Raw genomic sequence first — 57671 nt, forward strand, 5'->3', positions numbered from 1 at the left:
GAAGACGCCGCCACCGCAGTACCCGCTTGAACTGGCCTGCATGGGCGTAGGCGGCACCAGCACCTTCAAGGTGACCATCGGCACCGACGGCAAGCCAAGCGAGGTCGCCCTGTTGACCGGCGCCGGCAACCCGCAGCTGGACGAACTGGCCAAAACGGCCGTTCAGGGCTGGCAGTTCAAGGCTGCCACCCGCAACGGCGCTGCCGTGCCGGCCACCATCCAGGTGCCGGTCAGCTTCAACCCGCCGCAGCCGAAGCCCGATCAGTGCTTCGCCATCGAAGAACGCCTGCGCCGCGGCGGCTGATCGCGCGCGCCCCGACGAGGCCAGCCGACGCCCGCCTCGCCCTCCCCCGCCCCGGGCTCATCCGGGGCGGCTGTCTGTTGACCAGGACCGCGTCGGTACATGCTGCAGATTCCCCCCGAAAATGTCTGGATCGCACTGGCGGTCACCCTCGCGGCCGGTCTGGCCACTGCCATCGGCAGCCTGCTGGTGCTGTTCTCGCGCCGCCCCAATCCGCGCCTGCTGGCGTTCGGCCTGGCCTTCGCCGGCGGCGCGATGGTCTACGTGTCGCTATCGGAAATCCTCAACAAGTCCATCGCATCGTTCGCCCTGGCCTATGGCGAGCGCACCGGCTTCACCTACGGCACCTTGGCCTTCCTGGCCGGCGTGATCGTGATCGTGCTGATCGACCACTTCATTCCCAACCCGCATGACAGCCTGGACAAGCAGGACCCTGCGTTCCGCGAAAACAGTCGCGAGTACCTGAAGCGGGTCGCGCTGCTGACCTCGGTGGCGATCACCGCGCACAATTTCCCGGAAGGCCTGGCGACCTTCTTCGCTACGCTGGAAAGTCCGTCGGTGGGCATGCCGCTGGCCTTCGCCATCGCCATCCACAATATTCCCGAGGGCATCGCGATCGCGGTGCCGGTGTACTTCGCCACCCAGAACAAGTTCTATGCGTTCAGCGCCAGCCTGCTGTCGGGTCTGGCCGAACCGGTCGGCGCGGCGCTGGGCTACTGGCTGCTGTCCGGATCACTGTCGCACGCCACCTTCGGCTGGGTGTTCGGACTGATCGCCGGCGTGATGGTGTTCCTGGCGCTGGACGAACTGCTGCCGGCAGCCAAGCGCTATGCCAAGGGCCACGAGACGGTATATGGCCTGGTGGCCGGCATGGGCACCCTGGCGATCAGCCTGGTGCTGTTCAAGTGGTGAACGGCCCAGAAGGGTGCATCCACGCATGGCGTGGATCTACCCGAACAAGGTAGCGGCCGGGCATGGCCCGGCGCTACCCGGCCATTGTCAGCGGAGGCGATCCAGCGCCTCGACCAGCTCATCGGCCAGCGGCGCGTTCAGCACATACGGGCTCTTGCCATCGTCCAGCGCGAACTCCAGCGAGGCCGCGTGCAGGAACAGACGCTTCAGCCCGATCTGCTCACGAAGCCGCTTGTTGACCGCCGGATCGCCGTATTTATCGTCGCCGGCCACCGGATGACCCAGGTGCTGGGCATGCACGCGGATCTGGTGGGTACGGCCGGTCTCGATGCGCACCTCGCAATAGGAATGGCCGCCGCGGCGCTCCAGCACCCGGAAGTGGCTGATCGATTCCTTGCCGATCGCGTTGACCTGCACATGGCGCTCGCCGCCCTGGCGCAGGCCGACATGCAGCGGCGCATCGACCGTCATCACCCCGTCGGGCATGCGCCCGGCCAGCAGGGTCAGGTAGCGCTTGCGGATGCCGGCGCCGTGGTCTTCACGCAGCAGCGCCTGCAGTTCGCTCAGCGCCGAGCGCTTCTTGGCCACGATCAGCAGGCCCGAGGTGTCGCGATCCAGCCGGTGGACCAGCTCCAGGGTCTGCCCCGGGCGCAGCGCGCGCAGGGTCTCGATGGCGCCGAAGCTGATGCCGCTGCCGCCGTGGCTGGCCACGCCGGTGGGCTTGTTCAGGGCCAGCAGGCGCGCGTCCTCGAAGACGATGGCCTGCTCCAGCCGGCGCATGAATGCCTCCGGGGGACCCACCTTGTCTCCCTCTTCAGTGAGACGAACCGGCGGCACGCGCACTTCGTCGCCCGCCTCCAGCTTGCGCTCGGCCTTGGCGCGGCCACCGTTGACCCGCACCTGGCCACTGCGCACCAGCTTGTAGACCAGGCTGCGCGGGGCCCCCTTCAGCTGGCCGAGCAGGAAGTTGTCCAGGCGCTGGCCGGCGCGGTCGGCGGGAACGGTGATCATGCGCACGGAAGGCTTGTCGCCAGCGGGCTTGGTGGGGTCTTGGGCGGTCATCAGGCTGTTTATTCTGTTACACTCGGGGGGCGAGATAAGGGATTGATTTCGTTGGAAGTTACTCAGGGCCAGAAGCCCAGCTTCCGACGAATCCGGCACAGTGCGCGACCACCGCCCGCGGGGCGGCCATGTTAGCGGCTCACCGGCCTTCCCGGCCATCGCCGGATGCCTGACACGCAACCGTGCTGAACATGTCCCGCGTGGCGCTCCAGCCTGGCTGACAGCTGCCTGCGGCCCTGCAACACCCAAAAACCATAAGAGTGAAGCGCTCCCGCGGCCTGCCGTGGTGTCGTAGCGCTGGAAACCCAAGCCGCCCTCCCCGCGCTTGCGCGAATGGGCGGCGAGCCGTGTCCAGAGGCGAAACCCCATGGCGTTCCGCGCGGTAGCCGCTTGCGAGGAACGCAACAATGAAGCGAATGCTGATCAACGCCACGCAGGCTGAAGAGCTGCGTGTTGCCATCGTGGATGGCCAGTCGTTGTATGACATCGACATCGAACAGCCGTCGAAGGAACAGAAGAAGTCCAACATCTACAAGGGCCGGATCTTCCGCATCGAGCCCTCGCTGGAAGCGGCCTTCGTCGAGTACGGCGGTGGCCGCCATGGCTTCCTGCCGCTGAAGGAAATCTCCCGCGACTACTTCCAGGCCGGTGTCGACCACAACAAGGCCGGCATCCGCGAGCTGCTGAAGGAAGGCCAGGAGATCGTCGTCCAGGTCGACAAGGAAGAGCGTGGCAACAAGGGCGCCGCCCTGACCACGTTCATTTCGCTGGCCGGCCGCTACATGGTGCTGATGCCGAACTCGCCCAGCGCCGGCGGCGTGTCGCGCCGCATCGAAGGCGAAGACCGGGCCGCGCTGAAGGACGCCCTGGACAAGCTGAACATCCCCGACGACATGGGCGTGATCATCCGTACCGCCGGCGTCGGCCGCGATGCGGAAGAGCTGCAGTGGGACCTGGACTACCTGCTCAATGTCTGGCGCGCCATTGCCGAAGCGGCACTGAGCAAGCCCGCCCCGTTCCTGATCTACCAGGAATCGCGCCTGATCGTGCGCGCCCTGCGTGACTACCTGCGCGCCGACATCGGCGAGATCCTGGTGGACACCGAGGAGATGTACGAGCACGCCCGCGAATTCATGCAGCAGGTGATGCCGCAGACCCTGCGCAAGCTCAAGCACTACAAGGACGACATTCCGCTGTTCAACCGCTTCCAGATCGAATCGCAGATCGAAGGCGCCTACGAGCGCAACGTGCGCCTGCCGTCGGGCGGCTCGATCGTGGTCGACCAGACTGAAGCGCTGACCGCGGTCGACGTGAACTCCTCGCGTGCCACCAAGGGCAGCGATATCGAGGACACCGCGTTCCAGACCAACCTGGAAGCGGCCGAGGAAGTGGCCCGCCAGCTGCGCCTGCGTGACCTGGGCGGCCTGGTGGTGATCGACTTCATCGACATGGCCTCCAACAAGCACCAGCGCGAAGTCGAGAACCGCCTCGCCAACGCGCTGAAGTACGACCGCGCGCGCGTGCAGGTCGGCCGCATCTCGCGCTTCGGCCTGCTGGAAATGAGCCGCCAGCGCCTGCGCCCGAGCCTGGGCGAGTCCAGCCAGATCGTCTGCCCGCGTTGTGACGGCCACGGCCGCATGCGCAGCGTCGAGTCGCTGTCGCTGTCGATCATCCGCGTGGCTGAAGAGCATGCGATGAAGGAGAACACCGGGCAGGTGCTGGTGCAGGCCCCGGTGGAGATCGCCAATTACCTGCTGAACGAGAAGCGCAGCGCCCTGCGCGAGATCGAACAGCGCCACGAGGCGCCGATCGTGATCGTCGCCGACGAGCAGCTGCACACCCCGCACTACACCGTGACCCGCCTGCGCGAGAACGAGCTGGGTGAAGAAAGCAGCAAGCCCAGCTACCAGCGCGGCACCCCGCGCAAGCTGCCGGTGCACGCGCTGACCAAGGGCCAGCTGAACATCCCGCCGCCGGCGGTGACCCAGGTCAAGCACACTTCCCCGGCCCCGGTGCGCGAGGAAGTGGAGCCGGCCGCGGCCGCTCCGGCCCCGGTCGCTGCAGCGCCTGTTGCGCCGGCCCCGGCGGGCGGCGTGATCGGTTGGCTCAAGCGCGTGTTCGGTGGCGAACCGGCGCCCGCGCCGGCACCGGCCGCCCCGGCTGCACGCCAGCAGCAGGACGGCGGTCGCAAGGACCGCAACAAGGATCGCAACAAGGACCGCAAGGACCGTCGCGACGACAATCGTGGCAATGGCAACGCGCAGCAGCAGAAGGATGGCGGCAACCGCAAGGACCGCGGCGAGCAGCGCAAGGACGGCCGCAACGGCAACAATGGCAATGCGCAGCAGCAGCCGCAGCAGGGCAAGCAGAAGGAGCCGCAGCACAAGGATGGCCAGCAGCCGCCGCAGCAGCAGAACAAGCCGCGCAACGAGCAGCAGGGCCAGAACCAGCAGCAGCCGAAGCTGAAGCAGCCCAAGCAGCCGCGCCCGCAGCAGCAGGACGGTGACAAGCCGGCCGAGAAGCCGCAGCGCAATGCCGCCGAAGCACCTGCCGAAGCCGTGACCGCAGCTGCAGCCGTAGCCGCTACGGCCGTCGCCGCCAATGGGGTGAACGCGCAGGAAGCCACCGCCCCGGTCGCCCCGGTCGCCCCGGTGGAAGCGGCCGCACCGGTCGACACCGCTGCCAATGCGGCCAGTGCGACCGACGTGGTTGCAGTTGCCGGTGAAGAGGCTGCAACCGACGCCAATGGCGAGCAGGCTGGCGAAGGCGCAACCCGCCGTCGCCGTGGCCGTCGTGGTGGCCGTCGTCGTCGCCGCGGTGGCGCCGAGAACGCCGCCGGCAGCGACGCCCTGGGTGATGACCAGGACGAGGGTGATGACGGTGATGACGCCGACAGCGCCGAGCCGAACATCGACAGCACTGCCGGCATTGCGCCGGTCGCGGCTGTGCAGCCCACGCGTTCGCAGCCGGAGTTCGACTTCGATGACGAAGTCGAACCCGCCGCTGTCGACGCCGAGAAGCCGGCCCGTGCTTCCGCCGCCGTTGTCGCCGCGCCGGTCGCGGTGGTGAGCAGCGCCGTGGTCGAAGCCGCCGCCCCGGTCGTGGCTGAAGTGCAGGCCCCGGTCGCAGCTGCGGCGAAGACCGAAGCCGTGTCCTCGCCGGTGCAGACCAGCATGCTCGATGCCATCGACGCAGCTACCCCGGCACAGCCGGTGGCCGTTGCCGCACCGGTCGCCGACGTCGCACCGGCGCTGGACGCTGCTGCGCCGGCCATCGAAGCAAAGCCGGTTGTGGCTGAAACGGCCGCGGTGGTTGAAGCCGCTCCGGTGATCGAAGCGAAGCCGGTCGCAGTCGAGGCCGCGCCGGTCGTGGAATCGAAGCCGCAGGTGGTTGAAGCAACCCCGGTGGTTGAAACCAAGCCGGTGGCCAGTGAGAGTGCCCCGGTGGTGGAGGCCGCCCCGGCCGTTGAAGCCACGCCGATCGTCGAGACTGCGCCGATCGTGGAACAGCCGGTCGCTCCGGTGGCGGTCGAAGCCGCACCGATCGAAGCCGCCGCCCCGAGCGCTGATGCGGTGGTGACGCCGTCGATCGATCCGGTCGCCGATGGCCATGCTGACGCTGCAGCCCAGGCTGCAGAAGCCAAGGCTGATGAAGAAGACGAAGAGGCCGCCAAGCGCACGCCGCCGGCGAACTGATCGCTCCTTGATAGCGTGAAAGCGAAACGGCGGGGATCAATGATCCCCGCCGTTTTTGTTTGCGCTTCGGGCCGAACCGTGCCAACCAAGGTTGGCACCCACCTGATGCACGCACAGCGCACTGGTAGAGGCCGACCTTGGTCGGCGCCGTGGGTCGGTCGCCAGCGGACACCTCCGTGCCAACCAAGGTTGGCACCCACCAGGGCACAACCCGCGCACGGCCACCGCTTTGGTAGAGGTCAACCTTGGTTGGCGCCGTTGATCGAGAGCACGCGGACACGCCCGTGCCAACCAAGGTTGGCACCTACCCAAGCGTGTCCCGTCAGGGTTTCGGCGCGAACTGCAGGCGGGTCCACACGCCGTAGTGGTCCGAGGCCCAGCGACCGCTGTCGTCGGGCTGGTCGAACAGGATCTTCGCCTCGCGCGCGACCATCTCGTCCTGCTGGAAGAAGATGTGGTCGATCCGCGACGGCGCCTGGTAATAGTGGCGGTTGAGCGTACTGACCCCGGACAGATCGGTGTTGACGTGCACGCTGCCGTAACTGTCGCCGTAGTGGCTGCGGAGCTCGCTCAGATCGCCGGCATCCACCAGTGCATTGAAGTCACCTGCGATCACCACCGGCGCGCCCGCCGACGTCGCGCTGATGAAGCGCAGCAGGTCCTCGACCTGGCTGCGACGGATGCGTTGTCCGCTCTCATCACTGCGCTCGTTCAGATGCGTGGCGTAGACGTTTACCGGCGTGCCATCGACGTCGATGCGCAGGTGGGCCACGGTGCGGTAGTCGTCCAGGGGCTGCAGCAGATGATCCCCCTGGGCAAGGATCGGCCGCCGGGTCAGAAGCGCATTGCCGTAGCGCTTGGGCGCGCCGACCGCATCGGTGGACACGAACACGTACCTGTAACCAAGTTGGCTGGCCAGCCATTGCGCCTGGTTTCGCACGTTGCGGCGTTGGATCACCTCCTGCAGGGCAACCGCATCCGGCTGCAGGCGCTTGAGTTCGGCCAGGATGGTGCGGCGCCGGCGTGGCCAGTCCTCGCGGTCATGATGCAGGTTGAAGGTGACCATGCTCATGCCTGGCGCGTTGGCGACATCAGCCGCTGCCCCGGCGGCTGGATCGGCCGCCATCGCGGCGCCCGGCAGTGCCAATGCAATGGCCAGCCCCAGGGCGCGCACGATCGTGCGCACTCTTGCCCCCTGCTGCTTCATCGTTACTGCCCCTTGCGCTCGGCGCGGCGCACCGCGCTCGGTACATCGATCTCGACCCGCGCCGGCAGCTGGTGCACGTGCAGTTCCTTGTTGACCCATTCGGCCGCTTCGCCATTGATGGTCGCCTCGCCCGGATCACCGGCGTACGGCCACGGCAACACCACGCCACCGAGCGGTGGCACCAGGCCCGGCTGCACCTCCAGCACCAGCTGCTTGTCGCTGCGCTGCAGGCGGTAGTTGAGCTGGCCCTGCGGCGTGCGCAGGCCCTGCACGGCGATGCCCTCGCCCTGCAGCCAGGCGCTCGGAATGCCGGCGGCCAGCACCAGCGCATCGTCCATGTCACGGCTGTACGCGAACATGTCCAAGGCCGAGCGCACGAAGTCCGAGGCTACCCAGGCGTGCGGCAGGTCACCGACGAAGAACGGCTTGCGCGGCGTGCGCGAGACCACCTCGGCCCACTGGTTCCAGGCCTGCGGCGCACGGTCCCTGAAGAAGAACTCGGTGGCCTGCCAGGCGCGGTCACGCCAGCCCAGGCGTACGAACGCCGCCACGTTGCGCCACTCGTACGGGGTGTAGTCCTTCCACTCACGCTTGCCGTCGCGGCGGGCCACGAACTCCTTCCAGTAGCGCTCGAAGGTCGCCTCCAGCGCCTGTTGGGGCAGTCGGCCCTGCTCGCCGCCCGGCGCCAGCGCGATGGTGGTCGAGGTCGCATCGAAATCGCCCAGCTCGGCCGAGCCCGGCAGGTAGTCGATGTCGTGCTGCTGGATCGCCGACAGCAGCGAGGCCTGCAGGTCATCACGGAACTGGTCACGCGATCCGGCGATCTGCATCGCCTCGACCTTGCCCAGTTGGGCCGCCAGCGATGCCGCGTCCTTGTAGCCGCGCAACGCCCAGAAATTATCCCAGTACGAATGCATCGGCTTGGCCGAATAGCCTTCGTGGCTGATCGAGGCGGGCATCATGCCGTAGAAGGCAGGATTGCGTGCGCGGTTCTCCTCGGTGCGCTCGCTGGCGCGCAGCTGCTCCATGTAGTTGTAGGCGCCCTGCACGTGCGGCCACATCAGCTCGGTGAACGTGCTGTCGCCGGTGTAGCGTCCATACTCGGCAATGCTGTAGATCAGTTCGCCATGGCTGTCGTTCTCCGGTACCGGGTCGCTGCCGCGCGCGTCGACGCAGCACGGCACCTTGCCGTTCTCGAACTGGTACGGCGCATACCAGTTGATGTAGTCACGCACGGCATCGCTGCGCCCCATGCGCAGCAGGCCCTCGGAAATCATCGCGCCATCGCGGATCCAGCTGCGCGCGTACGAGCGCGTGCCCGGCTGCAGGCGTGGGCCAACCCGCGAGATCAGCATGTGCGCGACGGCCGTGCGCAGGGTATCGACCAGTGCCTGGCCCGCAGCCGGCACCTGCAGCGAGACCACGCCCAGCTTCTGCCGCCATTGATCGGCCACCTGCGCCTGCGCCCTGGCCACGTCCAGCGCCTGCGGCGCCCAGCCACCGGTCTGCGGCAGCACCACCGCCACTTCGCGGCTCTGGCCGGGCTCGAGCTTGATCGTGTACATCAGCGCACCCGACGCCATGCCGGTGCTGTCCTTCACTGCGGTCGTGGCCGGGTACTTGCCGCTTTCCAGATGCATCGCATCGAGCTTGCCATCGAACGTACTGGCAAAGCGCGCATCCGGCACCTGCAGCGGATAGATGCGCGGCTCACCGTTGACCCGAACCAGCTGTTCGCCCACCTCCAGTGCATCGATGCGGCTGAAACCACCGACGGTGTTGAGGAACTGGGTGGGCGGGTTGACCTGCCACGGACGGATTGCCAGCGCCAGGGTGTACTCGTGGGCGACCTTGTCCGGATTGCTCAGCCGGTAGCGGCCGATCAGCTGCGCGCGCTCGGGCGTGCCCTGCACGAAACTGGTCACCGAAAGCCCGGCCTTCTCATGCACCCAGTCGACGGTGGCGATCGGCAGGTAGTGATCCTGCAGCGACTGGGTGATGGCGACCTTCGACCAGTCCAGCAGCTTGCCGTCCAGGCGGATGAACGGCTCGATGCTGAAGCTGCCCTTGGCCGGCTCCAGCGCGCCATCTTCGCTGATCAGCGCCTGCTCCTGGCCACCATCGAGGCCGAGCAGGGTCCAGTACGGCTGTTCGCCCACATAGGCTCGCGGCAACGAGCCACGCGGCAGATCGGCGGCCACCGAGGACAGGAAGGCATTGGGCGTGGCGGCGAACGCCAGCGGCTTGAGTGCGATGTCACGGATGCCATAGCGCCAGTTCGGGCCATCGCGCAGATCGAAACGCACGTAGCGCGCGTCGGTATCCGGCAGCGCCAGCCAATCGCGCCCCCCCGCACCGCCGGTCACCTCGCGCACAGTGCGCCAGTCCCGGCCATCCTCGGACGTCCGCACGGTGTAGCGATTGGCTTCCAGGTTCGGCAGCCAATCGATCACTACACCGCCGATCTCGCGGCTCTTGTGCAGGTCCAGGCTGATGGTCTGCTGCTTGACGCCACCGCTGATCCAGAACGTGTCGCTCTTGCCGTCGATCATACGGTCCTGCAGCGCGGTGGCCGTATCGGCAATCACCGATGGCACCAACGCCGAATCATCCTGCGGCGGCAGGCCCTGCAGGGTCAGCTTGTCGAAGCACACCGTGCCGCGGCCACCGACCTTGCTGTAGATCGTGAACTCGACGGCGGCGCTTCGTGCCATCTCCTTCTCGGGCGAGGGACCCCACGCCTTGTCGATCTGGCGGCGGCGGTACTCGACCGGCGTCCACGCCTTGGGGAAGCTGTAGCCGGGCCGGTTGACCCACCAGACGTTGTCGCCGCTGGCATCGATCAGCTTGAACTGCAGGTCGTTGCCCGGCGATTCGCCACGCAGCTGGAATCCGAAGCGGTAATTGACCGGGTATTCGATGTTCAGCGCGCGGCGGATGCCGACGTAGCCGGAGACATCGTGGAAGTCATAGTCCAGGCACAGCGCGCGGCCACCACCGGCGCCACTGACCGGGCGCAGCGAACCGCTGACCTGATCGGACAGCACCAGCGTCCAGGCTGCGATGTCGTCGAAGTCGTCCAGCACCTTCGGTGCCGGCAGCGCCGGAGGTGCGGCGATCGCCCGGGAAGTCCACAACAGGCCCAGTCCAACGGCGATCGCTCGCTTCATCCCTTGACGCTCCCCAGCAACAGACCTTGGATGTAGTACCGCTGCAGCACCAGAAACAGCGCCAGCACCGGGACCACGGTGACCACCGCGCCAGCCATCATCATTTCCACGTCCATGATGTGCTCGCGCGAGAGGGTGGCCAGTGCCACCGGCAAAGTGTAGTGCTCCTGGTCGGTCAGCACGATCAATGGCCACATGAAATCGTTCCATGCGCCCATGAAGGTGAAGATCGCCAGGGTCACCAGCACCGGCTTGAGCATCGGCAGCACAATCTGGAAGAAGATGCGCAGCTCCCCTGCCCCGTCGATGCGCGCCGCTTCCAGCAGTTCGTCCGGGATGGAACGCGCGTACTGGCGTACCAGGAAGATGCCGAACACGCTGGCCAGCGCTGGCACGATCACGCCACCGAAGCTGTTGACCAGGCCCAGCTGCTTCATCAGCAGGAACAGCGGCAGCATCGCCACCTGCGCCGGAATCACCAGCGCCGCCATCAGCACCTGGAACAGGCGCTCGCGGCCGACGAAGTTGAGCTTGGCGAACGCGTAGCCGGCCATGGTGTTGAGCAGCAGCGAACCGACCGTGATGCCGAGCGACACCAGCAGGCTGTTGGCGAAGTTGCCGCCCATGCCAGTGCGCGCGAACAGCTCATGGTAGTTGTGCGTGGTGATGCTGGAAGGCAGCAGCGGCGGCGGGAAATGGCTGGCCTCGCCCTGCGGCATGAACGAGACCGAGAGCATCCACAACAGCGGTGCCAGGCTGACCAGGGCCAGCACCAGCAACGCACCATTGATCAACCACGGGTACCAGCGCGACTGGCCGATTTCGCGACTCATACCAACTGCCTCTTGCGGCCGAAACGCAGCATCACGGTGGTCACCGCCAGGATGATCAGGAACAGCAGGAACGCCACGGCGGAGGCGCGTCCCAGGTTCCACCACTTGAAGCCTTCCTCGAACATGAAATACAGCACGCTGACGGTGCTCTGCAGTGGGTCGCCGCGGGTCATCACGTAGGGTTCGGCGAACAGCTGGAAGTAGCCGGACACGGTAATCACGCCGACCACCAGCAGCACCGGGCCGAGCATCGGCAGGGTGATGTGCAGGAACTGCTTCCAGCGCGAGGCACCGTCGATGCGCGCGGCCTCGTACAGGTCATGCGGGATCGCCTGCAGGCCGGCCAGGAAGATCACCATGTTGTAGCCGAAGTTCTTCCACACCGCGAACAGCATGATGGTCGGCATCGCCCAGTTGGGATCGCCCAGCCAGTCGATCGGGCTGATGCCCAGATGGCCCAGGCCGTAGTTCACCAGGCCGTAGCTGGTATGGAACAGGTAGCGCCAGATCACCGCCACCGCCACCAGCGTGGTCACCACCGGCGCGAACAGCGCGGTGCGGAACAACGCCTTGAAGCGTGCGGCCGGCGCATTCAGCAGCATTGCCGCGCCCAGCGACACGCCGATCGACAAGGGCACACCGATCAACACGAAGTAAGTGGTATTCCACAGCGACTTCCAGAACATCGGTGTCTGCAGCAGATCGATGTAGTTGCCGAGGCCGACAAAGCGCAGGTTGCTGCTGTCAGCCAGAGCATACAGGTCGAAGTCGGTCACGCTCAGCGCCAGCGCCGAAGCCACCGGCAGGCCGAAGAACACGCCCAGCACGATCAGCGAGGGACCGGCGAAAATCCAGCCGGCGAGTGAAGTACGTTTCATTGCGCGCTCCCGGCGGCCACGGCACTGCTCGATTGCGGCGACGGAACGCGCTGCTGCAGGCGTTGTTGTTCATGCATCCAGCGGCGCTTTGCCAGCACCTTGTCCACGCGCTGGTCGAGCTCTTCGACGGCCTTGTCCTGCGGCAGGCCACCGCGCACCACCTTCTCGGTGACGATGCGCATTTCCTGCACGATGCGCTCCCATTCGAGCACCTTCGGCGTCGGCTTGACCCGCTCCAGCTGGTCACGGAACGCTGCGGCCAGCGGATCGTTGGCCAGCGACGGCGCACTCCACGTGCTGCGGCGTGGCGGCAGGTCGCCGATGATCGAATGGAAACGTGCCTGGATCTGCGGGCGCGACAGGAACTCGATCAGCTTCCACGACGCCTCCTTCTGCTGCGACTTGCGGAAGATCACCAGGCTGGTGCCACCGGCGATGCCCGCGCCCGGACCTTCCGGCCCCGGCAGCGCTGCGGTGCCCCACTGCCCTTCCAGTTCCTTCGGCTGCAGCTTCTTGAACTCGCGGATGTTCCATGGGCCGGAAATGTAGAAGACGTTGAAGCCGCGGAAGAACTCATCCCAGACGTTTGAGATCTGCGTCTCGGACATCTTCGGCGCCCAGCCCTGCTCGAACATGTTGGCGTAGAACGCCAGCGTGCGGCGGAAGCCGGGGCTGCTGAAGTTGCCGCGGGTGTCATCATCGCGCAGCAGCGGGTCGGGCTGCTGCAGTGCCAGCGACAGCTGCTGCTCGAACTCGTTGATCGGCATCAGCACCGCATAGCGGTTCGGGCCCTGCATGCGCTTGATCGCCGCCATCTGCTCATCCCACTCCTGCCACGTGCGCGGCGGGTGGTCGTAGCCGGCCTTGGCCAGCAGGTCCTTGCGGTAGTAGATCAGGCGCGTATCGACATACCACGGCACGCCGACCAGCTCGCCGTGGATCACGTTGGTGTCCCAGATGCCCTGGAAATAGTCCTTCTCATCGACCACGGCAGAGCGATCGACGAACGGCTGCAACGGGGTCAGCGCATCGAGCTCGGCGAACTCCGGCACCCAGGTGTTGCCGAGCTGGCACACGTCCGGCAGGCCGTCGGCGGCGAACGCGGTCAGCAGCTTTTCGTGCGCAGCGGTCCACGGGATGTTCTGCACGTCCACCTTGATGCCCGGGTTCTCGGCTTCGAACTCATGGATCAGTTCGCTGACCACCTCGGCTTCCCGGCCCATTGCCCAGAAGCGCACAGTGGTGGTGCCCGGTTCGGTGCGGGCGCAGCCGGCCACGGCCAGTGCGGCCAGGGCTGGCAGTGTCCAGCGGCGCAGACGGTCGATCCAGTTCGGCATCGGGTTACTTGCCCTGGCCTGTGTTGCGGTTGGCATTGTTCTTCTGTTCCTGCGCGGCAGCCGCGCGTGATTCGGCGATACCCACCGCGCGTGCCGCCGCGGCCTTTTCGTCTTTCTGCAGTTCCAGCGGCTGGAACGAACCTTCCGGCGCCAGCCAGCCACCACTGAACCCCGCCCGCTCCAGGCCCTTGCGGATGTACGGGTTCTTCTTCATCACTTCCCAGACGAAATCATTGCGATAGTTGGCGATCATGGTCAGGATCGGCCCCTGGTCGATGGCGATGTAGTCGCTGGCGACCCAGCCACGATCCGGCACCACGCGGCCGGTCTTGATCGGGATGTCGTAGTTGAAGCTGGGATTGAACGAATCCAGGAAGCCGTAGCTGGAATAGATGTAATCGCCGTAGCGCTTGTGCATCTCCAGCGTGGCCGGGATCACCTGTTCCGGCGCGAACACCACCGACGCGATCGCGGCGGTCGGAGCGATGGTGCCGTCATCGAAGTTCTCGCGCAGGCCGGCGCCGCGCGAAGAGTAATGGCGGAACTGGCGCTGCTCGCCACGGTATTCCTGCGTGGTGTTCTGCGGGCCATCGCTGGCGGTCAGGCCCCAGACGTTCTCGCCGTAATCCTTCCACTGCATCGGGTTGGCGATGGCGTACTCACGCTGGGCAAGTGCGGCCGAGCGGCTGTTGAGGAAGTAGGTGCTGCCGCGCTCGCGCATGTAGGCGTCCTGGATGTCGCGGAAGTCGATCCAGACGTGGCTGTACTGGTGGCCGAACAGCGGGCCGAAGGACAGGTATTCCTGGCCCTGGTAGACCCCCCAGTCGTTGTCATAGGTGCGCGTCCACACCGTCCACGCATCCGGGCTGACCGGGTGCGTCGGCGAACCCAGGGCAAGGATGTAGACCATCATCGCCTCGTTGTAGCCCATCCAGTCGTGGTCGATGAAACCGCTCTCGGGGAACCAGCCCATCGAGATCAGCGGCGCACGCTGCTGCAGCCAGGGCCAGTCGACCTTCTTGTACAACGTGTCGGCGATCTGGCGGATTTCCTTCTCGCGCGGATCGTCACCGTCGTAGTACGACTGCGCGAACAGCACCCCCATCATCAGCAGCGCGGTATCCACCGAGGACAGTTCGACCCAGCTGTCGTAGCGACGACCTTCCTGCATGTCCAGGAAGTGGTAATAGAAGCCCTTGTAACCCGCCTTGCCGGTACGCTGCGGGCCCATCGGCACGTCGCGGAAGAATTTCAGGGTAGTCAGGGTGCGGTCGATCGCCTGGTTGCGGCTGACCCAGCCGTTCTCTATGCCGATCGGATACGCGGTCAGTGCGAAGCCGACCGAGGCGATGCTGGCGAACGGCCGCGACGGATAGCGGTCCGGGGTCAGGCCATTGATCTCGTTGGTGGTATCCCAGAAGAACTGGAAGGTGCGGCGCTCGATGTCATCGAACAGCGGCGGCAGCTCAGGTTTCATCGGCCGCGGCGGTGCATCGGCCTCGATCAGGATCACCGGCGGCCGCGGCTTGGCAGGCTCCTGCTGGGCCGGCTGGCAGGCGGCCACGGCCAGGCTCAACGCTGCGGCGGACAACAGATGACGTGCCTGCATGGCGCGATTTCTCCGGTGGTCTGATCGATGGGAAAGCATACCGTCCAATGATCTGAAATCGTTTACAAGGTGCGTTCTTAAAAAACCACGAAAAACGTGGTTTGACACCGCGATCATTGCCCATGCCGATGCCCCCTGACCGGCAGCGGCATGGGCAATGGACCGGCACAGGGCCGGCCATTGCTGTTTTCACGCGCCCGATGCCGCCGGCGGAGCGGCGGCATCGGGGTCATGCATCCATCCGGGCTTAGAAGCGGAAGCCCACTTCGGCCTTGACCTGGCGCGGCGTACCGACGATGTCGCCGGTCTCGTTGTAGCTCGCGGTCAACTTGCCATTCTTGTAGTAGTTGTAGTTCGAGAAATTGTCGAAGTTGAACACGTTGATGATGTCGATACGCGCATACAGCTCGGTATCGCCCGGCATCTTGAACGTCTTCGTCGCCTGCAGGTCGACCGAGCGATAACCGAAGATCTTGCCACCCAGCAGGAACTTGCCGTTGCCACCCGGAACCGCCGCCATCGGGGTCGGCAGGTCGAAGCCATTGGCCTGCGGCACGCCGTACCAGTCGTTGATCGCGGTCGGGGTGGCCAGGGTGATCTTGCCACCGAAGGTGATGCCCCAGAAGCCCGCATACGAACCGGTCACCACCAGACGGTGACGCGGCGCGCCGTTGGAGCGGATGGTCGGGTAGTCACCGATCACGCCACGGTCGAACGCGTAGTGCTCGTTGATGTCACGGTTGTGGCGGGCGGTGGTCCAGGTATAGGCGATGGAGGTGCCCCAACCGCTTTCCTGGGTGAACGGCTTCTGCGCCGACAACAGGATCTGGGTAGCACGGGTCTTGATGCCCTGCTGGCCGATGATCAGGCTGCCGAAGCCCGGCACGTTGCAGCTCCACGCCTGGCCCAGACCGGCTTCGGTGCCACCGCACAGACGCGGATCGTCGAAGAAGTTGCCGGTCGGGTAGCGATTGCCCAGGGTGAAGGCGAAGCCGTCATAGGTGAGCGTGCGCGAGATGGTGGCGTCGGTCAGCCAGTCGCCGATCTGGTTGCTCATGCCCAGGCTGAACTGGTCAGCGTAGGGCACCTTCAGATTGTTGTTCAGCAGGTCGACTTCCAGGCCGGCATTGCTGGTCGAACCGACCAGGCTCTGGAGGTTGCCGATACCGTTGAGCAGGTTCGGGTTCCAGTCATAGCACGCGGCGTTGCCCTGGAAGCACTGACCGGTTGCCGGATTGCGGAAGTAGATCGTCGGCTGCGGCAGGGCCAGCTTGGTGGTTTCCAGCTGCAGGTAGTCGAACAGGTCGCGGTCGTAGGAACGACCGGCACCACCGTGGATCACGTGCTGCTCGTCGGCATTGATGTCATACGAGAAACCCAGACGCGGCTGCCAGGCATTCTTGAATGCCTTGCGGTTGTGGCCGTTGCTGATGTAATCGTTGATGTTCAGGCCGCTCAGCGCCAGCGTGTCGGCGTAGCTCTGGCCAGCGGCGGCACGCGGATCCTGCGCGAACAGCGCATTGACCACTTCCGGCGGGGTCACGAAGTCCAGATAGGACGGGTTCTTCTCGTAGTCCCAGCGCAGGCCGAGGTTCAGCTGCAGGTGGTCGTTGACCTGCCAGTCATCCTGGATGAACAGACCGATCTGCTTCACCTTCGAGCGCACTTCGCCGGACACGCCTGACACGCCGGTGACCGGCTTCACGAACTGTGCCTTGTACGGGATGCTGTCCGGGAAGGTCGGGTTGTCGATGGTGTAGTAGAACTGCGGATTGATCTGCGCCGCATCGGAGGCGTACAGGTCGATCTGCTTGTACTTGGCACCCATCTTGATGGTGTGGTCGCCCGCCCACTGGATGCCATCCAGGGTCAGGTTGTCTTCGATCGACCAGCCCTTCTGACCCTTCACCTGCGACGACATTGCCGAGGAACCACCGATCGAGACGATGGCGCGCTCCTCGTTCTTGCCGTCCGGCGCGGTGTAGTTGAAACCGTTGCCCATGCTCAGCGGCTTGGGATTGTTGAACGAATCCTCGTGGGTAACCATCAGCTCGTTGTAGTAACGCTCACCGCTGTGGTTCCAGCGCAGCGCGTAACGGCGGTCAGTGTTCTTGGTTTCCTTGCCGTGCATCGGCGCGGTCTGGTCCGAGAACTGCTGCTGGGTTTCATCACGGTCCTGGAAGGTCAGTTCCAGGCGATCGTTGTCGGTCGGCTCGAAGTCGACCTTGGCGAAGATCAGGTCCTGCTGGAACGGCTGGCTGGCCGGGCCCAGGCCGGCCTGGGCATCAGCCGGGACGCGGTTGGCCTTGTTGGTCACCGAACCATGCGGTGCGATGGTCACCGGCAGATCGAAGCGCTTGGCTTCATAGGTCACGAAGAAGTGGGCCTTGTCCTTGACGATCGGGCCGCCCAGGGCGAAGCCGTATTCCTTCTCGGCCGAATCCTCCTTGCCCTTGCCCGGCTGACGCTCGGCCGGGGTCATCGCGCGCATGCTGTCGTTGGTATAACGGTAGAAGGTTTCACCCTTGAACTCGTTGGTACCCGACTTGGTCGCGGCCGTGACCGCTGCACTGGACACCTGGCCGTACTCGGCCTTGTAGTTGCCGGTGATGACCTTGTACTCGCCGATGGCCAGCTGCGGGAACGGGTTACCGGCACTGCCGGACTGGCCGGCCACGCCGCCGCCCTTGACGTAGCTCTTCTGGCCCACACCGTCGATGTAGACGTTGGTGCCGTCGGAGTTGGTGGCACCGCCGCGCAGCGAGGTGTTGCCCTTGGCGTCGCGGGTGAAGATCATGCCCGGCACCGCGTCGGCGAACTCCAGGAAGTTGCGCGAGACCTGCGGGGTGGTCTGGATCTGCTGCAGGCTGACGGTCTTGCCGACTTCGGACGTGCGCACTTCCTGCAGCAGGGTCGGCGCGACGACGTTGACAGTGTCCAGGTTGGTGGCTGCGGTCGTACCCGGGGTGCTGCTGGCAGCGCCGGCAAAGTTCAGGGTAGCGGTCGAGGCCACGGTGACGGTGACCTTCTGCGACTGGCCGTTGGCGACCACATCATAGGTGCCCGGGTCCAGGCCCATCAGCGAGTAGCTTCCATCGGCACGGACGGTACCGCGACGGACGGTGCCGGTGGCCACGTTGGTGGCGGTCACCTCGGCGCCGGCCTGCGCGCCGGAAACCTGGCCGCGCAGGCTGGCATTGGCCGACTGCGCCATGACGTTCGGAGCAGCAGCCAGCATCAGGCAGCTGACCAGTGCGGTGCTCAGCAGCCGGCGCGCCGGCGTGCGGAAGGTGGTGTGCATCATCAACTCAATCTCCGGGTGGCGGTAACCGCTTGCGCGGTCCCTGCGATCAATCAAAAAAGAAGGAACGCCTCCGGCTTCAACGGCCGGATGGCGGAGTGGTGGAATCGCGAACTATCAAGCGCGGAACCAGGGTCTGCTTGTCCCCTGTCCCATCCGTGGAGGTGCCGTCCATCAACTGCATCAGGCGCGTCATGGCCCGATCGCCGAGTTCGGCGATGCTGACCTGCATGGTGGTCAGCGACGGGTGGACGAAACGCGCCAGTGGAATGTCATCGAAACCGGCCAGGGCGACGTCGGACGGAACGTGGACACCTGCCTGCGTGAACGCATACAGGCAACCCAGCGCCATCATGTCGTTGGCGGCGAACACGGCATCAGGCAGCGCTCCGGCTGCCAACAACTCCTGACCGGCGCGATGGCCGGAAGCTTCGTCGAAATCACCGGGCAGCTCGATGCCTTCGGCGTCACTGCCGAAAGCCGCCAACGCGTCACGGAAGCCACGCAGGCGCTCGCGCGCGTCGAAGTTGAGGTCCGGGCCAGAAATGAAAGCGATACGGCGGTGACCCGCGTCAAGCAGATGGCGGGTCATCGCCATCGCACCGGCATGGTCATCGATGCTCAGCACCGGGTGGTCCTGCCCGGGCAGATAGGTGTTGATCAACACCGTTGGCAACGACTGCGGCAGGTTGTCGGTCAGGAATCCCGGGCTCTCCGCATAGGGCGAGAGCACCAGCAGGCCGTCGACGCGGCCGCGCATGGCGCGCAGGGCCGCGCCCTGCTGCTCCTGGTCACCGTGGTAACTGGACACCAGCAGGTGCTGGCGGCGGTTGCGGGCGACGTTGTCGATGCCGCGCATCAGCTCGGAGAAGAATTCGCCGTACAGGTCAGGCAGTACCACGCCCACCGTATTGGTGCGACGGCTGCTGAGGCTGCGGGCGGCGGCGTGCGGGGTGTAACGCAGCCGTGCGGCCACCTCCAGCACAAGCTGGCGGACCGGTTCGGCGACATTTTCATGCCCGTTGAGCGCGCGGGAAACCGTGGCCACGGAGACCCGGGCTTCGCGAGCGACGTCTTTGATTGTGATAGCTGCCTTGTTCACGAAGCCGCCCTCCACGGCTTGGACCTACCAGCATTGGCGCGGAATGTAAGCGTTTCCATCTGGGCTTGTAAACAGTCCGTTAGGCGAATGTCCTGAAATGGACATGGAAATCTGTCTGTGGCGGGCCCGCTGACGGACCCGCCAGGACAGTGTGGGACAAGGGCTCAGCCCTGTTCTGACGGGGTCAATGCACGAATGGACAGCGCGTGGATGTCGGTCTCCATCATCGCGCCCAGCGCGGCATAGACCGCGCGATGCCGGGCCAGTGGACCCAGTCCGGCGAAGCGTTCACTGACCACATGCACGTTGAAATGGCCGCGACCATCGCGCGCACCGGCGTGGCCGGCATGACGATGACTGTCGTCTTCGATTTCCAGCACGCTCGGGGCCAGCGCCTGCTGCAGTGCGTCACGCATCCGCTCGATCCGCTCCGCGTTCACGGCAGGACCTTGCGGAACGGACGCACCTGTACATGGGTGTAGACGCCCGCGGCTACGTAAGGGTCGGCATCAGCCCAGGCCTGGGCCTGCACGAGCGACTCGAACTGCGCGATCACCACCGAACCACTGAAGCCGGCCGGGCCCGGGTCCTCGCTGTCTACTGCCGGGCACGGTCCGGCCAGCAGCAGGCGGCCTTCGTCGCGCAGCGCGTGCAGGCGCGCCAGGTGTTCCGGACGTGCCTGCAGTCGCTGTGCCAGCACGTCCTGGCCGTCATAGCCTTCAATCACATACCACACGGCATTTCCTCGCTTGCGTTGTCGGGTGCGCAGATTCTAGCCAATGCCGCCCTCGCCCCAGCCCGGCTGGACACTGGCGCGACAAAGGCTTACCCTAGACACCATTGCACGTGGCTGGATGCAGCAGCCCGTCGGTTTCTGTGGCCAACGCAGCCCCCGACGACCGTCCCGCTGCTTCGAACCGGACCACCTGGCCGGGCCACGTAGACGACCTCCCCGTAGTTTCGTCGCTGCCGTTTACTGCGGCGCGTCCTGCTGTTTGATATGTGTGGAATCGCGCCGATCCCGGCGTGTCTGGTGCCGTGGGGCGCCGTGGCGTTGGCCCGGTGAACCCGCTGCCGCGACTGGTCCGATGCAATCCTGATGTCCATTAGATGACTTCCGAACTCGCGCTCGACGCGAACCCGCCAACCCGGCCGCCCGCCCCCCAGCAGCAGGAAATGCCGCTGGCCGTGGTGCATGGGCAACCGGTCCTGCAGATTCCGCAGGACCTGTACATCCCGCCGGACGCGCTGGAAGTCATCCTGGATGCCTTCGAAGGCCCGCTGGACCTGCTGTTGTACCTGATCCGCCGCCAGAACCTGGACGTACTGGACATTCCCGTGGCCGAGATCACCCGGCAGTACGTGGAATACATCACCGTGATGCGCGAGCTGCGCTTCGAGCTGGCCGCCGAGTACCTGGTCATGGCCGCGATCCTGGCCGAGGTGAAGTCGCGCATGCTGCTGCCGCGCCCGGTCAGCGAGGAAGGCGATGAGGCCGACCCGCGCGCCGAACTGGTGCGCCGCCTGCAGGAGTACGAACGCTTCAAGCAGGCCGCCGAGGACATCGACGCCCTGCCCCGCCAGGACCGCGACACCACGGTGGCACACGCCTTCATGCCCGAACGTGCTGCGGTGAAGCTGCCGCCGCCGGTGGACCTGAAGGAAATGCTGCTGGCCCTGCACGACGTGCTCAAGCGCGCCGAGCTGTTCAGTGGCCACGCCATCAAGCGCGAGGCGCTGAGCGTGCGGCAACGCATGGGCGAAGTGCTGGGCCGGCTTGAAGATGGCAAGTTCTACCGTTTTGAAGGGCTGTTCACTGCAGAAGAAGGCAAGCTGGGCGTGCTGGTCACGTTCCTGGCGGTGCTGGAACTGGCCAAGGAACAGCTGCTGGACATCGTCCAGGAAGAGCCGCTGGCGCCGATCTACGTGAAGTCCCTGGCCGCCGGCAACACCAATGCCCCGCTGCAGTTCAGCAGCGAGTTCGACGACAACGACGCCGCCAACGAGAACGAGTGAGCGCTGACTGCCGATGGACCAAACGCTGATCAACCGCATTGTCGAGGGTGCCCTGCTGGCCTCCAGCCAGCCGCTCACCCTGGCCCAGCTGAAAGACCTGTTCCCGGAAGAGGAGCCGGCACCGCCGGGCAGCATCGAACGTGCGCTTGAGCGCCTGCGCGAAGCCTGCGAAGGCCGTGGCGTGGAACTGGTCGAGGTCGCCTCCGGCTTCCGCTACCAGGTGACCGGCGAAGTGCATGGCTGGATCAGCCGGCTGTGGACCGAACGCAAGACCCGCTATACCCGTGCCACCCTGGAAACCCTGGCGCTGATCGCCTACCGGCAGCCGATCACCCGTGGCGAGATCGAGCAGGTGCGCGGCGTGGCGGTCAGCAGCAACATCATCCAGGCGCTGGAGGAACGCGAGTGGATCCGCGTGGTCGGCCACCGCGACGTGCCCGGCAAGCCTGCCCTGTTCGGCACCACCAAGGGCTTCCTGGACTACTTCGGCCTGAAGCGCCTGGACGAGTTGCCGCCGCTGTCGGAACTGAAGGACCTGGGCGAGCTGGAACCCCAGCTGGCCCTGGACCGCGACGCACCGGCCGCCGCCAGTGCCGAGGGTCCGGACATTTCGGCTGGCGCCGATGGCGCTGCTGCCAACGATGACGCCGGCCTGGCCGGCAGCGACACCCCCGATTCCGCCGACGCAGCGTCTGCGTCGGCTTCCGATGAGCAAGCACCTTCGCCCCTTGATGATGGGCACCCCGATTCCGCGCCGGGCGAGCGCGCGGTGCCCCTGAACGAACGCGAAGACAACGCCGTCGCGATGACGACCGTGGCTGTTGACCAAGCCGATTCCGAACCAGAGGCCGACCCCGAAACCGTCGGCCGGAGCAAAACTGATGAGTGACACCCCCCGTAACAAGCTCTCGCTCAAGCGCGAAGCCACCTCCGAACAGTTCAAGCTGGAAGAGCGCCTGCACAAGGTGCTGGCCCAGGCCGGCCTGGGTTCGCGCCGCGCGCTGGAACAGCGCATCGCCGAAGGCCTGGTCAAGGTCAACGGTGAAGTCGCGCAGACCGGCATGTCGGTCAAGAGCGGCGACAAGATCGAGCTGGATGGCCGCGGCTTCGTCGCCACCGCCCTGGCCGAACCGTCGCGCGTGCTGGTCTACAACAAGCCGGAAGGCGAAGTGACCACCCGCGAAGACCCCGAAGGCCGCCCGACCGTGTTCGAATCGCTGCCGCCGCTGAAGGGCGCGCGCTGGATCGCCATCGGCCGCCTGGACATCAACACCACCGGCCTGCTGCTGGCCACCACCGACGGTGAACTGGCCAACGCCATGATGCACCCGTCGTTCGAGGTCGAGCGCGAGTACGTGGTGCGCGTGCGCGCCCCGGAAGGCGAGGAGAAGGTTTCCGACGCCATCGTCGACCGCCTCGCACGCGGCGTGGCACTGGAAGACGGCCCGGCCAAGTTCGACGAGATCGAACGCATCGGCGGCACCGACTCGCACGACTGGTTCCGCGTCGTGGTGAAGGAAGGCCGCAACCGCGAAGTGCGCCGCCTGTGGGAGTCGCAGGGCTGCCAGGTCAGCCGCCTGAAGCGCACCCGCTACGGCAAAGTGAGTCTGCCGCGCGAACTGGCCCGTGGCCATTCGGTGGAACTGGGCACCGCCCAGGTTGAAGCCCTGCGTGCGCAGCTGAAGCTGGAAGAAGGCGCGCCGTCGGCTCTGACCCTGCAGCCGGTGATCGGCCAGCGTCGCGCCGCCAAGACCACCGTGCGCGTGCGCGAGGGTGGCCGTGGCAATGCCTACGTCAACGGCCATAACACCGCAGACGAAGGCCGCGAGCTGCGTCGCTTCGACAACGTCCGCGAAGACCGCGGCCGTGGCCGCGGCGGCAAGGGCGGCGGTTTCAAGGGTGGCCTGACGGTCAGCGGTGAAGCAGCAGCCAAGCAGTCGCAGAAGCCGTTCAAGCAGCGCACCCAGAAGAACGACCGTTCGCTGCCGGAAGGCAACCCGGCCGCGTTCCGCACCTGGTACGTGCCGGATGGCGTGAGCACGGGCCCGAGCGGCCATCGCAATGCCGGTCCGGGCGCGCGCGGCCCGGGTGCCCGTGGTCCGGGCGCAGGCGGCCAGGGCCGTCCGTACGGCAAGCCGAAGGGTCCGGGCGCCGGCGGCGGACAGGGCCGTGGCGGTTTCGGCGGTGAAGGCCGTGGCGGCGCAGGCGGCCAGGGTCGTCCGGCCGGTGCCGGCAACCGCTCGCAGGGCCAGGGCAACAAGCACCCGTATGGTCATCCGGGCAATGCCCCGAGCTTCCCGTCCGACCACGCCACGCCGGGCTTCAACCCGTATGGCAGCCCCAAGCCGGCGCAGGGCGCCCGTCCGGGCGGTCGCGGGCCGGGTGGTGGCAACCGTGGTCCGGGCGGCAATCGCGGCCCCGGCGGTCCGGGTGGCAACCGTGGCCCGGGTGGCCCCGGCGGCAACCGCGGTCCGGGCGGCCCGCGCCGCAGCGGCCCGCGCGGCGGCTGATCACCGGCACGCCTGAAATGAAAAACCCCGGCGCAGGCCGGGGTTTTTCGTTGAAAAGGGGACGGAGGGGATTAAGTCGTTTTTGCCACGGCCTGTGTCAAAGGGGCGAGAGCGACTTAATCCCCTCCGTCCCCTTTTGCGTGGCGCTGGAACGCGGCGGGTGTGGTGCCGGTCATGCCGCGGAAGAAGGCGATGAACGGGCTCTCGGCGGAGAAGCCGGTGTCCTGCGCCACGTGCGCCACGCGTTGGCCCAGCAGCAGCAACTCCATGGCCCGCATCAGGCGCCATTGCTGGCGCCAGGCCTGGTAGCTCATGCCGGTATCACGCTGCATCAACCGGCCGACGGTACGCGCGCTCAGGCCCGTGCGCGCGGCCAGCTCCCCCAGTTCGGGCGGCAGCTGTTCGGCCACCGGGAGGCACCGTGCGATCCGCGGATCACGAGGCAGAGGCAGGTCCATCGGCGCCACCGGTGCAGCAGCGATTTCCAGCACGCACAACGCCAGTTGGTGGTGCGCGCGCGGCGACTGCCAGTCATGGTCGAACGGCGCCTGCGCGATCGGCTCCAGCAAGGCCTGCAGCAGCGCCCCCACGCCGATGATCGTCGGCTGCCGGGGCAGCTGGGCCGACAGCGTGGCGTCGAAGTACAACGAACGGTAGTCGACCGCCTGGCGCATCTGCGCGCGATGGCGCAGCCCGCCCGGAATCCACGCGGCACGCGCGGGCGGCAGCAGGCTGATGCGATCACCGTAGGTCAGGCGCGTGCAGCCCTGCCGGGTGTACAGCAGCTGCGCGCGTGCATGCCGGTGCCAACCCGAGTCGTGATCCGCCAGTGAGGCTGCAATCCCCAGCACCGGAGCGCTCCAGGCATCGGCGTCGAAGTGCGCGTGCGGCTGCAACCAGGCCATGTCTGATTTCATACATTCGATGACAGGATAGACAGAGTGCGCCATTGCGGACGCGACCACAATGCGGGGCCCTGTTCCTGGAGCGCCCGCATGTCGCGCCGCCTGTTGTTGCTCGCCATTGCACTGCTGATGTTCCCGCAGTTGGCACAGACCCTGTACAGCCCGGCCCTGGCCGATCTGGCCGAACGCTTCGCCCTGCCGCCGAGTGCCGCCAGCCAGGCCATGAGCCTGTACCTGTTCGGCTTCGCTGCAGGCGTGCTGCTGTGGGGGCGCCTGGCCGATCGTATCGGTCGTCGCCCTGCCCTGCTATGCGGCCTGGCCGTGTTCGCACTGGCCGCCTGCGGCGGCCTGCTGGCCAGCACCTTCGGCCAGGTCCTGCTGGCACAGGCACTGGCCGCACTGGGTGCGGCGGCGGCCTCGGTGGTAACCCAGACCGTACTACGCGACCACCTGCAGGGACTCGCGTTGGCGCAGGCGTTCTCCTGGATCGGCATGGCCCTGGCCCTGAGCCCGGCCATCGGCCTTGCACTGGGCACGCTGCTGGTCGCCGCCCATGGCTATGTCGGCGTACAGTCCGGCCTGCTGCTGATCGCTGCCCTGCTGGCAGTCGCATGCCTGGCGGGCCTGCGCGAAAGCCGCCCTGCACAGATCCCGCACGTGCCCATGCTGCCGCTGCTGCGGGAACTGCTGCGCGATCGCTGGATCTGGTCACACGCGTTGCTGGTGATGGCCTTCAACGTGGCTATGTACAGCTGGTATGTGCTCGGCCCCTTCGTGTTTGCGCGCCTGCACTGGCCAGCCACCTGGTTCGGCGCCAGCGGCGCGGTGCTGGCACTGGGCTCGGCACTGGGCGCGTGGGGCAATGGCCGCCTGCTGCGTGCAGGCGTTGCCGCAACCACGCGCATCCGCATCGCCGCGGGACTGGTCCTGACGGGAGGCCTGCTGGCCGCGCTGCTGCATGATCACCCGGCCCTGATCGTGGCGATGGTACCGGTGGTGACGGGCTTCGGCCTTGCCATTCCCAATGTGCTCGGCCAGGCCCTGCGCGGCTATCCACACTGTCGTGGCAGCGCAGGCGCGCTGTTCGGCCTGCTCTACTACCTGTTGATCGGTGCGGCGATGGCGCTGGTCGGTGCATTGCAGATGCTGGCACCGACCGTTATCGCGTGTGGCCTGCTGGCGCTCTGGCTGAAGCGGGGTCGGTCAATTGACGGCGAAAGCCCGGGACGTGCAGCGCCTCGGTGAAGAAACCGCTCCTGCGGCCATGGGGACCCCGGGTCCCTGCCCCGGGGCCAGGATCAGCGGGCAACCGACTACTGGACGTTGATCACTTCGTCCATCGGCGCCAGGAAGTTGCCGGCATTGTTGCGCGACGCCGAGATCACGTAGGTTCCAGGCGTTGCGATGGTCGCGGTGCAATGTCGGATCGGCGTGGTGTTGCCACCGTCGAGATTGTCATTGGTACGGCACAGGAACTGGCCATTGGCATACACCGAGAAATTACTCGTTCCATCCACCTGGCCGCCCCCTGTGATGTAGATTTCCGAGGGCGAGCCCGCCACACGCGGCAAGGTCCCAATCTCGAACCGGGACGTCACGGGATGCGGCAACAGCCTTGGACAGGACACGACGATTCCGCTGTCGGACAGGCAGACTTCGGCGTGGGCGATGGCGGGCGCGGCGATGAGGGCCACGAGCAGCACGGACGTTCTGAGCTCCATTCAGCGTCTCCTATGATCCCAGCAGAATCGCTGGGATGTCCCTGTTATTCACTGCAGGGTTACTGCGGGATCAAGGAAACGTTAATCGCTGCGCGCACACAGCCCCCGGATCACGGCGGGATCCCTTGTGGGCGGGGACATTGCACGCCTGCGCTGGGGCTGCCACCCATCCCTTCCTGATGACTTCACGTCGATGCAGGATGCCCACCATCGCGCAGCACATTTCGTGCCTGTCCCAATGTTCACACCCCGGGTTAGGAATTGCTGCAAACACGAGGTGTTGTGCACCACGCCCGGAATTCACATCCGGTTGCTGGCTATCGTCGCGCTCCCACACAAGGCAGATGCCCATGATCACCATCACCGCCGAACAGGCCCGCGCCAACGTCGATGCCGCCAAGCGCCCGATCGAACTGTTCTACCGCGATCTCGACAACGCTATCCAGATCGGCTCGGAAAATGGCCGCCGCTACATCGTGTTCGGCTTCAGCCAGGTGATGGCCAGCGAGCAGCTCGTCGAAGATGTGGTCGCACAGCTGCTGAAGAATGGTTTCGGTGTCGAACGGTTGTTGAGCGATTCCGAACAGCACTACATCCGCATCAGCTGGGGAACTGCCGCGCCGTCGCGCCTCAGCGCCGACTGAGGGTGAACGCGGTGCCGTCCACGCCCAGATCCCAGCCCTTGCCGGTACCGGACAGGGCCAGCGAGATGTCGCCCTTGGTCATCACCTGCGCGTTGCTGGACTTCACCGCACCGGCATGCGCGCCCACCGAGGCGTAAGTACCCAGCAGCTCGTTGACGCTGACTGCGCCGGTGAAGCTGCCACGTCCGTTGGTGATCTTCGACTTGCCCACGGTCAGGCCGCCGCCCTTCATCTGGATGCGCACCGGCATGCTGGCGCCATTGCTGCAGGTGACCGTGCCATTGCCGGATGCAGTCTTGTAGATCAGCGACCAGCCAGAGAGGTTGTAGCGCAGCTCGCAGTCGAGGTTGCCAGCGGCGTGCGCGGCCGGGGCCAGCGATGCGGCAGACAGGGCAAGCAGCAGGGCGAAGGGCTTGTTCATGGCAGGACTTCCAGTTCGGTCGGACTGCCGGCGAATCTAGCAGCGCGCGCGTGCACGTTGGATGCAGGCGCACGCGCTGGTGCAGCAGTGTTCAGGCCGTCGCTCAGGCCTGTTCGTCCAGGTGGAAGGCATCGGCATCGAGCATCGCCGGGAAACGCGCGCGGTGTGCGGCCAGCGCCTCGGCCGAGATGGTGGTGGTGACCACCTGTTCGCGTTCGCGGATTTCCACCTGCGGCTGGCCCAGGAAATCCAGCACCGCGCTGTCGCCTGCGTAGTGCAGCTGGTTGCCATCGACGCCGACGCGGTTCACCGCCGCCACGAAGCACAGGTTCTCGATCGCCCGCGCACGCAGCAGGGTCTTCCACGCATAGGCGCGCGCCGACGGCCAGTTGGCGACGAAGATCTGCAGGTCGAAATCCAGCTGCTGCGGACGCTCCACGTTGTAGCGGTTGCGGCAGAACACCGGGAAACGCAGGTCGTAGCAGACCTGCGGATTGATCCGCCAGCCCTTCCATTCCACGCTCAGGCGGTCGCGACCGGCGGCATAGCGCTCGTGCTCGCCGCCGTAACGGAACAGGTGGCGCTTGTCGTAGTACTGCAGGTCGCCATCGGGCGTGGCGAACAGCAGGCGGTTGTAGACGCCCTCGCCGTCGCGCAGCTGCACGCTGCCGATCACCGCCGCGTTCAAGGTCCTGGCCTGTTCGCGCACCCAGGCCACGGTCGGGCCGTCCATGCCTTCGGCCTGGGCAATGGCGTCGTTGGAGAAACCACTGGTGAAGGTCTCCGGCAGGATCACCAGGTCGGTGGTGCCGGCCAGCGGTGCCAGCAGCGCGCCGTAGTAGGCGCGGTTGCCGGCCGGATCGTGCCAGCGGGTGTCGCCCTGGACGAGGGAAATGCGCAGGTCCTGCATGTTCAAGCCTCGCTCAGAGCAGGCGCAGGCGTTCGATCGCCGCGTCCATCGTTGCTTCATTCTTGGCGAAGCACAGGCGCACCAGGCGCTGGCCGGCCGGCGGGTTTTCGTAGAACGGCGACAGCGGGATCGCGGTCACGCCCTTCTCGATGGTCAGCCACTTCACGAACTCATGGTCCGGCAGGTCGCTGATGGCCGAGTAGTCGACCAGCTGGAAGTAGCCGCCGGGGACCGGCAGCGCCTTCAGGCGGGTGCCGGCCAGCTGCTCGCGGAAACGGTCGCGCTTGGCCTGGTAAAACGCGCCCAGCTCCAGGTGGTGTTCGGGTTCGTCGCGGATCATCGCGGCGAAGCCATACTGCGCCGGGCCGAAGCTGGTGAAGGTGTTGTACTGGTGCACCTTGCGGAACTCGGCGGTCAGTGCCGGCGGTGCGATCGCATAGCCGATCTTCCAGCCGGTGCAGTGATAGGTCTTGCCGAAGCTGGAGATGACGAACGCGCGCTCGCGCAGTTCCGGGTAGCGCAGCGCCGATTCATGGCGGCGGCCGTCGTAGATGATGTGTTCGTACACCTCATCGGAGATCAGATAGATCTGCGTGCCACGCAGCAGCTCGGCCAGTGCCTGCATGTCCTGCGCCGACAGCATCGCGCCGGACGGGTTGTGCGGGGTGTTGACGATCAGCATGCGGGTGCGCGGGGTGATCGCCGCACGCACGCGGTCCCAGTCGACCGCGAAGGTCTGCGGATCCAGCGACACATGCACGGCCTTGGCACCGGCCAGGTCGATCGCCGGTTCATAGCAGTCATACGCCGGGTCGAGCACGATCACTTCCTCGCCGGCACGCACCACGGCGTGGATGGCGTTGAAGATGGCCTCGGTACCGCCACTGGTGACGGTGATCTCGCTGTCCGCATCGACCTGCGCGCCGTAGCAGTCCAGCGCCTTCTGCGCGATGGCCTGGCGCAGCGGCGCCACGCCGGTCATCGGCGGGTACTGGTTCAGCCCGGCGGCCATCGCCCTGGCGGTCTCGTCGATCAGGCGCTGCGGCGCCGAAAAGTCCGGGAAACCCTGGCCCAGGTTGACTGCGCCGTGTTCGGCGGCGAGCTGGGACATCACGGTGAAGATCGTGGTACCGACCTTGGGCAGCTTGGTGTTCAGTTGCATCGGCCTGGGCTGTGGGGGAACAGGCCTGCGAGTTTACGCAATCCGCGCGTCGGTAGTGCCGGCCGCTGGCCAGCACCCCTGGGACGATCTGCGACGCCGGGTCGCATCTGCCGGCCAGCGGCCGGCACTACCATCGGCATTCACCGCTACAATTGCCATCGCTCTCCGGCATGAAGACCCCTGCCCCTTGAACACCCCTGCATTGCTGGCCGCCAGCGGCCTGAGCTTCTCCCGCAATGACGAGCCGGTGTTCGGCCCGCTGGACTTCCATGTGGACGCCGGCGAAGCCCTGCTGGTGCAGGGCGGCAATGGCGCCGGCAAGACCACCCTGCTGCGCGTGCTGGCCGGCCTGGCCCGGCCCGGCGCCGGCCAGGTGCGGATCGATGGCAAGCCGGCGAGCAATGCCGAACGTGCACGCTACGTGGCCTACCTCAGCCATCTGCCGGCCCTGAAGCCAGACCTGGACACGCTGGAGAACCTGCACTTCCTGTGCGGCCTGCATGGACGGCGTGCGCGGCAGATGCCCGGCAACGCGCTGGCCATCGTGGGCCTGGCCGGTTATGAGGACACCCTCGTTCGGCATCTGTCCGCCGGGCAGAAGCGGCGGCTGGCACTGGCACGCATCTGGCTGTCGCCGGCGCCGCTGTGGCTGCTGGACGAACCCTATGCCAACCTCGACCTGGAGGGCATCACCCTGGTCAACCGGATGATCTCGGCGCACCTGCGTGCCGGCGGCGCTGCGCTGGTCACCACCCATGGCGCCTATGCCGCACCGCCGGTGCGTACCCGCCAGCTCGACCTCGGCGGTGCCGCATGATCGCGCCGGGTACCGAACCAGGCCTGTGGCAGACCGCAGGCGCCCTGCTCAAGCGCGACCTGCGCCTGCTCTGGCGCCGCCGCGGCGATGCGCTGCAACCACTGCTGTTCGCGGTGCTGGTAGTGGTGCTGTTCGCGCTGGCCCAAGGCCGCGAACCACAGCTGCTGGCCGCCACCGCCGGCGCGGTGCTGTGGCTGGCCGTGCTGCTGGCGGGACAGCTGTCGCTGGATTCACTGTTCCGTTCCGACGCCGAAGATGGCTCGCTGGAACAGTGGCTGCTGGCGCCGGTGCCGCTGGCCTGGCTGGTGCTGGTGCGCGTGCTCCTGCACTGGGCGACCACTGCGCTGCCGCTGATCGTGGTCAGCCCGCTGTTGGCCGAAATGCTGCATCTGCCGCATGACCAGCTGCCGATGTTGCTGGCATCGTTGCTGCTGGGAACGCCGTTGCTGAGCCTGATCGGTGGCGTGGTCGCCGCACTGACCGTTGGCATCCGACGCTCTGGTATTCTCGTGGCGCTGCTGTCGCTGCCGCTGTACGTGCCGGTGCTTGTGTTCGGCGCCGGCAGCCTGGCGGCAGCCGGACGCGGGCAGGATCCAGTCGGTGCGCTGCTGATGCTGGGCGCTGGCCTGCTGCTCGCGCTGGTGCTGGCGCCGCTGGCCACTGCCGCTGCAATACGTATTTCTCTGAGTTGACCGAGCTGAGAGCCAATCCACCCCTGCTGGATAGCCGCCACGCATGAATCCGATTGTCCGCTGGTTCCACCAACTCGGTTCGCCTCCCACGTTCGACCGTTTCGCTGCCCGCTGGTCGCGGGTGTTCTACCTCGCGGCGGTGCCGGTGCTGCTGGTCGGCATGTGGCAGGCGCTGCTGGTGGTGCCGCCGGAAGCCAAGCAGCTGGACAGCTTCCGCATCCTCTACATCCACGTGCCCAGTGCCTGGATGAGCCTGTTCGTGTTCGCGCTGATGGCGCTGTATGCCGCCATCGCGCTGATCTGGCGGATCAAGGTCTGCGAGATCCTGGCCATGGCCTGCGCGCCGATGGGCGCCGGCTTCACCCTGATCACCCTGCTGACCGGCAGCATCTGGGGCAAGGGCACCTGGGGCACCTGGTGGGACTGGGACCCGCGCATGACCAGCGAACTGGTACTGCTGTTCCTGTACCTGGGCGTGATCGGCCTGTACCACGCCATCGAGGACCGCCGCAGCGCCGCGCGCGCCGCTGGCCTGCTGGCCATTGTAGGTGTCAGCCTGCTGCCGGTGATCCGCTATTCGGTGGACTGGTGGGGTGGCCTGCACCAGCGCCAGTCGATCAACGTGTTCGGTGAATCGGCAATCAGCAGCGCGATGATCGCGCCGCTGTGGTGGATGGTGATCGGCACCAAGTTCTGGTTCGCCGGTTCGGTGCTGGCCAAGGCCCGCGCCGACAATCTCGACCGCGAGGCCGGCAAGGCCTGGGTCGGCGGCCGTGTCGATGCCGCGCGCGCCTCACGGGAGGCCCAGCCATGACCCACCTGCCCTATGTGATCGGCGCCTACGCCGTATTCGTGCTGGTACTCAGCGCCGATGCCCTCGGTTCGTGGCTGCGCCTGCGCGTGGCACGCCGGCTGGCGCTGACCCGCCAGCAGCGGCAGCAGACCCGCGCCGGCAGGCGGGACGCAGCTGCGCCGCTGTCGACGGAGCTGGAACGATGACCCCGGTACAGCGTCGCCGCTTGGCATGGGTGCTGCTGGCCCTGCTCGCCTCCGGGCTGGCCACTGCGCTGGTGGCGATGGCACTGGAGCGCAACATCGCCTATCTGTACACGCCTTCGGAAGTGCTGCGCGGTGATGTCGATGCGCAGTCGCGCTTCCGCTTGGGCGGCATGGTGGTGAAGGGCTCCTTCAATCGGCCGGTCGGCTCGCTGGAAGCACGTTTCGAAGTGACCGACGGCGACGTGCAGCTGGCAGTGACCACCTCGCGGATCCTGCCAGACATGTTCGCCGAAGGCACGGCGGTGGTCGCCAGCGGCCGCCTGCAGGACGGCACCTTCGTCGCCGACGAAGTGCTGGCCAAGCACGATGAGAAGTACGTGCCGAAGGAAGTGGCCGACAAGATGGGCGATGCCCACCGCAAGCACGATGTGCCGGTGACGGCCCCCGAGGTGCGCTGAGTGCTGCCCGAACTGGGTCAGATCCTGCTGATGTGCGCATTGCTGGCCTCGCTGCTGCAGGCCTGCCTGCCGCTGGTCGGCGCACATCGCAACAACACGTCATGGATGGCGGTGGCACGGCCAGCCGCGTTCGCGCAGCTGCTGCTGCTCGCCGGCGCGTTCGCGGTGCTGACCGCCGCGTTCGTGCAGCAGGATTTCTCAGTGCGCTACGTGGCCGAGAACTCCAATTCGCTGCTGCCGATGATCTACCGCTATTCGGCGGTCTGGGGCGCGCATGAAGGCTCACTGCTGATGTGGGCGCTGGTGCTGGCATTGTGGACCGGCGCGGTGGCGCTGTTCTCCCGGCACCTACCGGCACCGGTGCAGGCGCGCGTACTGGCGGTGATGGGCATCGTCAGCGTCGGCTTCCTCGCCTTCCTGATCTTCACTTCCAACCCGTTCCTGCGCCTGAACCCGGCGCCGCTGGAAGGGCGCGATCTCAACCCACTGCTGCAGGACCCGGGGCTGATCATCCATCCACCGATGCTGTACATCGGTTACGTGGGTTTTGCCGTTCCGTTCGCATTCGCGGTGGCGGCGCTGCTGGAAGGTCGCGTGGATGCGCGCTGGCTGCGCTGGACGCGACCCTGGACCAACGTCGCCTGGGGCTTCCTGACCCTGGGCATCGCGCTGGGCAGCTGGTGGGCCTACTACGAGCTGGGCTGGGGTGGCTGGTGGTTCTGGGACCCGGTGGAGAACGCCAGCTTCATGCCATGGCTGGTCGGTGCGGCACTGATCCATTCGCAGGCCGTCACTGAGAAGCGCGGCACGTTCGGCAGTTGGACCCTGCTGCTGGCGATCGCGGCCTTCGCGCTGTCGCTGCTGGGCACCTTCCTGGTGCGCTCCGGTGTGCTGACCAGCGTGCATTCGTTCGCCGCCGATCCCTCGCGTGGCCTGTTCATCCTGGTGTTCCTGTCGGTGCTGGTCGGTGGCAGCCTGCTGCTGTACGCGCTGCGCGCCAGCCAGCTGAGCGTGGACGCCGACGACCCGCGCCGTGGCTTCACCGCCACCTCGCGCGAGACCCTGCTGCTGGCCAACAACCTGCTGCTGGCCACGGCCTGCGCGATGGTGCTGCTCGGCACGCTGTATCCGTTGCTGGCCGATGCGCTGTCGCTGGGCAAGATCTCGGTCGGCCCGCCCTACTTCGGCAGCCTGTTCCTGCTGCTGATGGCGCCAATGATCCTGCTGCTGCCGTTCGGCCCGCTGGTGAAATGGCAGCGTGACCAGCCCTCGCGCGCCTTCGCGCTGCTGGCACCGTGGCTGGGCCTGGCGCTGCTGCTGGGCGCGCTGGCCTGGTGGCAGGCGCCGCAGAACGGCTGGAAGGCCGGCATCGGCGTGGCTGCTGCGGCCTGGGTCGCACTCGGTACCGCACGCTTCGTCTGGCAGCGACTGCGCGGCAACGGCCGCTTCACCGCCGAAATGCTCGGCATGATCGTTGCCCACGCCGGCATCGCCGTGTTCCTGGCCGGCGCGCTGCTTGTGGAAGCCTTGAACGTGCAGCGCGAAGTGGCGCTGGCCCCGGGCCAGCAGCTGGTGGTCGGTCGCTACGAAGTGCGCTTCGAGGGCGTGGACCATCGCGAAGGCCCCAATTTCATCGCCGACCGCGGTCACCTGCGGGTGTTCCGCGACGGCCGCGAACTGGCCCTGCTGCACCCGGAGAAGCGCCAGTACGCCAGCGGCGGCCAGGTGATGACCGAGGCCGGCATCGATGCACGCTTCGACGGCGATGTCTACGTGGCATTGGGCGAGCCGCTGGGCAACAATGCATGGGCGGTACGGGTGCACATCAAGCCGTTCGTGCGCTGGATCTGGCTGGGCGCGCTGCTGATGGCCCTGGGCGGATTCATCGCCGCCGCCGACCGCCGTTTCCGTCGTCCGTAGGAGTTTCCATGTCCGAGTCCCCCGCCCCGCGCCCCTCCCGCCCGCTGCCGCCGGTAGCCATCGTGATCGGCGTGCTGTTCTTCTTCGGCCTGCTCGGGCTGATGATCTACGGGGTTATGAAATCGGGTGATCCGCAGCGCGACGTGCTGCCATCGGCGCTGATCGACAAGCCGGCGCCAGCATTCGCGCTGCCGGTGCTGCACGACCCGGAAATGATCGTGCACAGCGACGAACTGCGTGGCGCGCCGTACCTGTTGAACGTGTGGGGCAGCTGGTGCGCGGCCTGCCGCGAGGAGCACCCGGTGCTGACCCGTTTCGCCGAGAGCAAGCGCGTGCGTGTGATCGGCTACAACTGGAAGGATGAACCGACCGATGCCCTGCACTGGCTGGAACAGCTGGGCAACCCGTTCATGGTCGTGCTCAGCGACGTGGAAGGCCGCACTGCGATCGACTGGGGCGTGACCGCCGCACCGGAAACCTTCCTTGTCGACGGCAGCGGCATCGTGCGGTGGAAGTACAGCGGTGCGATGACCCAGCGCGTGGTCGACGAGAAGCTGATCCCGGCGCTGGAGAAGATCGAGAAGGCCCAGGGCAATGCCGGCAGCACGTTGCACACGGCGCCCTGAGCCCATGCGCTGGCTGCTGGCGCTGCTGCTCCTGATGCTGCCGCTGGCCGCGCTGGCACAGCAGCCGCTGCATGATCCGCAGCCGCTGCAGTTCCGCGATGGCGCCGAAGAACGCCGCTTCCACGACCTGGCCGCGCAGCTGCGCTGCGTGCAGTGCCAGAACCAGTCGCTGGCCGATTCCAACGCGCAGATCGCGCAGGACCTGCGCCGCGAGGTGCTGCAGCTGATGCAGCAGGGCCACGACGACGCGCAGATCAAGCAGTTCCTGGTCGCGCGCTACGGTGAGTTCGTGCTCTATCAGCCACCGTTGCAGCCGGGCACCTGGCTGCTGTGGGGCGGTCCCCTGCTGATGCTCGGTGCGGGTGCTCTGGTGGTGCTGGGCATCGTCCGCCGCCGTGGCCGTACGGTTGGCGCCGCAGCGGCCGGCAAGGCCGATGAAGGAGACGGATGGTGAGCCATTGGCTGCCGATGCTGGCCGGTCTGGTTGCTGCGTTGATGGCAGTGCTGGTGCTGTGGCCGCTGCGCCACTCTGGCCGCCGCGGCTTCGTGGTCGGCGTACTCGCACTGGGCGTGGCCGGTGCCTGCCTGTACCTGCTGGTCGGTGATCCGCGTGCAGCACAGGTGCAACCGACGCCTTCGGTAGCCACCCTGCGCGATGGCGTGCAGGCCCTGCAGGATGCACTGAAGCGTGACCCACAGCGGGCCGATGGCTGGGCGCTGCTGGGCCGGTCGCAAGCCGAACTGGGCAATGCCGCAGGCGCGGCGGACGCGTTCGCGCGGGCCGCCACTCTCGCCCCGGAAGACCCCGCCGTGCTGGTGGAAGCGGCGCAGGCACGTGCGCAGGCCGACGCCGGCAAGCAGTTCGATGACACCGCGATGGCCTGGTTGCAGCAGGCGCGTGCACAGGCACCCGATGCCGAGCGTGCCAGCTGGCTGCTGGGGATCGCCCTGCGCCAGCGCGGAAAGAATGCCGAGGCCGCAGATGTGTGGAGCGGCCTGCTGCCACGGCTTGAGCTCGGCGCCGCGCAGGCGCTGCAGGCGCAGATCGCCATCGCCCGTGAAGCCGCCGGTCAGCCGTCCGATGCAGCCGTTGCGGCGCCACCGGCGCTGTTGCAGGTGCGCGTGCAGTTGCCTGCGTTGAAGGGCACCGAGTGGCCGGCCAGCACCCAGGTATTCGTGCTGGCCCGCGCTGTGGGTGGACCGCCGATGCCGGTGGCCGCACGCAAGCTGCCCTTGGCCGGAGTCCCGGCCACGGTCGGGCTGGGTGACGCTGACAGCCCGATGCCAACCGCACCGCTGTCGGCCCATCGCGAAGTGGAAGTGCTGGCACGCATCTCGCGCACCGGCAGCGCCAACCGCAGCGAGGATGACCTGCAGAGCGTGCCGGTGAAGGTGAGCCTGCCCCACGACGGTGTTGTGGAGCTGCGCTTCCCGTAACGCGCCGCCCGGTAGTGCGGGCCGCTGGCCGGCAACCTCATGAATCGTGATGTGCCTGCATTGTTGCCGGCCAGCGGCCGGCACTACCTGCATCGCCGATGGAAACCAGCGTGTCGCCAGCTCCACATGCGGCCCCGCTAGAATGCCTGCATGACCGAATTCATCCCGCCCGGCACCCGCTTCCACGCCCTGCCCTCGCCCTTCCCGTTCAAGCGCGGCAGCGCCCTGCACAGCGCGCGCGTGGCCTATGAGACCTGGGGAACACTGGCGGCCGACGCCAGCAACGCGATCCTGATCGTGACCGGCCTCTCGCCGGATGCACACGCGGCAGCCAACGACGCCAACCCGGCAGCGGGCTGGTGGGAAGGCATGGTCGGACCCGGCAAGGCGATCGATACCGACCGCTGGTTCGTGGTCTGCGTGAACTCGTTGGGCAGCTGCAAGGGCTCGACCGGTCCGGCCTCGCTCAACCCGGCCACCGGCCAACCGTATCGTCTCGACTTCCCCGAGCTGTCGATCGAAGACGGCGCGCGCGCCGCGATCGAAGTCGTGCACGCCCTGGGCATCGAACAGCTGGCCTGCGTGGTCGGCAATTCGATGGGCGGCATGACCGCGTTGGCCGTGCTGATGCTGCACCCGGGCATTGCGCGCAGCCACGTCAACATTTCCGGCAGTGCGCAGGCGCTGCCGTTCTCCATCGCGATCCGCTCACTGCAGCGCGAGGCGATCCGCCTTGATCCACGCTGGAATGGCGGCCACTACGACGACGACGCATATCCCGAGTCCGGCATGCGCATGGCGCGCAAGCTGGGCGTGATCACCTACCGTTCGGCACTGGAATGGGATGGCCGCTTTGGCCGCGTGCGGCTGGATTCGGACCAGACCGACGACGATCCGTTCGGCCTCGAATTCCAGGTGGAAAGTTACCTGGAAGGCCACGCACGGCGCTTCGTGCGTTTCTTCGACCCCAACTGCTATCTGTACCTGAGCCGCTCGATGGACTGGTTCGACCTGGCCGAGTACGCCGATGGCGATGTGCTGGCTGGGCTGGCGAAGATCCGGGTGGAGAAGGCGCTGGCCATCGGCGCCAACACCGACATCCTGTTCCCGGTGCAGCAGCAGCAACAGGTCGCCGATGGCCTGCGTGCCGGAGGCGCCGACGCCCATTTCATCGGATTGGAGTCACCGCAGGGTCACGACGCCTTCCTGGTCGACTTCGATCGTTTCGGCCCCGCCGTGCGCGGCTTCCTCGACGCGCTGTAGTGGCTTGGCGGCGCAACCTGGCGCTCGCCGCGTTCGGCGCGTTGATCGCGCTGATGGTCAGCGGTGTGCTGCCGCTGTGGCTGGGTGGCTGGTGCATGCTGGCCAGCGCGGTGTCGTTCGCGCTGTACGGCCAGGACAAGCGCGCGGCGCAGCGAAAGCAATGGCGCATTCCCGAACGCACCCTGCAACTGCTGGCCTTTGCCGGTGGCTGGCCGGGCGCGCTGCTGGGCCAGGCGCTGTTCCGACACAAGCACCGCAAGGCCGCATTCCAGGGGGTGTTCTGGTTGTGCGTGCTGGCCAACGTGGCCTCGATCGCGGTGATGCTGCGCGAGTTCTCGCGGTAACCCTCGCAATCGGTAGTGCCGGCCGCTGGCCGGCAATTCCGTGTCCGTATCAAGCGCCATGAGGTTGCCGGCCAGCGGCCGGCACTACCGGTTCACGCTTCGCGTACCAGAGCCCCGTCGCGCAACCGGTACTGCGCATCAACCACGCCTTCGGGCAGGTCGTCGTGGGTGATCATCAACAGGCTGCGCCCGTCCAGCAAACCGGAAAGGTCCTGCAGCAGCGCGCGTGCGGTATCCACGTCGAGGCCTTCGGTCGGTTCGTCCAGCAACAGGATCGGCGCATTGCGCAGCAGTGCACGGGCCAACGCCAACCGCCGCGCCTGCCCGGCCGACATCGTCGCGCCGTTCTCGCCCACCCAGGCCTGCAGGCCGCCGTTGCGCTCGGCCCATTCGCCCAGGCGCACGCGGCGCAGCACCGCCCACAACGCGGCGTCGCTGGCATCGGGATCACCCAACCGCAGGTTCTCGGCCACGCTGCCGGCAAACACCGGCGCGTTCTGCGGCAGCCACGCCAGTTGCCGGTGCCAGTCGGCCTGGGCGAAATCACGCAGGTCGCGGCCACCGTAGGTCAGCCGTCCCTGCTGCGGATCCCACAACCGCAGCAGCAGGCTCGACAGCGTGGTCTTGCCGCTGCCGCTGTCTCCACGGATGGCGATGCGTTCGCCTGGCGCCAGGGTCAGCTGCAGGCCGGACAACACCGGCCGCGCGCCGCCTGGCCATTGGAAATGCACGTCATCCCAATGCACGCGCGCAGCCGGCGGCACCACCTGTGGCGCCTGCGGATCGTCCACCGTCGGCGGTTGCTCGACGATCGCCTGCAGGCGATCGGCGGCAATGCGCCCGGACTGCAGCGACTGCCAGGCCAGGCCCATGCCGGCCCACAGCTCGACCAGCGCCACGGTGAGGAACACCAAACCTGCGGCCATTTCCGGTGCGATGCGCTGCTGCTCGGCCGCGTGCAGGGCCAACGCCAGCATCGCCACCAGGCCCAGCCCCGCCACCAGGCCGTGCAGGGTCGAGGCCGCGATCAGGCGCCAGCGGCGGCGGCGGTCACGCGAGGCCAGCTGCTTGGCTGCCACGCGCACCTTCAGCTGCCACGCTGCATCGGCATGCAGCGCGGCCAGGTCACCCGCACCTTCCAGCCCTTCGAATGCGGCGGTACGCAATGCGGCACGATGCGCGGCACGGTCGGCCTCTTCGTCGTCATGGCCACGCACGCCCAGCCACGGCACGCCGAAGGCGATCAGCAGCGCCAGCACCGCCAGCAGCACCGCAGCCGACGGCAGGATCAGTGCTGCCGAAACGATCGCGACCAGCGACAATCCGCCCAACGCCACCAGCGGCCCGATCGCACGCACCAGCAGGCCGTCCACTTCACCAATGTCGCCGAGCAGGCGCGCCAGAAGGTCGCCGGTGCGCGTAGCCCCCAGCCGTGCGGGTGCCAGCGGCAACGCGCGGCGGAAGAACCACACGCGCAGGTCCCGGGCGATGCGCAGCGTGGCGTCGTGGCCGACCAGCTTCTCGAAGTAGCGCGACACGATGCGCGCCATCGTCAGCCCGCGTATACCCGCGGACGGTGAGAAGAAGTTGAAGCCTTGGCCGAGGCCGGCCGCCCCAGCCAACGCGGCGGCGGTGAGGAAGCCACCGGACAGGCCAAGCAATGCGGTGCCGGCCAGCATGGTGGTCCACAGCAGCAGCACGGTCAGCAGCAGGCGCGGCCGATGGCGCAGGAACACCGCGCGCAGCGAATCAGGCGAACGGCTCATGCGCGCACCGCCTGTGCCGGTTCGACCAGGCGCCCTTCCGGCAGCAGCAGGCAGCGGTCGGCCCAGGCGATCACCGCCGGGCTGTGGGTGGCGACCACCACACTGCGACCCCGCGCATAGGCAGCCAGGCTGCGCAGCAGTGCGGCCTCGGTATCGACGTCGAGAAACGCGGTGGGTTCGTCCAGCAGCAGGACCTGCGGGTCGCGCAGCAACAACCGGGCCAGGCCGATACGACGGGCTTCGCCGCCGGACAGGCCGAAGCCACGTTCGCCGATCACCGTGTCCAGGCCCTGTGGCAGGCGCTGCGCGAACTGCAGCACCTGCGCGGCCTCGGCCACCGCACGAAGACGGGCATCGCTGGCACCCGGATCGGCCAGCCGCAGGTTGTCGGCAATGCTGCCGTGGAACAGGTAGGGGCGCTGGCTGGCATAGGCCACCTGCACACCGGGACGCAGCTGCAGCTTGCCGGCGCGCGGCGGCAGCCAGCCGGCCAGCGCTTCCAGCAGAGTGCTTTTACCGGAACCGCTGGGACCAACCAGGGCCAGGCGCTGGCCCGGCTCCAGCCGCAGGTCCAGATCCTGCAGCACATCCTGCGGCGCGCCCAGCGGGCGCAGCACCAGCCCTTGTGCCTGCAGCGGCGGCAAGGCGGCCTCGGCCGGCTCCACCGCCAGCGGTGCAACCTCGTTCTCGACCAGGCCCTGCTCATCGGGCAGCGACTGCAGCAGGCGCTCCACTTCGGCGGCGGCGGCCAGTGCATTGGCGCGATCATGGTAGTGCGCGGCCAGCCGTCGCAGCGGCGCATAGAATTCCGGTGCCAGCAGCAGGCAGAACAGCCCCGCACCCAGCGTCGGCACCGCTGCATGCAGCGACATCATGCCCAGATAGCTCAGGCCCAGGTACAGCGCCACCATCGCCACGCTCACCGAGGCGAAGAATTCCAGCACCGTGGACGACAGGAAGGCAATCCGCAGCACCTTCAGCGTGCGCACGCGCACGCCTTCAGCGGCAGCCTCGATACCCTCCAGCTCGGCGTCAGCGCGGCCATACAGGCGTAGCAGGCCCAGGCCCTTGATGCGGTCGGCGAAATGGCCGCTCATGCGTGCCAGCTCATCCAGCTGCGCACGGCCGGCCGCTTCGGCGCCCCAGCCCACCAGCATCATGAAGAACGGCACCAGTGGCGCGGTGAACAGCAGGATCAGCGCCACCACCCAGTCCACCCAGGTCACCGCGGCCAGGATCAGCAGCGGCACCACCACCACTTCAGTGCGCACCGGCAGGAAGCCGCTGTAATAGCTCTCGATCGCATCACCGTGATGCAGCATCAGTTCGCCCAGTTCGCCGGTGCGGCGCTGCCGCAGCCACAGTGGGCCGTGGCCCAGCAGGCGTGCGAACACGCGTTCGCGCAATGCCAGGCGTGCGGCGTCGGCCACGTCACCGGCGGCGGCCTGGGTGGCGCTGCCCAGCAGGGTGCGCAGCACCAGGATCACCGCCAATCCCGCCAGCACCGGCAGGCCAGAGGCCAGCGGCACGCGCTCCACCAGCACCTGCTGCACCACCCAGGCGATGGCGGCAGCCTGGCCGATCAACAGTGCGCCGGACAGGCTGATGCACAGCGCGGCCAGGCGCTGGCGGCCCCGGGCGGAGCGTGCCAGGTCGGCCAGCCAGGCCGTGCGCACACGCCGCTGGCGGGCGGTTTCAGCTTCCGGGGACAGGCCGTCAGGGGTCGTTTCGGCAGCGCTCAAGAGGTCTTCACGGGCAACGGGGGAGACACGGCATTGTAGGCGCAGGCAATAGCCCGCCCCTGCGGCCGGCGGTCGCAGTCTTCATCAGGTTGGCATACGATCAACCGGGGCACCTGTTCATACATTGATCTGGATCAAGGCTGTTTGAAGTAGTCGGTCACATCATTCACGTCGTAGACCACCCTTCCCGCCACCTGCAACGGCACTATCCAACGAGGTAGCCAGGCCATGATTGATCAGACAGTCGTAGAACTGTCGCGGCTGCAATTCGCGCTGACCGCGATGTACCACTTCCTATTCGTACCGCTCACCCTCGGCCTGTCCTTCATGGTGGCCATCATGGAGAGCGTGTATGTGATGACCGGCAAGGAGATCTGGCGCAGGATGACCCTGTTCTGGGGCGTCCTGTTCGGCATCAACTTCGCCATGGGCGTTGCCACCGGCATCGTCATGGAATTCCAGTTCGGCATGAACTGGTCCTACTACAGCCACTACGTGGGTGACATCTTCGGTGCGCCACTGGCCATCGAAGGCCTGATGGCGTTCTTCCTGGAAGCGACCTTCGTCGGCCTGTTCTTCTTCGGCTGGAACCGCCTGAGCAAGGTCAAGCACCTGATGGTGACCTGGCTGATGGCGCTGGGGACCAACCTGTCGGCGATCTGGATCCTGGTGGCCAATGGCTGGATGCAGAACCCGACCGGTGCGGTGTTCAACCCGGAAACCATGCGCATGGAAGTGGTCGACTTCATGGCGGTGGTGTTCAACCCGGTGGCGCAGGCCAAGTTCGTGCACACCGTCAGCGCCGGCTACGTGACCGGTGCGGTGTTCGTGATGGCGATCAGCGCGCTGTTCCTACTGCGCAACAAGCACAAGGACCTGGCCCGTCGTTCGTTTGCGGTGGCCGCGGCGTTCGGCCTGCTGTCATCGCTGTCGGTGGTCGTGCTGGGTGACGAGAGCGGTTACGCCGCCAGCGAACACCAGAAGATGAAGCTGGCCGCGATCGAAGCGATGTGGGAGACCGAGCGTGCGCCGGCCGACTTCACCGCCTTCGGCATCCCGAACCAGGAGACCCACCAGAACGACTACGCGGTGAAGATCCCCTACCTGATGGGCCTGATCGCCACCCGCTCGTTGAACCAGCCGATTCCCGGCATCCTGGAACTGGTCGAGCGCGCCGAACACCGCGTGCGTGGCGGCCAGCTGGCCTACGGTGCATTGGAACGCCTGCGCGCCAACAAGAACGACGTTGAAGCGCGCGAGATGTTCGACCGTCACTGGCAGGACCTGGGCCACGGCCTGCTGCTCAAGCGCTATCGCGATGACATCCTCAACGCCACCCCGCAGGAAATCTCGCAGGCGGCGATGGATACGGTGCCGCGCGTGATGCCGTTGTTCTGGACCTTCCGCGTGATGGCCGGCCTCGGCTTCTACCTCATCGCTTTCTTCGCCCTGGCCTTCTACTACTCCTGCCGCAACAATTTCCAGGACAAGCGCTGGTTCCTCAAGCTGGCCCTGTGGACGCTGCCGGCACCGTGGATCGCGATCGAGTGCGGCTGGTTCGTGGCCGAGTATGGTCGCCAGCCGTGGGCGGTCGATGGCGTGCTGCCGACCTTCTATGCAGCATCGGGGCTGGCCCTGCATGAAATCGTGCTGACCCTGGCCGGCTTCACTGCCATCTACACCGCGCTGATCGTGGTCGAGATCAAGCTGATGCTCAAGGCGATCCGCAAGGGTCCGGACGAGGTGCTGCCGTCACTGCAGTCGCCCCAGCCGCATGCTTCCCACAATGCCTCGGCGCCGGCCGCCGGCCAGGCCTGAGGCAGGAGAACCAAGATGGATTTCATTCTTCTGGACTACACCACGCTGCGCGTGATCTGGTGGCTGCTGCTCGGCATCCTGCTGATCGGTTTCGCCGTGATGGATGGTTTCGACCTGGGCGTGGGCACCCTGCTGCCCTTCGTCGCCCGCAACGACGCTGAGCGCCGGCTGGTGATCAATACCATCGGTCCGGTATGGGAAGGCAACCAGGTGTGGCTGATCCTGGGCGGCGGCGCGATCTTCGCCGCATGGCCGCCGCTCTACGCGGTCAGCTTCTCCGGGTTCTACCTGGCGATGTTCGTGATCCTGTTCGCGCTGATCCTGCGACCGGTCGGCTTCAAGTTCCGCAGCAAGATGCCCAGCGAGCGCTGGCGCAACACCTGGGACTGGGCGCTGTTCATCGGTGGCTTCATCCCGGCGCTGATCATGGGCGTGGCGGTGGGCAACGTGGTGCTGGGCGTGCCGTTCCACTTCGATGACAGCATGCGCATCTTCTACACCGGCTCGTTCTTCGGCCTGCTGATGCCCTTCGCGCTGCTGGCCGGCCTGCTCAGCGTGTCGATGCTGGTCGCCCACGGTGCCGCCATGCTGGTGCTGAAGACCGACGGCCCGGTGGCCGAACGTGCGGCCCGTTTCGGCAGCATCGCCGCGATCATCGCCTTCGTGCTGTTCGCGGTGGGCGGTGCCTGGGTGGCCTTCGGCCTGCCGGGTTACCAGATCACCTCGCAGGTGGTCACCGACGGCGCCACCAATCCGCTGCTGAAGACCGCCGAACTCGGCGCCGCCGGTGGCTGGATGCGCAACTACAGCGCCATGCCGGCCACGATCCTGGCGCCGCTGCTGGGCCTGGCCGGCCTGCTGGCCAGTGCGGTACTGCTGCGGGCCCGTCGCGGCGGCTCGGCCTTCATCGCCTCGGGGGCCGCCATCGCCGGCATCATCCTGACCGTCGGCTTTGCGATCTTCCCGTTCCTGCTGCCGTCCTCGAGCCAGCCCACCTCCAGCCTGACCGTGTGGGACGCCTCGTCCAGCCACCTGACCCTGTGGATCATGCTGCTGGCCACGGCGGTGTTCCTGCCGATCATCCTCGCCTACACCACCTGGGTGTACCGCGTGCTGAAGGGCAAGACCACCACCGAAGAGATGGGCAACAACCCGAACGCGTACTGATTGCTTGCACGTGTGCCGACCAACGGTCGGCACCTACCCGGAATGAAGGAGACTGATCATGTGGTATTTCGCCTGGATTCTCGGTGCCGGCCTCGCCTCGACGGTGGCCATCCTCAACGGCATGTGGTTCGAAGCCCGCGAGCAGAACCGCATCGAGAAGGAAAATCGTCGCTGAGCTGTAAAAAAGCCTTGCCGCCTTGGCCTTCACACGGTATCTTAGGCGGCTCCTTCGGGGTGTAGCTCAGTCTGGTAGAGCGCTACGTTCGGGACGTAGAGGTCGCAGGTTCGAATCCTGTCTCCCCGACCACTCACGTGGTCGCATTGAAGCCTGGTGAAGTCGTCCAGGCTTTTTTGTTCCCTGAAGTGGCACTGCTTCGGCAGTGTGAAGAAAACAGCATTCCCCCCTTGCCGCCATCGGGGTGAATCGCTAGAATAGGCGGTTCCCTTCGGGGTGTAGCTCAGTCTGGTAGAGCGCTACGTTCGGGACGTAGAGGTCGCAGGTTCGAATCCTGTCTCCCCGACCACTTCGGTGGTCACCAAGAAGCCTGGAAGACATCACTGTCCTCCGGGTTTTTTTGTATCAGGCACCTGGCCGCCCGCATGACGGGACCTTGCCGGAGCCCGCACGTACAATGGCCGCGCTGCCGGCCCGCCAGCAGCCCTCCCCCACCTGCCGCTTCGGCGTAGACCGATGCCGGCGCTGCATGCCACTGCCCCGGCGTGCGACACCTGCAAGGACCACCGATGAGTTCCTCCACTTCCGATTCGCCGTCGCTGCTGCACGGCCGCGTCCTCGCATTCGCCGCGATCCTGCTGGCAGCGATCAACCTGCGCACCGCGGTCACCTCGATCACCCCGCTGCTGGACGTGCTCGGCCAGCAGTTCGGTTTCGGTACCACCATGACCGGCGTGCTGGGCATGCTGCCGACCGCGTCGTTCGCACTGTTCGGCGTGGCCACGCCGGCGCTGGCGCGGCGCCTGGGCCTGGAGCGCACCACGCTGCTGGCGATGGTGATGGCGATGGCCGGCCTGCTGCTGCGTTCCAGCGCCGGCAACGTCGGCACGCTGCTGTTGGGTTCGGTGGTGGCACTGGCCGGCATGGGCATCGGCAACGTGGTGGTGCCGCCGCTGGTGAAGCGCTATTTCGCCAACAAGGTCGGCACCATGAGCACGCTCTACATCAGCGTGCTGCAGCTGGGCACAATGCTGCCGGCGCTGCTGGCGGTGCCGGTGGCCAACGCCGCAGGCTGGCGCGTGTCGCTGGGCATGTGGGCACTGCTGGCACTGGCCGCAGCATTGCCGTGGCTGGTTCTGGCCAGGCGCGCACCGAAGCCGCAGGCAGATGCCACCGACCCGGCCGCACAGCCGCATGGGAAAGTCTGGCGCACCTCACTGGGCTGGAGCATGACGCTGATGTTCGGCATGACTTCGCTGATGACCTATTCGATGTTCACCTGGCTGCCACGCATCGTGGTCGAGGCCGGCGGCACACCGGCCTTTGGTGGCGTGATGGTGGCGGTGTTCTCGGCGCTCGGGCTGCTGCCGTCGCTGGTCATTCCGTCCATGGCAGTTCGCATGCAGAACCCGTTCCCGCTGGTGCTGATCGGTTTCTTCTCGTTCGTGATCGCCTTCACCGGCCTGCTGCTGGCACCGATGAAGGCCCCCCTGCTGTGGGCGTGCCTGCTCGGCGTCGGTCCATCCACCTTCCCGCTGGCGCTGACCCTGATCAACCTGCGCACGCGCACCCCCACCGGCTCGGCGGCACTGTCCGGCTTCATGCAGGGCGTGGGTTACAGCTTCAGCTGCCTGGGGCCGTTCCTGGTCGGCTGGCTGCATACGGTCAGCAACGGCTGGACGCTCCCGTTCAGCTTCCTGTTCGGCTGCGCCACCCTGATGCTGTGCGCCTCCTGGGTGGCCTGCAAGCCGCGCAAGCTGGAAGACCTCTGGTAAGCCGCGCAGGGCCTCGCAACCGGCCCTACCTACCGCTCGTCAGCCCGTCTGCGCATTTTGACACCGGGCTGACAATTCCGGGCGGATAGTGCCCACGAATGCCCATCCTTGCCGCGTGCCGGCATCGGGCATGGGGGCGGCAGCGCCGCCCAGGCCGCCATTCGGTGTGCGGGGGACTCTCGTTTCAGACAAGACATTGCAGGTCGCTGTCCGGGTTTGTATCCGTCCTTGCTGGACGGGAATGCACGAAGGGAGTGACGCGGGCCACGGCCACGCCAAAAGCTGGCATGTGATGTGCGTCACATTTCTCAGGTTGTCTGGTTCGGAAGCCAAGGGGGTCCCCAATGGTTGTCCACCGCCGGCTGGCGCTCTGCGTCGGCCTTGCCTGTACCGCCCTGGCCTGGGCCAGCAGCGCTGCCCCGTCTGACCGCGAGGCGGCCCTGGCCGAGATCGGCCGTTACCGCGACCAGGCCCGCTGGCTGGATGCCCTCGGCGCGATCGAGCGCGCCAGCCAAGAGCAACCCAGCGACGACCTGCTGTTCAAGCTGCGCGTACTGACCCTGGGCGACATCGGCAACGCCTGGCGCGCCTGGGAGCTGTACCAGCAGCGCCCGCAGCTGTTCGACGCTGCACAGAAGCAGCGCATCGAAGGCGACTACCTGGCCAAGCTGGTGGTCTGGAGCCTGGCCTACAGCAGCAGCGAAGACAGCCGCCTGGAAGAAGCCGAATCGACCCTGGCGCGCATGCAGCGCTACCTGGGCAGCGAAGGCACCCCGCCCGCGCAGGCGCCGCTTCGCGTCCGCATGGACCGGCTGATCCTGCTCAACCGGCTGGGCCGCCATGCGCAGGTGCGCGAGGAAGCCCGCGCACTGCAGGCCGAAGGCCATGCCCTGCCCGACTATGTGCTGCCTGCGGTCGGCGATTCGCTGATGGGCACCCTGCATCCGGAAGAAGCCATACCGGTGCTGCAGGCGGCAGTGGCCGGCGACCCGACACGCGATGCCTCGCATTCGGAACTGGCCTATGCCTACCTGGAGAGCGAGCAGCAGGAAAAGGCGATCGACCTGCTGCAGGCCTGGCGTGACAAGGAGCCGGCGTGGCGCTGGAGCAACGGCAAGTCACCGTACGCGAACTGGTCACGTTACGAGGCCGACCTGAATCTGGCGATGGTACGCGCCTACAGCGGCGACCTGCGCACCGCACAGCACGACCTGGAGTCGATGGTCGACATCGCACCGGGCAACGGCGGCCTGCAGAGCGCGCTGGGCAGCGTGTACATGATGCGCGGATGGCCACGCATGGCACTGCAGCGCCAGCAGATGGCACATGCGCTGGACCCCCGCGACATCGAGCCGCGGCTGGGCATGGAGGAGGCCTACGTCGCCCTGCAGCGCGATGACCTGGCAAGGCCACTGCACGACGATCTTGTCGCACGCTACCCGACCCAACCCGCCGTCGAACGCATGGACCAGGCCTGGCGGGCGCATCGCGGTTGGCAGCTGAAGGCATGGACCGACATTGGTCGCAGCTCCGGCGGTGGCGGCACCTCGCCGCTGGGCAACAACGACCGTCACTACGGGGTCGAAGTGCAGACACCGGTACTCGACGACCGCTGGCGGTTGTTCGCCTTCGCCGACAGGCGCTCGGTCGACTTCCAGGACCAGCGCATCGACCCGCTGTGGCTGGGCGCGGGCGTACGCTACCGCTTTGGCCAGCTGGATGCGGAAGCGGCGGTACTGCGCGCCAACGACCACATTGGCGATACCGGCCTGCGCATCGGCGTGGGTTGGCAGTTCAACGATTACTGGCATGCCGGGCTGGTGGCCGCACGCAATGACCCGGAAGCCTCGATGCAGGCGCGCGTGGCGGGCATCAGCGCTGACAGCGTGAGCGCGCAGGTCGACTACCGGCGCAGCGAGCTGACCCACTGGATGTTCGGCGCCAGCCGCTTCCGCTACGACGACGGCAACCACCGCGAGCTGTTCAGCACCAGCATCGAACAGCGCCTGCTGACCCGCCCGCGCTGGTTGATCGACGGCCTGGCCAGTGCCTACACCAGCCGGGGCAGCCGCGACGACGCGCCCTACTTCAACCCGAAGCGCGACCGCATGGTCGAGATCGGGCTGCGCATCGACCAGCAGCTGTGGCGGCACTACGAGCGCCACTTCCGGCACCGCCTGACGGTCTCGCTGGGTGACTACTGGCAGGACGGCTTCGGCAGCGCTCTGGTCCCTTCGGTGTCCTACATGCACGAATGGCAGCTGGGCCAGGGCCGCGTGTTCGAGTACGGCGTGCGCTGGTCGCAGCCGGTCTACGACGGCCACCGCGAGCGTCATATCGGCTTCGAAGCCGCACTGCGCTGGGGAGAGTGACATGGCCCGCATCCTGCGACTGATCGTGCTCCTGCTGCTGGCCGCCACGCCGCCGGCGTTCGCGCAGCAGGCCCTGCATCTCGATGCCACTGACAACGGCCTGCTGATCCTCAGCTACCACGACATCCGCGACCGGGTCGCGGCCAAGGGCGACGCCGATACCTACGCGGTGAGCACGCAGAACTTCGCTGCGCACCTGGATTGGCTGGGGGCACACGGCTACCACCCGGTGTCGCTGTCGCAGGTGATCGACGCCTCCCGGGGACGCGCCACGCTGCCACCGAAACCGGTACTGCTGACCTTCGATGATGGCCTGCGCAGCGTCTACGACAAGGCGTTCCCGCTGCTGCAGGCGTACCGCTACCCGGCGCTGGTGGCAGTGATCACCGATTACGTGGACATGGCACCCGGGCGCACGATCGACTATGGCTACCGGCCGTTCGGCCACGATGACTTCGTTACCTGGGCGCAGCTGAAGCAGATGCACGACAGCGGCCTGATCGAAGTGGCCAGCCATACCGACGACCTGCACCACGGAGTGCTTGCCAATCCGCAGGGCAATTCGACGCCAGCGGTGGTCACCCGCATCTACCGGCCGGCCACGCGCAGCTACGAGAGCGAGGCGCAGTACGAGCAGCGCCTGCGCGCCGATCTCAGCCGCAGCGTGCAGCGCATCCAGCAGCACCTGGGCGTGCGCCCGCGCGCCATCGTCTGGCCGTACGCCGCCTACAACCAGTTGAGCAACGACATCGCCGAACAGCTGGGCATGCCGGTGTCCTTCGATCTGGAAGGCCGCAGCACGCCAGTGGCCAGCGACCTGCATGGGCTGGCGCGCTTCCTGGTCAGCGACAACCCGACCGTGGAGGGCCTGGCCTACGAGCTGCGGCGCGACGTTGCGCTCGACGGCATCCGCGCGTTGCAGGTCGACCTGGATGATGTGTACGACCCGGACCCGGCGCAGCAGGGGCGCAACCTCGATGCGCTGATCGAGCGGGTCAAGCGCATCTCGCCCACCCACGTCTACCTGCAGGCGTTCGCCGATCCGGACGGCAACAACACCGCCGATGCACTGTACTTCCCCAACCGGCACATGCCGATGCGCGCGGACCTGTTCAGCCGGGTCGCCTGGCAGCTGAAGTCGCGCGCGGGGGTGAAGGTCTACGCATGGCTGCCGGTGCTCGGCTTCGAGCTGCCCGACCCCGTGCAGCGCAAGGCACTGGCGATCCACAACGGCGATGCCGACGGCATGTACCGGCTGGACTTCACCAATCCGAAGGCACGCCAGATCATGCTCGACATCTACGAGGATCTGGCCGTCAACTCGTACTTCGAAGGCCTGCTCTTCCATGATGATGGCTACCTGCGCGACAAAGAACTGCCGACGCTGGCGGCCGGCGACGATGGCAGCGCTCGCACCCGGGCGCTGATCGACTTCACCCTGGCCCTGCGCGACAGTGCGCAGCGTTGGCGGCCGAAGCTGGCCACGGTGCGCAACCTGTACGCGGAGCCGGTACTGCGTCCGCAGAGCGAAGCCTGGTTCGCGCAGCGCCTGGACCTGTTCAACAAGGCCTACGACCAGACCGCACTGATGGCGATGCCGTGGATGGAAGGCAGCAGGCATCCGGAACGCTGGCTCGACCAGCTGCTGGCCGCGGTGCGTGCGCACGATCCCCAGTTGCAGCACACCCTGTTCGAACTGCAGACCGTCGATTGGCGCAGCGGGCAACCGATTCCCGCCGAGCGGCTGCGCGCGCAGATCCGCCAGCTGCAGGCGCAGGGCGTGCACCACTTCGCCTGGTACCCGGACGACTTCATCGCCGGCCAGCCTTCCACCCATGATGCCCGCGCGGCGATGTCCGCCGGCAACTTCCCGTACCCGGAGAAGTGACATGGACATGCACCCGCTGCTGCAGGTCCTGTTCCAGTTCGCCTTCTACTACCCGATGGTGATGGCGTTCTTCTGGATGTCGGGCGGCCTGTATTACTACTTCCGGCGCGAACGCCATTCGCGCCCACGCAACGACCCGCCGCTGATGGTCGATCCACCGTTCGCGAGCCTGTTGATTCCCTGCCACAACGAGTCCGCGAACCTCGACGACACACTCGGCGCGGCGCTGGCACAGCGCTATCCGGCCGACTACGAGGTGATCGCCATCGACGATGGCAGCAGTGATGACACCGGCGCCCGGCTCGACGTGCTGGCGGCGAAGCATCCGCGGCTGCGCGTGCTGCACCTGGACCGCAACCTCGGCAAGGCCAACGCGCTGCGCATGGGTGCGCTGGCGGCCCGCTCGGAGTACCTGGTGTGCATCGATGGCGATGCCATGCTGGAGGAACACGCCCTGCACTGGATGGTCTGGCACCTGGTCAGCGGCAACCGCGTCGGTGCGGTCACCGGCAACCCGCGCATCCGCAACCGTTCCACCCTGCTTGGACGCCTGCAGGTGGCCGAATTCTCCTCGATCATCGGCATGATCAAGCGCGCGCAGCGCGTGTACGGGCGCATCTTCACCATCTCCGGAGTGATCGCCGGCTTTCGCCGCACCGCCCTGCACCAGGTCGGCTGGTGGTCGGACGACATGGTGACCGAAGACATCGACATCAGCTGGCGCCTGCAGCGTGCGCATTGGGACATCCGCTACGAACCCAACGCGCTGTGCTTCATCCTGATGCCGGAAACGCTGAAGGGTCTGTGGCGGCAACGGCTGCGCTGGGCGCAGGGTGGCGTGGAAGTGATGCTGCGGCATGCGCGTTCACTGCTGCACTGGAAGGAACGGCGCATGTGGGGCGTACTGCTGGAGTACGTGCTGAGCGTGATCTGGGCCTACACCATGTTGTTCATCGTGGTGCTGTGGGTGCTGGGCAAGCTCATCGACATGCCGCCGCAGCTGTACATCGCCAGCCTGCTGCCGCAATGGCATGGCGTGATCCTGGCCCTGGTCTGCCTGATGCAGTTCGCCAGCAGCCTGATCATCGACCGTCGTTACGAAACACAGATTGGACGCAACTACTTCTGGGTCATCTGGTACCCGATGGCGTACTGGCTGATCAGTCTTTCCACCACCCTGGTGGCGTTGCCGAAGACCCTGCTGCGCCGTCGCAGCAAGCGCGCCACCTGGACCAGTCCCGATCGGGGGATCCGATGAACGCACAACGCCCGTCCAACCGCTTCGACTCGCGGATGATCCGCAAGCCGCATCGCCAACCACGCTTCCAGCGCACCGCCTGGGGCTTCGTCACCCTCGCGTTCTGGGGGTTCTACTTCTACCTGTGGGCACCGTTGGTGACCCTGTTCTCGTGGCTGATCGGCGGCCAGCTGGCCTGGCAGCAGCTGTACCAACGGCAAAGCCAGTTCGACCCCTATGTGCTGGTGGCACTGCCGCTGATGCTGCTGTGTGCCAGCGTGCTGCTGATCGGCTGGGCCGAGTACAACCGCGCGCGCTTCCGTGGCCACGAGCGACGCCTGCCGCGACCGCTGGCCAGCCTCAATGAAGTCGCGGCCGATCTGGGTGCCAGCACCGGCCTTGCCGAGCGCCTGCTGGGCTGCAAGGCCGCCACGCTGCACATGGACGATCACGCGCGGCCGATCGGTATCCGCCGCGAGGTGGTGTGACGCCCCGGTAGTCGCCGACCCGGGTCGGCGCTTGCTTGGGTAGCTGCCGACCCTGGTCGGCGCTTGGGCCTGGTGGGCGCCGACCTTGGTCGGCACCGGGGTCTAACGCGAAGAGCATCCGCGCATCGCGTGGATCTACTTGCGCGTCTGCCCTTCACCGCGCACGACAAATCGTTCGACGGTGAGTGCTTCCAGGCCCATTGGGCCGTACGCATGCAGGCGCGTGGTGGAAATGCCGATCTCGCTGCCCAGGCCCAGCTGGCCACCGTCGGAGAAGCGCGACGAGGCATTGACCATCACCACCGCCGAGCGCAGCGCAGTGACGAAGCGCTCGGCATGGCCGGCGTCTTCGGTGGCGATCACTTCGGTATGGTCGGAGGTATAGGCACGGATGTGCGCGATGGCCGCCTCGAGGTCATCAACCACGCGCACGGCCAGCACCAGATCGAGGAACTCGGCAGCGTAGTCGTCTTCGCTGGCGGCGGTGCTGCCCGGCAGCAGCGGCTGCGCGTTCGTGTCGGCGCGCAGCTCCACGCCACGCTCACCGAGCGCCTGCGCCACGCGCGGCAGGAAGGCTTCGGCCACATCACGATGCACCAGCAGGGTTTCCAGCGAGTTGCAGGCCGACGGACGGCTGCACTTGCCGTCCACCAGAAGGTCGATGGCTTTGCCGAGGTCGGCGCTGGCATCCACGAACAGGTGGCAGACACCCTTGTAGTGCTTGATCACCGGCACCCGCGCATGCTCGGCAACGAAGCGGATCAGGCCTTCGCCGCCGCGCGGAATCGCCAGATCGATCAGTTCATGCAGCTGCAGCAGCTCCAGCATTGCTTCGCGGCGCAGGTCGGTCAGCACGGTCACTGCCGCCGCCGGTACGCCATTGGCCTGCAGGGCGCCGGCCAGCGCCTGGGCGATGGCGGTGTTGGAGTGGATCGCTTCGGAACCACCGCGCAGGATCACGCCATTGCCCGCCTTCAGGCACAGCGCGGCCGCTTCGGCGGTCACGTTCGGGCGCGCCTCGTAGATCATCGCGATCACGCCCAGCGGCACGCGCACCTTCTGCACGCGGATGCCGTTTGGACGCACATCGTCGCGGGTGATCTGGCCGACGGGATCGGGCAGCGCGGCGATCTCTCGCACGGCTTCGGCCATCGCGAACAGGCGTGCCGGGTCCAGCGCCAGGCGGTCGAGCATGGCACTGCCAATGCCTTTCTCGCGCGCAGCGGCAAGGTCGCGCGCATTACCGGCCAGGATCAGCCCGGCATTCACTTCCAGTGCCTGGGCCATTGCCAGCAGCAGCGTGCGGCGCGCCGCACTGTCGAGGCCGGCAACGATCTGGGCCGCGTCACGGCAGGCACGCGCCTGCGCTTCGATTTCACTCATCGGGGAGTCCTTCAAACCGGTCATGGCAGCACCAGATCGTCGCGATGGACGACGCTGCCACCGTAGTTGTAGCCCAGCACGGCCTCGATGTCGCGCGAATGGCGGCCGGCGATCCGGCGCACATCATCGGCCGCGTACTGGCTGACGCCGCGCGCCACGCAGACGCGGCCCTGTGGCGCGTTCCAGCACACCTGCACCATGTCGCCACGGCGGAACATGCCCTCCGCGCCGGTGATGCCGCCGGGAAGCAGCGAGGCGCCCTTCTCGCGCATCGCCTGCGCCGCGCCGGCATCGATCACGATCGCACCCTCGACCAGCGGCGCGTGCCGCAGCCAGTGCTTGCGGGCCGCCTCACGGCTGCGCGCGGCGTGGATACGGGTACCGAACAGGCGGTCCTGGGCCAGCGCGCGCACCACGTCACCGCTGCGGCCATTGAACAGATAGGTTTCGATGCCGAGACGACCCGCCTTCGCTGCCGCTTCCAGCTTGGTCCGCATGCCGCCGGTACCGGCGCCCGAGCCGGCGCCGCCGGCCATCGCCAGCACCTCGTCACTCAGTTCCGGCACCTCATGCAGCGGCCGCGCATCGGCCACGGCGCGCGGGTCGCCGCTGTACAGGCCATCGATATCGGTGGCGATGAACAGCGCATCGGCATCGACCAGTGCCGCCACCGTCGCCGCCAGGTTGTCGTTGTCGCCAAGCTTGAGCTCGTCCACCGACACGGTGTCGTTCTCGTTGACCACCGGCAACGCGCCCAGCCGCAGCAGTTCGTTGAGCGTGGCGCGTGCGTTGAGGTAGCGGCGGCGGTTGCGCAGGTCGTCATGGGTCAGCAGCACCTGCGCCACCGGGCGCTCGAAGAAGCGCTGCCAGAGCCCGATCAGCTGGGCCTGGCCGAGCGCAGCCAGCGCCTGCCGCGCCGCCATCGCCGCGCCAGGCTCATCGGCCCGCGGCAGGATCGCGCGCCCGGCAGCGACCGCGCCGGAAGACACGATCACCACCTCGCGCCCGGCCAGGACATTGGCCGAGACGAACTGGGCCAGGCCCAGCGCGTGGCGTGGTGACAGGCCGCCGCCATCGGCTGCCAGCAGGCTGCTGCCGACCTTCAGCACCGCACGCCGCCATGGCGGCAGCGCTTGTTCGGGGAACGGCGAGGCGACGTTGGCAGCGTGCTGGATCATCGGTCAGTGTCTCAGCGGGTGTTCCATTCGTGCACGGTCAGCTCGGAGGCCTGCATCGTCACCAGCGGATCGGTGGCGACGATGGCCTGCGCCTGCGCCAGGCTGTCCACGTTGCACAGCACATAGGCGCCACCACTGCCGTCGGCGAAACCACCGGTCAGCTGCAGCTTGCCCTGCGCCTGCAACGCATCGAGGAAATCGCGGTGCGGCTGCACTGCTGCATCGTTGAAGTCCGGCCGGCGCATCGCCATCACCAGGTAGACAGTGCCCGCCATCAGGACAGCGCCTGCCAGCGCGCGCGCAGTTCGTCCAGGCGCAGGTCGGCGGCCGAACCCGGCGACACGCGCGCGGCGAGGCTGCCTTCCGGGGTACGCCCCTGCCCTGCACTGTCGGCACCGGCCGCAGCGGCCTTGTAGGCCTCACGGAACGGCACGCCGGCCACGGCCGCTTCCACCGCCACGTCGGTGGCATACATGCCCGAATCGATGGCCGCACGCAGCTTGTCGTCACGCCATTCCAGATTGGCCAGCAGCGCCGGCAGCAGCTCCAGCGCGGCCAGGCCACGGCCGAAGCCGTGGAAGATGGCACCCTTGGACGACTGCAGGTCGCGGTGGTAGCCCGACGGCAGCGACAGCAGCTGCTCGATCTCGGTGCGCGCTGCGGCGACGCTGGCGTGGGTCGCACGCATCAGCTCGATCACGTCCGGGTTGCGCTTGTTGGGCATGATCGAACTACCGGTGGTGTACTGCGCCGGCAGCGCGACGAAGCCGAACTCGGCGCTGGTGAACAGCGACAGGTCCCAGGCGATGCGGCGCAGGTCCAGCGTGGCACCACCGAGCGCTTCCAGCGCGGCCAGCTCGAACTTGCCGCGCGACAGCTGTGCGTAGATCGGCGAGATCTGCATGCGCGCGAAACCGAGCGCGGCCGTGGTGTGTTCGCGGTCCAGCGGCAGGTTCACGCCGTAGCCGGCAGCCGTGCCCAGCGGATTGGCATCGACCAGCGCATGGGTGTCACACGCGCGGATGGCATTGTCGATGAAGGCCTCGGCCCAGCCCGCCCACCACATGCCGGCCGAGGACACTACGGCGCGCTGGATGTGGGTGTAGCCGGGAATCGGCAGGTCCTTCTCGGCCTGTGCGCGGTCCAGCGCGACCTTGGCCACTTCGGCGCTGAGCTGTGCCACGCGCTGCAGCTTCTCCTTCAGCCAGAGGCGGGTGGCGACCAGGATCTGGTCGTTGCGGCTGCGGCCGGTGTGGATCTTGCGGCCGGCATCGCCGAGGCGTTCGGTCAGGCGCGCTTCGATCGCCGAGTGGCCATCCTCATACTGGGCATCGAGCACGAAGCGGCCTTCGCGGAAGTCCTGCGCCAGCACCTCCAGTTCGCGCAGCAGGCCGTCCAGCTCGTCGGCACTGAGGATGCCGATGTGCTGCAGGCCCTGCGCGTGCGCGGCGCTGGCGGCGATGTCGTGCAGGAAGAACTCGCGGTCGAGGATCACGTCGTCGCCGGCGAGGAAGGTCTGGATCTGGGCGTCGACAGCGACGCCGGGCTTCTGCCAAAGAAGGTCTGCCATGGGGGCTCCGGAAGGCGTGTTCAGTGCGGGATGGACATCAGTTCGTCGATGCCCAGCGCGAGGTTGAGGTTCTGCATGGCCTGGGTGGCCGCGCCCTTGAGCAGGTTGTCCAGGGTCGCCACCACGACGACCCGCTTGCCGCCCGGGGCCAGGGTGAAGCCACCGACCTGGGCACCGTGTCGGCCGGCGATGCGGCTGACCCACGGCGCTTCATCCACCACGTCGATCAGGGGTTCGCCGGCATAGGCCTGCTGGAAGCGCTCGGCGATCTGTTCGCGGGTCTGCACGCGGTTCAGCCACAGGTTGGCGGTAAGCGTGATGCCCCGGAAATGCGGCGCGACATGTGGCATGAATTCAACAGCCACACCCAGCTGCACCGACACCTCGCGCTCGTGCACGTGGTTGGTCAGCGCGTAGGGCATCAGGTTGTCGGCCAGCAGTTCGACGTTGTTCTTGTCCGACGGCGTGGTACCGGCGCCGGAGTAGCCGGAGACACCGAAGCACTGCGGCGGACCGGCCAGCAGGTCCAGCAGCGGATGCACCGCCAGCTGCATCGCCGTGGCATAGCAGCCCGGGTTGCTGATGTGCTTCTGGCCGTTGTAGCGGCCGCGGGTCAGCTCTGGCAGGCCGTAGTACCAGCTGTTGTCGAAGCGATAGTCGGCCGAGAGATCGACGATGACGGTGTCCGGCTTCGCCGCTTCCAGCGCAGCCACGAACGGTGCGGCCAGGCCATTGGGCAGGGCCAGGATCACTGCGTCCACACCCTTGGCCGCCACCGCGTCGGCGTCCAGGTTCTCGTACTGCAGATCGCCCTGGAATTCCGGGTGATGGTCGGACAGGCGCTGCCCGGCGCGCTCGCG

Annotated in this window: 50 protein-coding genes and 2 tRNA genes (2 of these 52 running past the window's edge); 29 read left to right on the top strand and 23 right to left on the bottom strand. The window is 67.0% G+C overall.

Annotated elements, in window-relative coordinates; all coding sequences use genetic code 11:
• Positions 1-304, top strand: partial view of an energy transducer TonB gene (locus AC5P60_RS07875; RefSeq protein WP_005410316.1) — the 3' portion only. The gene continues 113 nt to the left of window position 1, outside the view; the window shows 304 of its 417 coding nt (coding positions 114-417); its start codon lies off the left edge, out of view; its stop codon occupies positions 302-304.
• Between the two features lie 99 nt (positions 305-403).
• Positions 404-1213 carry a zinc transporter ZupT gene (gene zupT, locus AC5P60_RS07880; protein ID WP_012480802.1) on the top strand — a complete coding sequence of 270 codons (810 nt, stop codon included), beginning with the start codon at positions 404-406 and terminating at the stop codon, positions 1211-1213.
• Between the two features lie 87 nt (positions 1214-1300).
• Here the strand turns inward: zupT and AC5P60_RS07885 are convergent, their stop codons facing one another.
• Entirely contained in the window at positions 1301-2275 is a 975-nt protein-coding gene (locus tag AC5P60_RS07885) for an RluA family pseudouridine synthase (RefSeq protein WP_012480803.1), read from the bottom strand.
• A gap of 407 nt (positions 2276-2682) precedes the next feature.
• Between AC5P60_RS07885 and rne the strand changes: the two genes are divergently transcribed.
• On the top strand, positions 2683-5970 hold the full coding sequence (gene rne, locus AC5P60_RS07890; RefSeq protein WP_483693332.1) for a ribonuclease E: 3288 nt from the start codon (positions 2683-2685) through the stop codon (positions 5968-5970).
• 322 nt (positions 5971-6292) lie between these two features.
• Here the strand turns inward: rne and AC5P60_RS07895 are convergent, their stop codons facing one another.
• The 10 genes from AC5P60_RS07895 to AC5P60_RS07940 all read right to left on the bottom strand — a co-directional run bounded on the left by AC5P60_RS07895 (position 6293) and on the right by AC5P60_RS07940 (position 20143).
• Positions 6293-7177, bottom strand: a complete 885-nt coding sequence (locus tag AC5P60_RS07895; RefSeq protein WP_483693331.1) for an endonuclease/exonuclease/phosphatase family protein — start codon at positions 7175-7177, stop codon at positions 6293-6295.
• 2 nt (positions 7178-7179) lie between these two features.
• Positions 7180-10347, bottom strand: a complete 3168-nt coding sequence (locus AC5P60_RS07900) for a discoidin domain-containing protein (RefSeq protein WP_483693330.1) — start codon at positions 10345-10347, stop codon at positions 7180-7182.
• Complete coding sequence (locus AC5P60_RS07905; RefSeq protein ID WP_005410322.1) at positions 10344-11180, bottom strand: carbohydrate ABC transporter permease; 837 nt, start codon at positions 11178-11180, stop codon at positions 10344-10346. Before AC5P60_RS07905 ends, AC5P60_RS07900 begins: the two co-directional genes overlap by 4 nt.
• Positions 11177-12058, bottom strand: coding sequence for a carbohydrate ABC transporter permease (locus AC5P60_RS07910; protein WP_005410323.1), 882 nt, complete (start codon positions 12056-12058; stop codon positions 11177-11179). Before AC5P60_RS07910 ends, AC5P60_RS07905 begins: the two co-directional genes overlap by 4 nt.
• Entirely contained in the window at positions 12055-13395 is a 1341-nt protein-coding gene (locus AC5P60_RS07915) for a sugar ABC transporter substrate-binding protein (RefSeq protein ID WP_005413977.1), read from the bottom strand. Before AC5P60_RS07915 ends, AC5P60_RS07910 begins: the two co-directional genes overlap by 4 nt.
• A gap of 4 nt (positions 13396-13399) precedes the next feature.
• Positions 13400-15004, bottom strand: coding sequence for a glucoamylase family protein (locus AC5P60_RS07920; protein ID WP_024956629.1), 1605 nt, complete (start codon positions 15002-15004; stop codon positions 13400-13402).
• A 247-nt stretch (positions 15005-15251) separates the two neighbouring features.
• On the bottom strand, positions 15252-18308 hold the full coding sequence (locus AC5P60_RS07925) for a TonB-dependent receptor (RefSeq protein ID WP_005410326.1): 3057 nt from the start codon (positions 18306-18308) through the stop codon (positions 15252-15254).
• Positions 18309-18384: 76 nt separating this feature from the next.
• On the bottom strand, positions 18385-19422 hold the full coding sequence (locus tag AC5P60_RS07930) for a LacI family DNA-binding transcriptional regulator (protein ID WP_012480808.1): 1038 nt from the start codon (positions 19420-19422) through the stop codon (positions 18385-18387).
• A gap of 149 nt (positions 19423-19571) precedes the next feature.
• Positions 19572-19823, bottom strand: coding sequence for a BolA family protein (locus AC5P60_RS07935; RefSeq protein ID WP_032963317.1), 252 nt, complete (start codon positions 19821-19823; stop codon positions 19572-19574).
• Between the two features lie 20 nt (positions 19824-19843).
• Complete coding sequence (locus AC5P60_RS07940; protein WP_005410329.1) at positions 19844-20143, bottom strand: YciI family protein; 300 nt, start codon at positions 20141-20143, stop codon at positions 19844-19846.
• A 374-nt stretch (positions 20144-20517) separates the two neighbouring features.
• On the opposite strand from AC5P60_RS07940, the gene AC5P60_RS07945 reads away from it, so the two are divergent.
• Genes AC5P60_RS07945 through AC5P60_RS07955 form a run of 3 tightly spaced genes read left to right on the top strand, consistent with a single transcriptional unit; the run spans position 20518 to position 23933 of the window.
• The gene (locus AC5P60_RS07945) at positions 20518-21423 is read left to right on the top strand and encodes a segregation and condensation protein A (RefSeq protein WP_005410330.1); all 906 of its coding nucleotides are present in this window, start codon (positions 20518-20520) and stop codon (positions 21421-21423) included.
• Between the two features lie 13 nt (positions 21424-21436).
• Positions 21437-22312 (top strand): SMC-Scp complex subunit ScpB, encoded by an 876-nt coding sequence (gene scpB, locus AC5P60_RS07950; RefSeq protein ID WP_005410331.1) that lies wholly within the window; start codon positions 21437-21439, stop codon positions 22310-22312.
• Positions 22305-23933, top strand: coding sequence for a pseudouridine synthase (locus tag AC5P60_RS07955; protein WP_005413982.1), 1629 nt, complete (start codon positions 22305-22307; stop codon positions 23931-23933). The genes scpB and AC5P60_RS07955 overlap by 8 nt, the downstream gene beginning before the upstream one ends.
• A gap of 116 nt (positions 23934-24049) precedes the next feature.
• Here AC5P60_RS07955 and AC5P60_RS07960 read toward each other — a convergent pair whose 3' ends face one another.
• Positions 24050-24838, bottom strand: coding sequence for an AraC family transcriptional regulator (locus AC5P60_RS07960; RefSeq protein WP_483693329.1), 789 nt, complete (start codon positions 24836-24838; stop codon positions 24050-24052).
• A gap of 90 nt (positions 24839-24928) precedes the next feature.
• Here AC5P60_RS07960 and AC5P60_RS07965 point away from each other — a divergent pair, with 90 nt between their 5' ends.
• Complete coding sequence (locus AC5P60_RS07965) at positions 24929-26083, top strand: MFS transporter (protein ID WP_483693328.1); 1155 nt, start codon at positions 24929-24931, stop codon at positions 26081-26083.
• Positions 26084-26151: 68 nt separating this feature from the next.
• Here AC5P60_RS07965 and AC5P60_RS07970 read toward each other — a convergent pair whose 3' ends face one another.
• Entirely contained in the window at positions 26152-26559 is a 408-nt protein-coding gene (locus tag AC5P60_RS07970; RefSeq protein WP_033832942.1) for a hypothetical protein, read from the bottom strand.
• Positions 26560-26909: 350 nt separating this feature from the next.
• Between AC5P60_RS07970 and AC5P60_RS07975 the strand changes: the two genes are divergently transcribed.
• Positions 26910-27203, top strand: a complete 294-nt coding sequence (locus AC5P60_RS07975; protein WP_049402653.1) for a hypothetical protein — start codon at positions 26910-26912, stop codon at positions 27201-27203.
• Here the strand turns inward: AC5P60_RS07975 and AC5P60_RS07980 are convergent.
• The 3 genes from AC5P60_RS07980 to AC5P60_RS07990 form a co-directional block, all read right to left on the bottom strand.
• Positions 27190-27624: a hypothetical protein gene (locus tag AC5P60_RS07980; RefSeq protein WP_005410336.1), complete on the bottom strand. Its 435-nt coding sequence runs from the start codon at positions 27622-27624 to the stop codon at positions 27190-27192. The two genes, AC5P60_RS07975 and AC5P60_RS07980, sit on opposite strands and share 14 nt — an antisense overlap.
• A 103-nt stretch (positions 27625-27727) precedes the next feature.
• A complete protein-coding gene (locus AC5P60_RS07985; RefSeq protein ID WP_032966922.1) occupies positions 27728-28534 on the bottom strand; it encodes an amidohydrolase in 807 nt (268 codons plus the stop codon).
• A gap of 13 nt (positions 28535-28547) precedes the next feature.
• Complete coding sequence (locus tag AC5P60_RS07990) at positions 28548-29696, bottom strand: pyridoxal phosphate-dependent aminotransferase (RefSeq protein WP_049402652.1); 1149 nt, start codon at positions 29694-29696, stop codon at positions 28548-28550.
• Positions 29697-29943: 247 nt separating this feature from the next.
• Between AC5P60_RS07990 and ccmA the strand changes: the two genes are divergently transcribed.
• The 11 genes from ccmA (at position 29944) to AC5P60_RS08045 (ending at position 38252) form a co-directional block, all read left to right on the top strand.
• The gene (ccmA, locus tag AC5P60_RS07995) at positions 29944-30513 is read left to right on the top strand and encodes a heme ABC exporter ATP-binding protein CcmA (RefSeq protein WP_407070841.1); all 570 of its coding nucleotides are present in this window, start codon (positions 29944-29946) and stop codon (positions 30511-30513) included.
• Complete coding sequence (gene ccmB / locus AC5P60_RS08000; RefSeq protein WP_005410340.1) at positions 30510-31205, top strand: heme exporter protein CcmB; 696 nt, start codon at positions 30510-30512, stop codon at positions 31203-31205. The genes ccmA and ccmB overlap by 4 nt, the downstream gene beginning before the upstream one ends.
• 43 nt (positions 31206-31248) lie before the next feature.
• The gene (gene ccmC / locus AC5P60_RS08005; protein WP_033832945.1) at positions 31249-32019 is read left to right on the top strand and encodes a heme ABC transporter permease CcmC; all 771 of its coding nucleotides are present in this window, start codon (positions 31249-31251) and stop codon (positions 32017-32019) included.
• Entirely contained in the window at positions 32016-32204 is a 189-nt protein-coding gene (locus AC5P60_RS08010; protein ID WP_483693326.1) for a heme exporter protein CcmD, read from the top strand. The genes ccmC and AC5P60_RS08010 overlap by 4 nt, the downstream gene beginning before the upstream one ends.
• Positions 32201-32662 (top strand): cytochrome c maturation protein CcmE, encoded by a 462-nt coding sequence (ccmE, locus tag AC5P60_RS08015; protein ID WP_483693325.1) that lies wholly within the window; start codon positions 32201-32203, stop codon positions 32660-32662. Before AC5P60_RS08010 ends, ccmE begins: the two co-directional genes overlap by 4 nt.
• Positions 32663-34582 carry a heme lyase CcmF/NrfE family subunit gene (locus AC5P60_RS08020; RefSeq protein WP_495201722.1) on the top strand — a complete coding sequence of 640 codons (1920 nt, stop codon included), beginning with the start codon at positions 32663-32665 and terminating at the stop codon, positions 34580-34582.
• Between the two features lie 8 nt (positions 34583-34590).
• Positions 34591-35208 carry a DsbE family thiol:disulfide interchange protein gene (locus AC5P60_RS08025; RefSeq protein WP_005410345.1) on the top strand — a complete coding sequence of 206 codons (618 nt, stop codon included), beginning with the start codon at positions 34591-34593 and terminating at the stop codon, positions 35206-35208.
• 4 nt (positions 35209-35212) lie between these two features.
• Positions 35213-35662: a cytochrome c-type biogenesis protein gene (locus tag AC5P60_RS08030; RefSeq protein WP_005413991.1), complete on the top strand. Its 450-nt coding sequence runs from the start codon at positions 35213-35215 to the stop codon at positions 35660-35662.
• Positions 35656-36645: a tetratricopeptide repeat protein gene (locus AC5P60_RS08035; RefSeq protein ID WP_483693323.1), complete on the top strand. Its 990-nt coding sequence runs from the start codon at positions 35656-35658 to the stop codon at positions 36643-36645. Before AC5P60_RS08030 ends, AC5P60_RS08035 begins: the two co-directional genes overlap by 7 nt.
• Before the next feature lie 150 nt (positions 36646-36795).
• Positions 36796-37908, top strand: coding sequence for a homoserine O-acetyltransferase MetX (metX, locus tag AC5P60_RS08040; protein ID WP_329772419.1), 1113 nt, complete (start codon positions 36796-36798; stop codon positions 37906-37908).
• Entirely contained in the window at positions 37908-38252 is a 345-nt protein-coding gene (locus AC5P60_RS08045) for a DUF1294 domain-containing protein (RefSeq protein WP_049402647.1), read from the top strand. Before metX ends, AC5P60_RS08045 begins: the two co-directional genes overlap by 1 nt.
• Positions 38253-38344: 92 nt before the next feature.
• Here the strand turns inward: AC5P60_RS08045 and cydC are convergent, their stop codons facing one another.
• Both cydC and cydD read right to left on the bottom strand, forming a co-directional pair.
• The gene (gene cydC / locus AC5P60_RS08050) at positions 38345-40018 is read right to left on the bottom strand and encodes a thiol reductant ABC exporter subunit CydC (RefSeq protein WP_049432744.1); all 1674 of its coding nucleotides are present in this window, start codon (positions 40016-40018) and stop codon (positions 38345-38347) included.
• A complete protein-coding gene (gene cydD / locus AC5P60_RS08055) occupies positions 40015-41760 on the bottom strand; it encodes a thiol reductant ABC exporter subunit CydD (protein WP_483693322.1) in 1746 nt (581 codons plus the stop codon). The genes cydC and cydD overlap by 4 nt, the downstream gene beginning before the upstream one ends.
• A 228-nt stretch (positions 41761-41988) precedes the next feature.
• Here cydD and AC5P60_RS08060 point away from each other — a divergent pair, with 228 nt between their 5' ends.
• The 10 genes from AC5P60_RS08060 (at position 41989) to pgaD (ending at position 52680) form a co-directional block, all read left to right on the top strand.
• Positions 41989-43578: a cytochrome ubiquinol oxidase subunit I gene (locus tag AC5P60_RS08060; RefSeq protein ID WP_005410352.1), complete on the top strand. Its 1590-nt coding sequence runs from the start codon at positions 41989-41991 to the stop codon at positions 43576-43578.
• Between the two features lie 15 nt (positions 43579-43593).
• Positions 43594-44745 (top strand): cytochrome d ubiquinol oxidase subunit II, encoded by a 1152-nt coding sequence (cydB, locus tag AC5P60_RS08065; protein WP_033832953.1) that lies wholly within the window; start codon positions 43594-43596, stop codon positions 44743-44745.
• 58 nt (positions 44746-44803) lie between these two features.
• Positions 44804-44920: a cytochrome bd-I oxidase subunit CydX gene (cydX, locus tag AC5P60_RS08070; protein WP_005410354.1), complete on the top strand. Its 117-nt coding sequence runs from the start codon at positions 44804-44806 to the stop codon at positions 44918-44920.
• A 55-nt stretch (positions 44921-44975) separates the two neighbouring features.
• A tRNA-Pro gene (locus AC5P60_RS08075) sits at positions 44976-45052 on the top strand.
• 140 nt (positions 45053-45192) lie between these two features.
• Positions 45193-45269: transfer RNA gene (locus AC5P60_RS08080), tRNA-Pro, on the top strand.
• A 220-nt stretch (positions 45270-45489) separates the two neighbouring features.
• Positions 45490-46695 (top strand): CynX/NimT family MFS transporter, encoded by a 1206-nt coding sequence (locus tag AC5P60_RS08085; protein WP_033832954.1) that lies wholly within the window; start codon positions 45490-45492, stop codon positions 46693-46695.
• A 344-nt stretch (positions 46696-47039) separates the two neighbouring features.
• Positions 47040-49067 (top strand): poly-beta-1,6 N-acetyl-D-glucosamine export porin PgaA, encoded by a 2028-nt coding sequence (gene pgaA, locus AC5P60_RS08090; protein ID WP_483693321.1) that lies wholly within the window; start codon positions 47040-47042, stop codon positions 49065-49067.
• Position 49068: 1 nt separating this feature from the next.
• Positions 49069-50955: a poly-beta-1,6-N-acetyl-D-glucosamine N-deacetylase PgaB gene (pgaB, locus tag AC5P60_RS08095; RefSeq protein WP_483693320.1), complete on the top strand. Its 1887-nt coding sequence runs from the start codon at positions 49069-49071 to the stop codon at positions 50953-50955.
• Position 50956: 1 nt separating this feature from the next.
• Positions 50957-52213: a poly-beta-1,6-N-acetyl-D-glucosamine synthase gene (pgaC, locus tag AC5P60_RS08100; RefSeq protein ID WP_005414000.1), complete on the top strand. Its 1257-nt coding sequence runs from the start codon at positions 50957-50959 to the stop codon at positions 52211-52213.
• Positions 52210-52680, top strand: a complete 471-nt coding sequence (gene pgaD, locus AC5P60_RS08105) for a poly-beta-1,6-N-acetyl-D-glucosamine biosynthesis protein PgaD (RefSeq protein WP_012480823.1) — start codon at positions 52210-52212, stop codon at positions 52678-52680. Before pgaC ends, pgaD begins: the two co-directional genes overlap by 4 nt.
• Positions 52681-52815: 135 nt before the next feature.
• Here the strand turns inward: pgaD and AC5P60_RS08110 are convergent, their stop codons facing one another.
• The 5 genes in view from AC5P60_RS08110 to argC are tightly spaced (at most 20 nt apart) and all read right to left on the bottom strand, a layout consistent with a single transcriptional unit that may run on beyond the window.
• Positions 52816-54087: a glutamate-5-semialdehyde dehydrogenase gene (locus tag AC5P60_RS08110; protein WP_033832958.1), complete on the bottom strand. Its 1272-nt coding sequence runs from the start codon at positions 54085-54087 to the stop codon at positions 52816-52818.
• Positions 54084-55241 carry a glutamate 5-kinase gene (proB, locus tag AC5P60_RS08115; RefSeq protein ID WP_049431572.1) on the bottom strand — a complete coding sequence of 386 codons (1158 nt, stop codon included), beginning with the start codon at positions 55239-55241 and terminating at the stop codon, positions 54084-54086. Before proB ends, AC5P60_RS08110 begins: the two co-directional genes overlap by 4 nt.
• An 11-nt stretch (positions 55242-55252) precedes the next feature.
• Positions 55253-55516, bottom strand: coding sequence for a YciI family protein (locus AC5P60_RS08120; protein WP_005414003.1), 264 nt, complete (start codon positions 55514-55516; stop codon positions 55253-55255).
• Positions 55516-56811 carry an argininosuccinate lyase gene (argH, locus tag AC5P60_RS08125; protein ID WP_483693319.1) on the bottom strand — a complete coding sequence of 432 codons (1296 nt, stop codon included), beginning with the start codon at positions 56809-56811 and terminating at the stop codon, positions 55516-55518. Before argH ends, AC5P60_RS08120 begins: the two co-directional genes overlap by 1 nt.
• Before the next feature lie 20 nt (positions 56812-56831).
• On the bottom strand, positions 56832-57671 hold the 3' portion of the coding sequence (gene argC, locus AC5P60_RS08130; RefSeq protein ID WP_111108401.1) for an N-acetyl-gamma-glutamyl-phosphate reductase. The gene runs 114 nt beyond the window's last position; 840 of the gene's 954 nt are visible here — the last part of the coding sequence; its start codon lies off the right edge, out of view; it ends in the stop codon at positions 56832-56834.

The organism is Stenotrophomonas sp. YJH_SMC_120, from assembly GCF_059368675.1.

Coding starts and splice junctions, on each gene's coding strand:
- AC5P60_RS07955 (WP_005413982.1), top strand. CDS start 22,305: ATGAGTGACACCCCCCGTAACAAGCTCTCGCTCAAGCGCGAAGCCACC.
- AC5P60_RS08120 (WP_005414003.1), bottom strand. CDS start 55,516: ATGGCGGGCACTGTCTACCTGGTGATGGCGATGCGCCGGCCGGACTTC.
- zupT (WP_012480802.1), top strand. CDS start 404: ATGCTGCAGATTCCCCCCGAAAATGTCTGGATCGCACTGGCGGTCACC.
- AC5P60_RS07985 (WP_032966922.1), bottom strand. CDS start 28,534: ATGCAGGACCTGCGCATTTCCCTCGTCCAGGGCGACACCCGCTGGCAC.
- cydX (WP_005410354.1), top strand. CDS start 44,804: ATGTGGTATTTCGCCTGGATTCTCGGTGCCGGCCTCGCCTCGACGGTG.
- AC5P60_RS07980 (WP_005410336.1), bottom strand. CDS start 27,624: ATGAACAAGCCCTTCGCCCTGCTGCTTGCCCTGTCTGCCGCATCGCTG.
- AC5P60_RS07905 (WP_005410322.1), bottom strand. CDS start 11,180: ATGAGTCGCGAAATCGGCCAGTCGCGCTGGTACCCGTGGTTGATCAAT.
- pgaD (WP_012480823.1), top strand. CDS start 52,210: ATGAACGCACAACGCCCGTCCAACCGCTTCGACTCGCGGATGATCCGC.
- AC5P60_RS07900 (WP_483693330.1), bottom strand. CDS start 10,347: ATGAAGCGAGCGATCGCCGTTGGACTGGGCCTGTTGTGGACTTCCCGG.
- AC5P60_RS07970 (WP_033832942.1), bottom strand. CDS start 26,559: ATGGAGCTCAGAACGTCCGTGCTGCTCGTGGCCCTCATCGCCGCGCCC.
- AC5P60_RS07925 (WP_005410326.1), bottom strand. CDS start 18,308: ATGATGCACACCACCTTCCGCACGCCGGCGCGCCGGCTGCTGAGCACC.
- pgaC (WP_005414000.1), top strand. CDS start 50,957: ATGGACATGCACCCGCTGCTGCAGGTCCTGTTCCAGTTCGCCTTCTAC.
- argH (WP_483693319.1), bottom strand. CDS start 56,811: ATGGCAGACCTTCTTTGGCAGAAGCCCGGCGTCGCTGTCGACGCCCAG.
- scpB (WP_005410331.1), top strand. CDS start 21,437: ATGGACCAAACGCTGATCAACCGCATTGTCGAGGGTGCCCTGCTGGCC.
- AC5P60_RS08010 (WP_483693326.1), top strand. CDS start 32,016: ATGACCCACCTGCCCTATGTGATCGGCGCCTACGCCGTATTCGTGCTG.
- rne (WP_483693332.1), top strand. CDS start 2,683: ATGAAGCGAATGCTGATCAACGCCACGCAGGCTGAAGAGCTGCGTGTT.
- AC5P60_RS08035 (WP_483693323.1), top strand. CDS start 35,656: ATGGTGAGCCATTGGCTGCCGATGCTGGCCGGTCTGGTTGCTGCGTTG.
- AC5P60_RS07910 (WP_005410323.1), bottom strand. CDS start 12,058: ATGAAACGTACTTCACTCGCCGGCTGGATTTTCGCCGGTCCCTCGCTG.
- metX (WP_329772419.1), top strand. CDS start 36,796: ATGACCGAATTCATCCCGCCCGGCACCCGCTTCCACGCCCTGCCCTCG.
- AC5P60_RS07895 (WP_483693331.1), bottom strand. CDS start 7,177: ATGAAGCAGCAGGGGGCAAGAGTGCGCACGATCGTGCGCGCCCTGGGG.
- ccmE (WP_483693325.1), top strand. CDS start 32,201: ATGACCCCGGTACAGCGTCGCCGCTTGGCATGGGTGCTGCTGGCCCTG.
- ccmC (WP_033832945.1), top strand. CDS start 31,249: ATGAATCCGATTGTCCGCTGGTTCCACCAACTCGGTTCGCCTCCCACG.
- AC5P60_RS08060 (WP_005410352.1), top strand. CDS start 41,989: ATGATTGATCAGACAGTCGTAGAACTGTCGCGGCTGCAATTCGCGCTG.
- AC5P60_RS07960 (WP_483693329.1), bottom strand. CDS start 24,838: ATGGCCTGGTTGCAGCCGCACGCGCACTTCGACGCCGATGCCTGGAGC.
- ccmB (WP_005410340.1), top strand. CDS start 30,510: ATGATCGCGCCGGGTACCGAACCAGGCCTGTGGCAGACCGCAGGCGCC.
- AC5P60_RS07990 (WP_049402652.1), bottom strand. CDS start 29,696: ATGCAACTGAACACCAAGCTGCCCAAGGTCGGTACCACGATCTTCACC.
- AC5P60_RS07975 (WP_049402653.1), top strand. CDS start 26,910: ATGATCACCATCACCGCCGAACAGGCCCGCGCCAACGTCGATGCCGCC.
- AC5P60_RS07915 (WP_005413977.1), bottom strand. CDS start 13,395: ATGCCGAACTGGATCGACCGTCTGCGCCGCTGGACACTGCCAGCCCTG.
- AC5P60_RS08085 (WP_033832954.1), top strand. CDS start 45,490: ATGAGTTCCTCCACTTCCGATTCGCCGTCGCTGCTGCACGGCCGCGTC.
- proB (WP_049431572.1), bottom strand. CDS start 55,241: ATGATCCAGCACGCTGCCAACGTCGCCTCGCCGTTCCCCGAACAAGCG.
- cydB (WP_033832953.1), top strand. CDS start 43,594: ATGGATTTCATTCTTCTGGACTACACCACGCTGCGCGTGATCTGGTGG.
- AC5P60_RS07945 (WP_005410330.1), top strand. CDS start 20,518: ATGACTTCCGAACTCGCGCTCGACGCGAACCCGCCAACCCGGCCGCCC.
- pgaA (WP_483693321.1), top strand. CDS start 47,040: ATGGTTGTCCACCGCCGGCTGGCGCTCTGCGTCGGCCTTGCCTGTACC.
- AC5P60_RS08025 (WP_005410345.1), top strand. CDS start 34,591: ATGTCCGAGTCCCCCGCCCCGCGCCCCTCCCGCCCGCTGCCGCCGGTA.
- pgaB (WP_483693320.1), top strand. CDS start 49,069: ATGGCCCGCATCCTGCGACTGATCGTGCTCCTGCTGCTGGCCGCCACG.
- AC5P60_RS07885 (WP_012480803.1), bottom strand. CDS start 2,275: ATGACCGCCCAAGACCCCACCAAGCCCGCTGGCGACAAGCCTTCCGTG.
- AC5P60_RS08030 (WP_005413991.1), top strand. CDS start 35,213: ATGCGCTGGCTGCTGGCGCTGCTGCTCCTGATGCTGCCGCTGGCCGCG.
- AC5P60_RS07935 (WP_032963317.1), bottom strand. CDS start 19,823: ATGCGTGACGCACTGCAGCAGGCGCTGGCCCCGAGCGTGCTGGAAATC.
- AC5P60_RS07920 (WP_024956629.1), bottom strand. CDS start 15,004: ATGCAGGCACGTCATCTGTTGTCCGCCGCAGCGTTGAGCCTGGCCGTG.
- AC5P60_RS07965 (WP_483693328.1), top strand. CDS start 24,929: ATGTCGCGCCGCCTGTTGTTGCTCGCCATTGCACTGCTGATGTTCCCG.
- AC5P60_RS08110 (WP_033832958.1), bottom strand. CDS start 54,087: ATGACCGGTTTGAAGGACTCCCCGATGAGTGAAATCGAAGCGCAGGCG.
- cydC (WP_049432744.1), bottom strand. CDS start 40,018: ATGAGCCGTTCGCCTGATTCGCTGCGCGCGGTGTTCCTGCGCCATCGG.